40 protein-coding genes, 1 tRNA gene and 1 pseudogene are annotated in these 46,737 nt (G+C 66.2%); 22 read left to right on the top strand and 20 right to left on the bottom strand.

Annotated elements, in window-relative coordinates:
- Positions 1-243 precede the first annotated feature (243 nt).
- The 3 genes from IEW22_RS15890 to IEW22_RS15900 all read left to right on the top strand — a co-directional run bounded on the left by IEW22_RS15890 (position 244) and on the right by IEW22_RS15900 (position 4,224).
- Entirely contained in the window at positions 244-888 is a 645-nt protein-coding gene (locus IEW22_RS15890) for a TetR/AcrR family transcriptional regulator C-terminal domain-containing protein (protein WP_188587677.1), read from the top strand.
- 75 nt (positions 889-963) lie between these two features.
- A complete protein-coding gene (locus tag IEW22_RS15895) occupies positions 964-2,505 on the top strand; it encodes a class I adenylate-forming enzyme family protein (protein WP_188587679.1) in 1,542 nt (513 codons plus the stop codon).
- A gap of 36 nt (positions 2,506-2,541) precedes the next feature.
- Entirely contained in the window at positions 2,542-4,224 is a 1,683-nt protein-coding gene (locus tag IEW22_RS15900) for an acyl-CoA dehydrogenase family protein (protein ID WP_188587681.1), read from the top strand.
- A 53-nt stretch (positions 4,225-4,277) separates the two neighbouring features.
- On the opposite strand, the gene IEW22_RS15905 is transcribed toward IEW22_RS15900, so the two are convergent.
- The 4 genes from IEW22_RS15905 to IEW22_RS15920 form a co-directional block, all read right to left on the bottom strand.
- A complete protein-coding gene (locus IEW22_RS15905) occupies positions 4,278-4,796 on the bottom strand; it encodes a DsbA family protein (protein WP_188587683.1) in 519 nt (172 codons plus the stop codon).
- A gap of 75 nt (positions 4,797-4,871) precedes the next feature.
- Positions 4,872-5,375 carry a redoxin domain-containing protein gene (locus tag IEW22_RS15910; protein ID WP_229742794.1) on the bottom strand — a complete coding sequence of 168 codons (504 nt, stop codon included), beginning with the start codon at positions 5,373-5,375 and terminating at the stop codon, positions 4,872-4,874.
- A gap of 105 nt (positions 5,376-5,480) precedes the next feature.
- Complete coding sequence (locus IEW22_RS15915) at positions 5,481-6,995, bottom strand: MFS transporter (RefSeq protein ID WP_188587687.1); 1,515 nt, start codon at positions 6,993-6,995, stop codon at positions 5,481-5,483.
- A 148-nt stretch (positions 6,996-7,143) separates the two neighbouring features.
- Positions 7,144-8,616, bottom strand: coding sequence for an LCP family protein (locus IEW22_RS15920; protein ID WP_188587690.1), 1,473 nt, complete (start codon positions 8,614-8,616; stop codon positions 7,144-7,146).
- A 420-nt stretch (positions 8,617-9,036) separates the two neighbouring features.
- On the opposite strand from IEW22_RS15920, the gene IEW22_RS15925 reads away from it, so the two are divergent.
- A complete protein-coding gene (locus IEW22_RS15925) occupies positions 9,037-10,206 on the top strand; it encodes an acyltransferase (RefSeq protein WP_188587691.1) in 1,170 nt (389 codons plus the stop codon).
- Between the two features lie 3 nt (positions 10,207-10,209).
- On the opposite strand, the gene IEW22_RS15930 is transcribed toward IEW22_RS15925, so the two are convergent.
- Positions 10,210-10,833 carry a SanA/YdcF family protein gene (locus IEW22_RS15930; RefSeq protein WP_308421409.1) on the bottom strand — a complete coding sequence of 208 codons (624 nt, stop codon included), beginning with the start codon at positions 10,831-10,833 and terminating at the stop codon, positions 10,210-10,212.
- 136 nt (positions 10,834-10,969) lie between these two features.
- Here IEW22_RS15930 and IEW22_RS15935 point away from each other — a divergent pair, with 136 nt between their 5' ends.
- From IEW22_RS15935 to IEW22_RS15960, 6 genes are all read left to right on the top strand, one after another.
- On the top strand, positions 10,970-11,401 hold the full coding sequence (locus IEW22_RS15935) for a hypothetical protein (protein WP_188587695.1): 432 nt from the start codon (positions 10,970-10,972) through the stop codon (positions 11,399-11,401).
- 292 nt (positions 11,402-11,693) lie between these two features.
- On the top strand, positions 11,694-15,140 hold the full coding sequence (locus IEW22_RS15940; protein WP_188587697.1) for a (Fe-S)-binding protein: 3,447 nt from the start codon (positions 11,694-11,696) through the stop codon (positions 15,138-15,140).
- A 180-nt stretch (positions 15,141-15,320) separates the two neighbouring features.
- A complete protein-coding gene (locus IEW22_RS15945) occupies positions 15,321-16,571 on the top strand; it encodes a pyridoxal phosphate-dependent aminotransferase (protein WP_308421410.1) in 1,251 nt (416 codons plus the stop codon).
- A 94-nt stretch (positions 16,572-16,665) separates the two neighbouring features.
- The gene (locus IEW22_RS15950; protein ID WP_188587700.1) at positions 16,666-18,459 is read left to right on the top strand and encodes an SDR family oxidoreductase; all 1,794 of its coding nucleotides are present in this window, start codon (positions 16,666-16,668) and stop codon (positions 18,457-18,459) included.
- A gap of 3 nt (positions 18,460-18,462) precedes the next feature.
- Positions 18,463-19,383 carry a metal-dependent hydrolase gene (locus IEW22_RS15955; protein ID WP_188587702.1) on the top strand — a complete coding sequence of 307 codons (921 nt, stop codon included), beginning with the start codon at positions 18,463-18,465 and terminating at the stop codon, positions 19,381-19,383.
- Positions 19,384-19,385: 2 nt separating this feature from the next.
- Positions 19,386-20,537, top strand: coding sequence for a PDR/VanB family oxidoreductase (locus IEW22_RS15960; protein WP_373284217.1), 1,152 nt, complete (start codon positions 19,386-19,388; stop codon positions 20,535-20,537).
- 9 nt (positions 20,538-20,546) lie between these two features.
- On the opposite strand, the gene IEW22_RS15965 is transcribed toward IEW22_RS15960, so the two are convergent.
- From IEW22_RS15965 to dcd, 4 genes are all read right to left on the bottom strand, one after another.
- Positions 20,547-21,743 carry a hypothetical protein gene (locus tag IEW22_RS15965; RefSeq protein WP_188587706.1) on the bottom strand — a complete coding sequence of 399 codons (1,197 nt, stop codon included), beginning with the start codon at positions 21,741-21,743 and terminating at the stop codon, positions 20,547-20,549.
- Positions 21,744-21,870: 127 nt separating this feature from the next.
- The gene (locus tag IEW22_RS15970) at positions 21,871-23,424 is read right to left on the bottom strand and encodes a hypothetical protein (protein ID WP_188587708.1); all 1,554 of its coding nucleotides are present in this window, start codon (positions 23,422-23,424) and stop codon (positions 21,871-21,873) included.
- Between the two features lie 58 nt (positions 23,425-23,482).
- Positions 23,483-24,895 (bottom strand): UDP-glucose dehydrogenase family protein, encoded by a 1,413-nt coding sequence (locus IEW22_RS15975; protein WP_188587710.1) that lies wholly within the window; start codon positions 24,893-24,895, stop codon positions 23,483-23,485.
- Between the two features lie 56 nt (positions 24,896-24,951).
- Complete coding sequence (gene dcd, locus IEW22_RS15980) at positions 24,952-25,521, bottom strand: dCTP deaminase (protein ID WP_188587712.1); 570 nt, start codon at positions 25,519-25,521, stop codon at positions 24,952-24,954.
- A gap of 244 nt (positions 25,522-25,765) precedes the next feature.
- On the opposite strand from dcd, the gene IEW22_RS15985 reads away from it, so the two are divergent.
- Positions 25,766-25,836 (top strand) — tRNA-Gly (locus IEW22_RS15985).
- A gap of 68 nt (positions 25,837-25,904) precedes the next feature.
- Positions 25,905-26,081: a hypothetical protein gene (locus IEW22_RS15990; protein WP_188587714.1), complete on the top strand. Its 177-nt coding sequence runs from the start codon at positions 25,905-25,907 to the stop codon at positions 26,079-26,081.
- Positions 26,082-26,229: 148 nt separating this feature from the next.
- Here the strand turns inward: IEW22_RS15990 and IEW22_RS15995 are convergent, their stop codons facing one another.
- Complete coding sequence (locus tag IEW22_RS15995; protein ID WP_188587716.1) at positions 26,230-26,688, bottom strand: MarR family winged helix-turn-helix transcriptional regulator; 459 nt, start codon at positions 26,686-26,688, stop codon at positions 26,230-26,232.
- Between the two features lie 76 nt (positions 26,689-26,764).
- Between IEW22_RS15995 and IEW22_RS16000 the strand changes: the two genes are divergently transcribed.
- A complete protein-coding gene (locus IEW22_RS16000) occupies positions 26,765-27,424 on the top strand; it encodes an MBL fold metallo-hydrolase (protein ID WP_188587718.1) in 660 nt (219 codons plus the stop codon).
- Here IEW22_RS16000 and IEW22_RS16005 read toward each other — a convergent pair whose 3' ends face one another.
- The 3 genes from IEW22_RS16005 to IEW22_RS16015 form a co-directional block, all read right to left on the bottom strand.
- Complete coding sequence (locus tag IEW22_RS16005) at positions 27,425-28,576, bottom strand: LLM class flavin-dependent oxidoreductase (RefSeq protein WP_188587720.1); 1,152 nt, start codon at positions 28,574-28,576, stop codon at positions 27,425-27,427.
- 162 nt (positions 28,577-28,738) lie between these two features.
- Positions 28,739-29,371 carry an isochorismatase family protein gene (locus tag IEW22_RS16010; protein ID WP_188587722.1) on the bottom strand — a complete coding sequence of 211 codons (633 nt, stop codon included), beginning with the start codon at positions 29,369-29,371 and terminating at the stop codon, positions 28,739-28,741.
- A 108-nt stretch (positions 29,372-29,479) separates the two neighbouring features.
- Positions 29,480-30,466, bottom strand: a complete 987-nt coding sequence (locus IEW22_RS16015) for an esterase/lipase family protein (RefSeq protein ID WP_229742800.1) — start codon at positions 30,464-30,466, stop codon at positions 29,480-29,482.
- Positions 30,467-30,558: 92 nt separating this feature from the next.
- Here IEW22_RS16015 and IEW22_RS16020 point away from each other — a divergent pair, with 92 nt between their 5' ends.
- A complete protein-coding gene (locus IEW22_RS16020; RefSeq protein ID WP_188587726.1) occupies positions 30,559-30,984 on the top strand; it encodes a pyridoxamine 5'-phosphate oxidase family protein in 426 nt (141 codons plus the stop codon).
- Between the two features lie 21 nt (positions 30,985-31,005).
- Here the strand turns inward: IEW22_RS16020 and IEW22_RS16025 are convergent, their stop codons facing one another.
- The gene (locus IEW22_RS16025; RefSeq protein ID WP_229742795.1) at positions 31,006-31,605 is read right to left on the bottom strand and encodes a helix-turn-helix domain-containing protein; all 600 of its coding nucleotides are present in this window, start codon (positions 31,603-31,605) and stop codon (positions 31,006-31,008) included.
- Positions 31,606-31,775: 170 nt separating this feature from the next.
- Here IEW22_RS16025 and IEW22_RS16030 point away from each other — a divergent pair, with 170 nt between their 5' ends.
- Genes IEW22_RS16030 through IEW22_RS20220 form a run of 6 tightly spaced genes read left to right on the top strand, consistent with a single transcriptional unit; the run spans position 31,776 to position 37,683 of the window.
- Positions 31,776-33,221 carry a uracil-xanthine permease family protein gene (locus tag IEW22_RS16030; protein ID WP_188587728.1) on the top strand — a complete coding sequence of 482 codons (1,446 nt, stop codon included), beginning with the start codon at positions 31,776-31,778 and terminating at the stop codon, positions 33,219-33,221.
- A 13-nt stretch (positions 33,222-33,234) separates the two neighbouring features.
- Positions 33,235-34,293, top strand: a complete 1,059-nt coding sequence (locus tag IEW22_RS16035; RefSeq protein WP_188587729.1) for an isopenicillin N synthase family dioxygenase — start codon at positions 33,235-33,237, stop codon at positions 34,291-34,293.
- Positions 34,290-35,132 carry an alpha/beta fold hydrolase gene (locus IEW22_RS16040; protein ID WP_229742796.1) on the top strand — a complete coding sequence of 281 codons (843 nt, stop codon included), beginning with the start codon at positions 34,290-34,292 and terminating at the stop codon, positions 35,130-35,132. The genes IEW22_RS16035 and IEW22_RS16040 overlap by 4 nt, the downstream gene beginning before the upstream one ends.
- The gene (locus IEW22_RS16045) at positions 35,129-35,575 is read left to right on the top strand and encodes a GAF domain-containing protein (protein WP_188587731.1); all 447 of its coding nucleotides are present in this window, start codon (positions 35,129-35,131) and stop codon (positions 35,573-35,575) included. The genes IEW22_RS16040 and IEW22_RS16045 overlap by 4 nt, the downstream gene beginning before the upstream one ends.
- A 12-nt stretch (positions 35,576-35,587) precedes the next feature.
- The gene (locus IEW22_RS20215) at positions 35,588-36,439 is read left to right on the top strand and encodes an MMPL family transporter (RefSeq protein ID WP_268235490.1); all 852 of its coding nucleotides are present in this window, start codon (positions 35,588-35,590) and stop codon (positions 36,437-36,439) included.
- Positions 36,385-37,683: an MMPL family transporter gene (locus tag IEW22_RS20220; RefSeq protein ID WP_268235491.1), complete on the top strand. Its 1,299-nt coding sequence runs from the start codon at positions 36,385-36,387 to the stop codon at positions 37,681-37,683. Before IEW22_RS20215 ends, IEW22_RS20220 begins: the two co-directional genes overlap by 55 nt.
- Here IEW22_RS20220 and IEW22_RS16055 read toward each other — a convergent pair.
- Complete coding sequence (locus tag IEW22_RS16055) at positions 37,659-38,066, bottom strand: YchJ family protein (protein WP_188587733.1); 408 nt, start codon at positions 38,064-38,066, stop codon at positions 37,659-37,661. The two genes, IEW22_RS20220 and IEW22_RS16055, sit on opposite strands and share 25 nt — an antisense overlap.
- Positions 38,063-38,644, bottom strand: coding sequence for a TetR/AcrR family transcriptional regulator (locus IEW22_RS16060; RefSeq protein WP_188587735.1), 582 nt, complete (start codon positions 38,642-38,644; stop codon positions 38,063-38,065). The genes IEW22_RS16055 and IEW22_RS16060 overlap by 4 nt, the downstream gene beginning before the upstream one ends.
- A 75-nt stretch (positions 38,645-38,719) precedes the next feature.
- On the opposite strand from IEW22_RS16060, the gene IEW22_RS16065 reads away from it, so the two are divergent.
- Entirely contained in the window at positions 38,720-40,354 is a 1,635-nt protein-coding gene (locus IEW22_RS16065) for an MFS transporter (protein ID WP_188587737.1), read from the top strand.
- On the opposite strand, the pseudogene IEW22_RS16070 reads toward IEW22_RS16065, so the two are convergent.
- The 3 genes and pseudogenes from IEW22_RS16070 to IEW22_RS16080 all read right to left on the bottom strand — a co-directional run bounded on the left by IEW22_RS16070 (position 40,243) and on the right by IEW22_RS16080 (position 43,831).
- Positions 40,243-40,921: pseudogene (locus tag IEW22_RS16070) on the bottom strand (hypothetical protein). The gene IEW22_RS16065 and the pseudogene IEW22_RS16070 sit on opposite strands and share 112 nt — an antisense overlap.
- Before the next feature lie 9 nt (positions 40,922-40,930).
- The gene (locus IEW22_RS16075; RefSeq protein ID WP_229742797.1) at positions 40,931-41,983 is read right to left on the bottom strand and encodes an alpha/beta hydrolase family protein; all 1,053 of its coding nucleotides are present in this window, start codon (positions 41,981-41,983) and stop codon (positions 40,931-40,933) included.
- Positions 41,984-42,028: 45 nt separating this feature from the next.
- On the bottom strand, positions 42,029-43,831 hold the full coding sequence (locus IEW22_RS16080) for an NAD-binding protein (protein WP_188587739.1): 1,803 nt from the start codon (positions 43,829-43,831) through the stop codon (positions 42,029-42,031).
- Between the two features lie 113 nt (positions 43,832-43,944).
- Between IEW22_RS16080 and IEW22_RS16085 the strand changes: the two genes are divergently transcribed.
- Positions 43,945-45,738: a diguanylate cyclase domain-containing protein gene (locus tag IEW22_RS16085; protein WP_188587748.1), complete on the top strand. Its 1,794-nt coding sequence runs from the start codon at positions 43,945-43,947 to the stop codon at positions 45,736-45,738.
- Positions 45,739-45,773: 35 nt separating this feature from the next.
- On the opposite strand, the gene IEW22_RS16090 is transcribed toward IEW22_RS16085, so the two are convergent.
- Positions 45,774-46,613: an HNH endonuclease signature motif containing protein gene (locus IEW22_RS16090; protein ID WP_188587750.1), complete on the bottom strand. Its 840-nt coding sequence runs from the start codon at positions 46,611-46,613 to the stop codon at positions 45,774-45,776.
- Positions 46,614-46,737 lie beyond the last annotated feature (124 nt).

The raw sequence follows: 46,737 nt of genomic DNA on the forward strand, positions 1-46,737 counted from the left end.
CAACGGCTGGAACGACCGCAAACACCCCTTCGTATGGACAAAAACCGCAGACGAAATCCTGAAGAAAGCTCAACCCAAAACGTATTAACGAAACGAGACACTAGGCCTCGACTACCTGAAATGAAGCGAGATAGACCTGGAGTATCTGACCTGGACCGGGACCTCGCAACCCCTTGACCCGCGCAGAGCCGCAGTTTATTGTCGAGCATACAAACTTGTTCGTCATACAAACACGGAGTCAGGGTGCCACCTCGTTCGCAGCAACGCGCAACGCGCACCGCGGGTAAGCAGACCCGCCTCGCTCTGCTGCGCGCCGCGGACGAGGTCTTCCGCGAGCAGGGCGAGACCGCGTCGGTTGCGCAGATCTGCGAGCGGGCCGGAGCCTTCCCCAACCAGGTCACCTATTACTTCGGTTCCAAGGAGCAACTCTTCGTCGAGGTCGCGTGCGCGGCGGTCCTGCGTGCGGGACGCCATGCCGAAGAGTCGGCCGAAACCACCGAGACCGTGCGCGAGTACGCACAGACACTGGTGGCCACACTACTCGGACCGGAGCTCCGCGGCGTCGAGATGTTCACGACCGCAATGCTCTTGGTGTCACGCCGAGATGATCTGCGTGAGCTCATCACCACCACACTGCGCACCCTGCACGAACGTGGTGAACAAGCGCTGATGAACAAACTGGTGCGCACCGGCTGGCAGTTGCGCGCCACGATCGACGTCGAGGCCAAAGCGTTCTGGTCGGCGATCTTCGGTCTCGCAGTGCAGAAGTCGGCGACCGACGACTCACTGGGCCCGTCGCTGACGGACTCTGTGACCGTGATCTTCGCCAATCTCGGTATCCCCGAACAAGTTCTCGACGCCAGTCTGCCCACCGACGCCACAGCGTGACACCGGCCGCCCCGGACCTCGTCACACAGACCCCACATCACAACGAATCCACACACCACAACGAAGAGGTCTCTCGTGGATATGCTCACCGCATTCGACAGCTCAGCATCAAAGTTCCCGACCAAGAATGTCCTCGTCACAGGTGACGGCGAATCCCTCACCTACGAGAACCTCGTAGACCTGAGCCGTCGCGCAGCGACCGCATTCGCTGCGGCAGGTGTCGGCGAGGGCGATCGCGTGGCGCTCATGTGCTACAACACAACGGGTTTCGTGATCGCGGTGCTCGGCGCGTGGCGTGTGGGTGCAACGATCGTCCCGATCAATCACAAGCTGGCCCCGCCAGAGGTCGCACAGATCATCGGGCATTCAGGATCGTCGCTGGTGGTGATCGACGGTTCGCTGCACGCATGTGTCGAGGGCATCGACATCGCCACCATGACCACCGACACCCCGGTGCCCGGAACACCGCATCTGGAGGAGGCGATCGCCGCCGCAGAACCTCTGGCGGTCTCCGATCAGGCACACCTCGACGACAACTCGATCGCCGAGATCCTCTACACCTCGGGCACCACCGGACTGCCGAAGGGCTGTGTGCACACCCACCGTACGGTCACGCTCACCGCGATGACCGCGGTGATCGGCTTGTCGATGACACGCGATGAACGACTCCTGATGAGCGTGCCGATCTGGCACGCCTCGCCGCTGAACAACTGGCTTCTCGGCACCCTGTACGTGGGTGGAACCGTCGTGCTGGAGCGCGAGTATCACCCGGTCGCATTTCTCAAGACTGCTGCTGCGCAACGGATCACGCTGTGCTTCGGGCCACCGGTCATCTACACGACGGCACTGAACTCGGTACCCGACTTCGCCGACTACGATCTGTCGTCGGCGCGCGCGTGGCTGTACGGCGGCGGGCCGATCGGCCCCGAGGTGGCACAACGACTCGCGGCCGGATACCGCAGCGACAACTTCTTCCAGGTGTACGGCATGACCGAGACCGGCCCGGTCGGCTCGGTTCTCTACCCCGACGAACAGGTGAGCAAAGCGGGTTCGATCGGGCGAGTGGGTCTCCCGGGCGTCGACGTGCGGGTTGTCACCGCGAACGGCGAGCAGGCATATGTCAACCAGGTCGGCGAGATCTGGATTCGCAGCGCCACCACCATGATCGGCTACCTCGACGATCCGGAGGCCACCCGCGCTGCGATCGACACCGACGGGTGGTACCACACCGGTGACCTCGCGCGTGTCGACGACGACGGCTACCTGTTCATCGTGGATCGCACCAAGGACATGATCATCACCGGCGGCGAGAACGTGTACTCCAAGGAGGTGGAGGATGCGCTCACCGCACATCCCGCAATCGCCGATGCCGCCGTCGTCGGACGTCCGCACCCGGAGTGGGGTCAGACGGTGATCGCACACATCGTCCGCATCGACGGCAGAGACGAGGTCCCCGACGACCTCAAGGACTTCCTGGGTGATCGTCTCGCACGCTACAAGATCCCCCGCGAATTTCATGTCGCACAATCACTTCCGCGAACACCGACGGGGAAGATCCAGAAACATCTGATCAACCGATCCGAACTGCCGGCCGCCGAACTGTCGACCACAGCCTGAGTACCAGCGTCACCACGTCCGAGAAGGGACCTTCCCATGACTTCCACCACCCCGACCACACATCCGCAACCGCACGTGACCCACACCGTGTTCAATCAGTCCGCCCCGCGCACCGACGTCAACGAGTACGAACTCAACACCGTGCTCGTCGAAGCGGTCAACCGTCACAACGCCGGTTGGGCCACAGACGAACTCCGCGAGGTCGGCGCGCTGGTGGGCACCGAGCAGTTCCAGCACGATGCCAAGCTCGCCAACACGATCACCCCGGAACTGCACACCTTCGACCGCTGGGGCAACCGGATCGACGAGGTCGAATACCACCCGAGCTATCACCGCATCATCGCCGCCGCCGTGGAACACGGCGCGCACACCCGGTGCTGGGCCGATCCGCAGCCCGGTTCGCATGTGGCCCGCGCCGCGATCTTCATGCTCTTCGGTCAGATCGAGCCCGGCCACGCATGCCCGGTGTCGATGACCCATGCGGTGATCCCGTCACTGGAGATGCAGCCCGACGTCGCCGCCCAGTGGGTTCCGAAGGCCTTGTCGCGCAGCTACTCCCCCGACCTGTCGGCCGACAAGTCCTCGGCGATCTTCGGGATGTCCATGACCGAGAAGCAGGGCGGCTCCGACGTCCGCGCCAACACCACCGTCGCCCGACCAGTCGGCGCGGGCGGCCCCGGCGCCGAGTACCTGCTGACCGGGCACAAGTGGTTCTGCTCGGCACCGATGTCGGACGCCTTCCTCGTGCTGGCCCAAGCCGAAGGGCCAGGCGGCGAAGGGCTCTCGTGCTTCCTGCTGCCCCGCGTTCTGCCCGACGGCACCCGCAACGTCTTCCGAATCCAGCGCCTGAAGAACAAACTCGGCAACAAGTCCAACGCGTCGAGTGAGATCGAACTCGACGGCACCGTCGCGCTGATGGTGGGTGGGCCGGGCCGCGGTGTGCGGACGATCATCGAGATGGTGTCGCAGACCCGCCTGGACTGTGTCCTGGGCAGCACCGCGGGAATGCGCCAGTCGGTGGCCGAGGCCGTGTGGCATGCGCGCCACCGGGCTGCGTTCGGGGCCACATTGGCCGATCAGCCCGCCATGACAGCCGTTCTCGCCGATCTCGCACTGGAATCCGAGGCGGCCACCGTGACCGCGATGCGCCTGGCTCGCGCCCACGACGAGGATGCGAGCGATCAGGAACGCGCCTTCCGTCGACTGGCCACCGCAGTCGCCAAATACTGGATCTGCAAGCGCGGTCCGCATCACTCCTATGAGTCCCTGGAATGCCTCGGCGGAAACGGCTACACCGAGGATTTCCCGCTGGCCATGCGCTACCGCGAACAGCCCGTGATGGCCGTGTGGGAGGGCTCGGGCAATGTCATCGCCCTCGACGTGCTGCGCGCGATGACCCGGGAACCGGAATCCGTGGCCGCATTCGACGCCGAGGTCAACCTGGCACGCGGCGTCGACCCGGTACTCGACGCCCACCTCGACCGCGTCCGCACCCAGCTCCGAGAGCTGGCAGGACTCGATCCGGCCGCAGCCCAGCGTCGGGCGCGTCGCGTGGTGGAGTCGATGGCGTTGGCACTCGAAGCCTCACTGCTGGTTCGGTTCTCACCGTCGGCGATCTCGGGCGCATTCATCGCCGCCCGACTGGGCGACGATCGTGGAGCCGAGTACGGGACGCTGCCCGTGGGCGCCGACCTCACCGCCATCCTGCAACGCCACTGAACCCGATAGCCCCATAGGCGCCGCGTGCGTGGGTGAGAGCGGTAGAAGCCCTCTCACCCACGCACGAGCGCGGCGACCAGCCGGGGCAGGTCGGTGAAGGGACCGGGAAAGAACTCGTCGTTGACGAAGAACGCGGGTGTGCCGTTCACACCGCTGCGCAGACCGGTGTTGATGTCATGCTGGATGTCGCCGATGAATTCATCAGAATCCAGCGCGGTCGACAATCCGCTCTCGTCGAGGCCGAGTTCGCCGACCAGCGCAGTGTAGTAGTCGTTCCCGAGGCGATCCTGATGTTCGTACAGCGCGTCGTGTGCGGCCCAGAACCGGCCGCCGCGCGCGGCGTACTCGGCCGTCTGCGCGGCCGACAGCGCCTGATCGTGGATCTCGGGGATCGGGAAGTTACGGAAGCAGAATCGGATCTGGTCGCCGTACTCGCGCTGGAGGTCCTTGATGATCGGATACGCCTGGCCACAGTAGGAACACTGGTAGTCGCCGTACTCCACGATCGTCAGCGGCGCATCGTCGGCGCCCTGGACGTGATCATCGGGCCCCACCGGCTCGGTCAGCGCCATGATTTGTCTCCCAACGGTTTTCGGTGTCACTCGGTTCTGCACGACAGATATGTCACACAGGTCTAGATCGCAGCTCTATGTCGCAGACTTCTTCAGTTCGTCGAGCGCATCGAGAACCCCGTTCACACCGGGATTGATTGCCACCGGCGACAGATAGCTCCAGGAGATGACGCCGTCGCCGTCGATCACGAACAGCGATCGCTTCGACGAGCCGGACTTCTCGTCATAGGAGCCATAGAGTTTCGAGACCTCACCTTTGGGGTGGTAGTCCGACAGGAGATCGAACTCCAGCTTGCGTGACTGCCGATATGCCTGGTGACTCCAGGTGCTGTCGACCGAGATGCCCAGCAGCACTGCGTGATACTCGCTCAGCAGCGGCAGCGACTGGTTGAACACCGCCAACTCGTCACCACACACCGAACTCCAGTCGGCCGGGTAGAACACCAGGACCACCGGATTGCCACGCAATTCCGACAGCGTCAACGTCTGATCGGGCGTCGCAGGCAGGGTGAAGTCGGGAGCCGGTGTGCCCGCCGACAGGATCGAATCCGGCGCGGCGGAGGTGTCGGTCTGAGTCATGAACCCCATCGTAGGCAGCCCATCCGGAGGCGACGCCCGAAAAATCCGAGGCGCCCGATTCGACCCTCATTTCGCAGCCGCGGAAGGGCGGGGGCTTGTGGGACCTCAGTGCGCTTCTTCGGTGTTGTGCGAGTTGGTCAGCGCCAAGGCGCCACCACCGGCGACGAGCGCAACGATCACCGCGATCACGGTGTAGGCGACTCGCTCACCGTGGAAGAAGGTGTCGACGAAGGCCGAACTCCACACTCCGGTCGGCAACGACACGGCGACGAGAGCAGCGATGAAGGTGCCGATCACGGCGGTGCCGACGCTGGTACCGAGTTCCTGTGCGGTGTCGTTGAGAGCGGTACCCATCGACGTGCGGTTCTCGGGAACCGAATCCACCAGTGCGACCGCACAGATCGTCATCACAGTGCGCAGACCGATTGTCATCACCACCATCGAGATCGCGATCGCCAGATAGCCGTGGTAGACGCCCCACGCCATCCCTCCGACGCCCGCGGCGAGCAGGATCGCGCCGATGACACAGGCGATGCGGTGGCCGAACTTGGCGGCAAGCCACTCCGACAGCGGCGCGGCGAGCAACATGGTGGCGATCATCGGCAGGTTGGCCAGACCGGCCTTCATCGGACTCCAGCCGTAGGCGTACTGGAAGTGCAGGATCAGGCCGAACATCACGCTGGCCATCGCGATAGACGAACCGATCTGGGCGATCGCGGCACCGCTGACGGTGCCCTTACGGAACAGAGTCAAGTCGAGCATCGGTGCGGCGCTTCGGCGCTCATGCCAGACGAATGCCACGCCGGCGACCACTGCGCCCACGATCGAGGCGAGGGTGATCGGCGACGACCACCCGTGGTCGACGCCGCTGGTGAGCGACCAGCACGCCAGACCGATTGTGGCGATGCTCAGCAACGCACCGGGAATGTCGAGCCGGTCGTTGGTCAGATCCTCGCGGCGGTCGGACGCCACCCCGAACCAGATACCGATACCGGCGATCAACGCGATCGGAGCGTTCACCACGAGCAGCCATTCCCAGCGCACATGCGCCAGAGCGGTGCCGCCGAGGATCGGGCCGAGCACGAAGCCGGCCATGCCGACGACGATCATCACGGTCATCGCACGCATGCGCAGCTTCTTGTCGTCGAAAAGCCGGAACACCAGCGAGTTCGTGATCGGGGCCATCATCGCCGCCGCTACGCCAAGCGCGGCGCGCAACGCGATCAGTTCGCCGGTGCTGCTCACCAGCAGGACGAGCAGGCTCAGTAAACCGAAGGCGGCGAGGCCGACCATCAGCACCCGGCGCCGACCGAATCTGTCGGCCACCGAGCCCGCGGTCAGCAGCAGGCCGCCGAAGGTGAGCGAGTAGGCGCTGGTGATCCACTGCAGTGCGGTGGTACTGCTGCCGAGGTCGCGGCCGATGGTCGGCAGCGCGATCGACAGCAGCGTGTTGTCGACCATCTCGACGAAGAAGGCCAGACACAGGGCAGCGAGCGGGACGGCCGCGGCGGCGAGGGATGTGTAGGTGTGGCGCGATGTGCCGGTGTGCGCCGAGTCGGCAGTCGAGACTGCGGTGTCGACTGCCTCGGCGGCGGTGTCCGCGCGATCGGTGGTGGCCATGGGGCACCTCCTCAGGTCAGGGAAAGGGATTGACCTGAATCTATGAAGTCGCGCTTACATCCCACTGACATCGACTGTCATCGCCTCACACCAGGTGACAGCGGCGCGCGAAGGCCCTCTCTCAGCGCACCGACCGAGTCGCCGGTGCTCAGTTGACGCAGGCCACGCCATCGATGCTCGTGAGCATCCCGCCCTGATCCGGCGCCGGGCCGTTCGAGTCGGTGAGCGGCATGCCGGAATCACCGGTGGCCGCGTCGGAGCTGGTTGCGTCGGAGCTGGACGAATCAGAGGCCGACACCGACTCCGCCGAGTCGCCTGAGTCGCTGCTCGATGCCGGTGCGGCCACGGCCGGACGCATCCCAAAGGCCGTCTGGACCTGCGCCTTGATCGCGTCGGGGTCGACGATGTTGACGTCCTGGCCGTCGAAGGTGTCGTACCGCACCACCGGCAGCGTCCGGAAACTGATCGGCTGGCCGGTGAGCGAACTCATCTCCTGCGCCCAGTCGAGCAGATTCCAGCCCGACGACAGCACCACATCCTGCTGCAGCGCCGAGATCAGCTTCTGCAGTTTCGACACGTTGGTGAGCGTCCCCGACGACTGCAGCTCGTGCATCACCGACAGCAGGAAGGCCTGCTGCCGGTGGGTCCGGTCGAGGTCACCGTTGTCGAGCCCGTGGCGCTGGCGCACGAACGCCAGTGCCTGGGAGGCGTTGAGCGTGTGAACACCGGCGCTGAACCGCGCACCGGAGTACTCCGAGTCGTCGACGGAATGTTTGAGGCACACCTTGACCCCGCCCAGCGCCTTGGCGATGTCGTAGAACCCCACCAGGCTCACCTCGGCGAACCGGTCGATCGGGACGCCGGTCAACTTCTCGACAGTGGCGATCGTCTGCTCACGACCCGCCTCACGGCCACGCTCCTCGAGTTCGGCCGGATCGGTGATGCCCTCGTTTACCAGCTGATCCTCGACCTGCGCCTTCTTGCGGCCGTAGGCCTCCTTGATCTTGGCCTCGTCGACATCGAGTCCGTCCATCTGCACCAGATCGTCGCGGGGAATCGAGAACGCGGTGACCGACTTCCGGTCGGCGGCCACATGCACCAGGATCAGCGTGTTGGTGTTGTAACCGCCCTCGTCGCCGTCACCGGCGTGCAGCTGTCGCAGGATCGAGTCCGGCAGGTTGTTGCCGTTGCGGTCCTTACGGGTGTCCAGGCCCATCAGCAGAATGTTCTCGGCGCCGTCGCTGGAATGCGGGGATTTCGACAAGGCGTCGGAATGGGTGAAGCCATCGGAGAAGATCTTCGACGTCGACCAGCCCGCCCCGGTGATGAGCAGTGCGACCACAGCGCCGACGACCATCACGGTCCGGCCCGTGCGTACCGCCATCACGTGATGGCGCGGCTCGGTCCCGGTGGTGGTACGTCCGGTGCGTGCACGCGGACCGGAATGTCTACTGGGCGAGGTGCGGCCAGGGGAGCTCGCGCGGCGGCTGCCGCTCGCATGCCGGGCACCGGCCTGTTCGGTGACCGCATGTCCGGTGGTGTGCGGCGTGCGCAGGTCGAGGACCTCACCTCCGGCCTCGATGCGACGACGAAGCGACTCACCCGCTCTCACCCGCCCCATCTGCACAACCGACAAGACTCCACAATCTTCGCAAGCTACGCAAGGTGAGGTTGCTGACCTGCACAGACGCGGCACTCATTGCGGACAGACAGACCGTTCACAGCGACTTTCCAGCAAGCGCTGCCACGGTGGATTTCGCCGGTCAGCAGCAGAGGCGGCGAGGAAATCGTTGCCCCGGGTAAACTGTGGGTGAAATATGCCTGGCGGGGTGTCCTCCTCCGGGCGTCACCACCTGACAGCCGAGACCACCTGACAGCCGAGCTGTCGGGGACACACGACCGATGCCGCGGGCCGGCGCACAGCCGAGACCATCGACTCCGGAAGCGAACAGCCATCACCACCAAGACGATCACCGCCGTTGCGCAGGCCTCGCAGCGAGCGCGCACCACCGCGCGTGCTCATCTGTATCAGGCCGATTTCGTGCGCGGTACCACTTTTCTCGCCGTCATCTTCACCCACACGCTGGCGGCGACCACCGACGTACACCTCAACGTGGCGTCGAATGTGCTGGCGATGTTCTTCCACTTCAGTCGCAACACCTTCTTTTTCCTGACCGGCTTCGTACTCACCTACGCCAACTTCTCCAAGTCGGGGTTCTCGGCACGCACGTTCTGGCCCAAGCGACTCAAGCTGATCGTCATCCCCTATGTGCTGTGGTCGTTCATCTACTGGGTGTACCGATTCGGCACCGAGGGCCGTCTCACCGCAGTACCCACGAGCCTCGACGACTACTGGAACGATCTGAGCCGCGGCGTCGCAGCCCCGCACATGTACTTCCTGCTGGTGATGATCCAGGTCTATCTGCTGTTCCCGGCCCTGCTGTGGGTGCTGCGCAAGACCACCGGCCACCACCGGATCGTGTTCGCGGTGAGCCTGGCCCTGCAGGTCGCCATCGTCGCGACGCTCACCTACTACCACCCGAGCAGCCCCTGGCTGGCCGCACATTGGTGGCAGGCGTTCACCACCTTCATCCCGTATCAGCTGTTCGTGGTGCTCGGTGCCCTGGTGGCGATCCACCGCGACGAGTTCGCCGACCGGGTCCGTGGGCGCGGCTTCTGGATCTTCGCCGCACTACTCGCCTCGAGCGCACTCGCCTGGGGCGGATTCGCCCACCGCGTGTACCGCGGGACATCGCCACTGGACTCGTCGGCGGCATTCCAGCCCACACTGCTGCCGTTCCTGGTGATCGCGGCGCTGAGTCTCTACACCCTCGGGGTCTGGTGGGCCGACCGCCGCGATGCGCGCTCGGTGAGCGCGCGGGTCATCGACCACACCTCGAACCGGTCGTTCGGCATCTTCCTGTCACACATGTTGGTGTTGAACCTGCTGATGTACGTCACGGTCGACAACGTCCCGTGGATCATCCGCGGCGTCGACGCCCCGTGGGCGACGCTACTGGTGTTCGTCGCGGTGGTGCCGCTGACACTGGCACTCCTGGAGGTCCTGCGGCGACTGCCCGGCTCGCTCTACCTCACCGGTCGTCCGCGACTCCCCGTTCCCGGGGTGGCCACGGTGGTGGCGAAATGGCGCACACACCGCGCCGAGGCATCCGGCGAACTCGACGCCGACCCGACCGACAGTGCCGCCTGACGTTCATCCGATCGAGGTGAGCATCGCCTTCGGCGCGGCGAGTAGGGCCTCTCGAATGTGGTTGCGGGCCAATGACCAGGTGCTGCATTCGCAGTCCGCGCGCACCGCAGTGGCATCGATACCGGCGACTCGACACAGCGCCACCGCCCGACGAGTGTGGAAATCCTGGGTGACGAGCAGCGCGCGCTCGACGCCGTAGACGTCTCGTGCGCGCCGACAGGTGTCGGCGGTGTCGAAACCACGCGGGTCGACGGAAATCGATGTCGCGGGAATTCCCTTCGCGCGGAGGTAGGCCGACATCACCGCCACCTCATCACCCACCGGCGAGAACCCGTTTCCCGACATGAGCAGGTGGCGAACCCGGCCGCTGCGGTAGAGCTGCTCTGCGGTGTCGAGCCGACCGCGGACATAGGACAGCGGCTGACCGTCGCGCACCATCGACCCGAACACGATGGCCACCGGGGCGCTCGGCGCGTCGTCGACATCGGTCACGCGGCCCGCTGATCTCGCGAGTAGCCAGGTAGCCGACACCGTGACCGTCAGCTCGACCACCACGATGACCGCGATCACCACCGCGCCGACAACCACCCGCACGGCGGCGGCTGGTCGCGAGTCCACAGTCCGCACCGGGCGAACGCTACCGTCCGGTCCGCTTTCCCTGCGTTTTCTCAGCATTCCCCCAGCGCCGCCACGGCCACGCCGTCGACGCTGGTTGTCATGAACGAGACCTCGTTGCGACCAGCGCTGATCGACGCCGTGCCCGGTGATCGCGGATGGCGGGTCGCGCTCGCCGCGACCTCGGCACTCGGCGCACTCGCGGCGGTGGTGTCGATTCTGCTGCTGCATCTGGTCGCCGGAGCGGGGTATCACCGATACCCCGCTGGCTCTCACCTGGCAGATCACCGCCCTGGTCACCGCAGGTCTGCTCTGCCTGATCGGCGTGACGACGCTGCTCGGCGAACACAACAGTCGGCTCGATCGGGTCGGCGCACTGGCCGCACGCCTGGCGGCTGCGGCGATCTCGGCCGTTTCGGTGTGGACTGTCGCCACCGAGTTCTCCTCGTCGGGTTCGGCCGTCACCGCGGTGGCCTGCGTCGCACTACCTGCCGCCACATGGCTGTGGTGGATTGCCTCGACCCTCTCCCGCGGCCACGATCGCCACAGCGACGTCGCGGACGATCCGCACTCTCACTGAGATCTGGGCTCACCGATCTGGGCTCACCGATGGGTGGTCCGCATACGTGGGCCACATCACCTCGATCTGACTGGCTAGTAAGTTACCCGCCAGTAGTATTGTCGCAACCGTCGATGCCGACCACCGACGCCTGATCGCCCCGCCGATCAGGCGTCCTGGTCGGTTTGTTAGGTCAGCCTTGGCAGCGCATCACCACTGCCTGCCTTTACGGTTACGTGTAGTACGACTGACCCTGCGCGCGTCAGCCCGGCGCAGCGAGGTTCGGCGATCAATAGAGAGGGGCCGTGACGCCGTGAATGCCACGACGATCACCATCGGCACTATTGCCGCGGTCATGAGCGTGTTCTGCTGGTTGCTGTTCCTGCGCGGCGTGGGGACGATGATCCGCGACATCGCCCAGGGCCAAAAGGTCGACAGCTCTCGCTTCTGGCCGTTCTTCCCCCGGTTGTGGACGATGCTCAAGGAGTTCGTCGCCCACACCAGGATGGTCAAGTTCCGCACGGTCGGCTGGGCGCACTGGCTGGTGATGTTCGGCTTCCTGATCGGCGCGATCTTCTGGTTCGAGGCCTACGGCCAGATCTTCGATCCCGACTTCCACTGGCCGGTCATCGGCGCATGGAAGATCTACATCTTCGCCGACGAGGTCCTCGGGCTGGGCACTGTCATCGGCATCCTCGTCCTGATGACCATCCGCCAGCTCAACCACCCGCGGGTGCCCGAGCGGCTGTCACGATTCTCCGGCTCGCGTTTCAGTGCGGCCTACTTCGTGGAATGGGTCGTGCTGCTCGAGGGTCTGGGCATGGTCTTCGTGAAGACCTTCAAGATTTCGTCGGGGCTGGAGAACCCGCCCATCTGGACCTCGTTCTTCACCCATTACTTCGCCCAGCTGTTCACCGGTTCCTCGGAGTACTGGGTCACCGGCGCCGCCGTGATCAAGCTGATGAGCGGCATGGTGTGGCTGGCCGTGGTCGGCAGCAACATCAACTGGGGTGTTGCCTGGCACCGCTTCGCCGCCTTCTTCAACATCTACTTCAAGCGCGACCCGAAGGGCGGCGTCGCCCTCGGTGCGGCCAAGCCGATGATGAGCAACGGCGTGGTGCTCGACATGGAGACCGCCGACCCCGATGTCGACGCCTTCGGCGCGGGCAAGGTCGAGGACTTCACCTGGAAGGGCTGGCTGGACTTCACCACCTGCACCGAATGTGGACGCTGCCAGAGTCAGTGCCCGGCCTGGAACACCGGTAAACCGTTGAGCCCCAAGCTGCTCATCATGTCGCTGCGCGACCACGCACAGGCCAAGGCGCCGTATCTGATCGCGGGCGGCCGCAAGGACATGGGCGGCGACGAGGTGGGCCTGGTCGACGCCGACGGCAATGTCGACGAGGCGAAGCTCGCCAAGATCCCCGAATCCGCACGCGCCGAAGCCGACCGGTCGCTGGTCGGTGCGAGCGCGGGAACCGGTGAGATCGACGGTGAACTCGGTGCCGTCATCGACACCGAGACGCTGTGGAGCTGCACCACCTGCGGCGCTTGTGTAGAGCAGTGCCCGGTCGACATCGAGCATGTCGACCACATCATCGACATGCGCCGCTACCAGGTGCTCATCGAGTCGGAGTTCCCGACCGAGCTGGCCGGCATGTTCAAGAACCTCGAGAACAAGGGCAACCCCTGGGGTCAGAACGCCTCGGCACGGACCAACTGGATCGACGAGATGGATATCGAGATCCCGGTGTTCGGCCAGGACGTGGAGACCTTCGAGGGCTTCGAGTACCTCTTCTGGGTCGGTTGTGCCGGCGCATACGAGGATCGCGCGAAGAAGACCACCAAGGCCGTCGCCGAGCTTCTCGACATCGCCGCGGTGAACTTCATGGTCCTCGGCGAGGGCGAGACCTGTACCGGTGACTCAGCTCGCCGCGCGGGCAACGAGTTCCTGTTCCAGATGCTCGCCCAGCAGAACATCGAGACGATCAACGAGGTCTTCGCCACCGCACCCGCGGCGCGCAAGAAGGTCGTCGTCACCTGTGCGCATTGCTTCAACACGCTCAGCAACGAGTACCCGCAGCTCGGCGCCAAGTACGAGGTGGTTCACCACACGCAGCTGCTCAACCGGCTGGTGCGCGACAAGCGCCTGATCCCGGTCGCGCCGGTCGGCGGTGAGACCGTCACCTACCACGACCCGTGCTACCTGGGCCGCCACAACAAGGTCTACGACGCTCCGCGTGAGCTGATGGCCGCCGCGGGCTCGAACCTCAACGAGATGCCGCGTCATGCCTCGCGGTCCATGTGCTGCGGTGCCGGCGGTGCGCGCATGTGGATGGAAGAGAAGATCGGCAAGCGCATCAACATCGATCGCGTCGACGAGGCGCTGTCGACCCTCGAGTCGAGCCCGGCGGGTGAGACCACCCAGAAGGTGGCCACCGGCTGCCCGTTCTGCCGTGTGATGCTGACCGATGGCGTGACGGCTCAGACCTCGGGCACCGAGAACGAGGGCAAGGTCGAGGTCGTCGACGTCGCCCAGCTGCTGCTCGAGTCCGTCAAACGCGGCGCACCCGAGGTCACGCGAACCGGTCGCAACCTCGGCCCGCAGTCGCTGCACCTGTCGGCACCGTCGAGTGGCGGCGATGCCGCAACCGCGACAGCGGTGGCCGACGCCACGGCCACCGTCGCCTCCGCGCCGACCGAGTCTCGCCCGGAACCGGCATCGAGTTCCTCGGCTGCGGCAGCACCAGCGAAGCCCGCCGCCAAGGGATTCGGCATGGCCGGCGCCAAGCGTCCGGGTGGAGCAAAGAGCCCGAGCGCTGCGGCACCGGCTGCCGAGACCACGGCACCTGAGACCACAGCCGAACCCAAGGCCGCCGAACCGAAGGCTCCCGAGCCCAAGGCCAAGGGATTCGGTATGGGTGGCGCGAAGCGTCCGGGTGGGGCGAAGAAGCCGGGTACCGCGGCAGCGACCGCCTCGACTCCGGCTGCCGAGTCGGCCCCCGCCGACAGCGTAGCTACCGGGACGACAGCACCCGAGACCGCGGCTCCAGAACCGAAGGCCAAGGGATTCGGCATGGGCGGTGCCAAGCGTCCGGGCGCGGCCAAGAAGCCCAGTGCCGCGGCAGCACCGGCCACCGAACCGGCAGCTGCGGAATCAGCTTCTGCGACAACACCTGCCGCAGAGTCCACGGCTGCCGAGACCACGGCAACCGAGACCGCCGCACCCGAACCGAAGGCCCCCGAGCCAAAGGCCAAGGGATTCGGCATGGGTGCGGCCAAGCGTCCAGGTGCGGCGGCGAAGAAGCCCGCCGCGGCGACCACAGCACCGGCAGCTGAGACCGCCGAGGCGACTGCACCCGAGGCGACCCCGGCTCCCGAGGCGACGGTCACCGAGGCCCCGTCAGCGCCCGAAGCCACGGCTCCCGAACCCAAGGCTCCTGAGCCCAAGGCGAAGGGATTCGGCATGGGGTCGGCCAAGCGGCCGGGTGCGGTGGGTAAGGCCGCATCGGCCCCCGCTGCTGCCCCGGCTGCACCAGCCGAGGCCCCCGCGGCTGCGGCCCCCGCGCCGAAGGAATCTGCGCCCGAGGAATCCGCACCTGAGCCCAAGGCATCCGCGGCGTCCGTAGCATCCGAGGAGTCGACACCGACCCCTGCGAGTGACCGCACCGACGATGCCCGCACGATCACCGAGACCACAGCCTCCAAGGCCAAGGGATTCGGTATCGCCGCCGGAAAGAAGCGTCCCGGCCAGCGCTGAGGATTCCAGGAACGGATTCCAGGCAAGACGGTTCCACGCGCACGACGGTTCCAAGCGCAAGACGGGGCCCGTCCCGAGATCACTCGGGCCGGGCCCCGTCGGCGTCTGCGGGTCCGCGCCGAGCGGCCGCGGTACCGACCGGTGAAAACTCTGTTGCACCAGGCTGCGAGAATGCAATGTGTGAGTAGACCGCACGTTTCGCATGTGAACACCAACCTCAAGACCCTCGACCAGTCGGACAAGCTCCGCAATGTCTGTTACGAGATCCGTGGACCGGTGCACGAACATGCGGCGCGGCTGGAGTCCGAGGGCCACCGCATCCTCAAGCTCAACATCGGCAACCCGGCCCTGTTCGGCTTCGAGGCACCCGACGTGATCATGCGCGACATGATCCACGCACTCCCCTATTCGCAGGGATATTCGGAGTCCGCGGGTGTGCTGTCGGCGCGGCGCGCAGTGGTCACCCGGTACGAACTGACCGACTTCCCCTACTTCGACGTCGACGACGTGATCCTGGGCAACGGCGTGTCCGAGCTGATCACCATGACGATGCAGGCGTTGCTCAACAACGGCGACGAGGTGCTGATCCCCTCCCCCGATTACCCGCTGTGGACAGCCATGACGAGTCTGTCGGGCGGGAAGCCGGTGTACTACCGCTGCGACGAGGACAACGACTGGAACCCTGATCTGGACGATCTCGCCTCCAGGATCACTCCGCGCACCAAGGCGATCGTCGTCATCAACCCGAACAACCCCACGGGCAGCGTCTACTCACGCGAGACCCTGGAGAAGATCGCCGAGGTCGCCCGCGAGCACTCGCTGCTGCTGCTCGCCGATGAGATCTACGACAAGATCCTCTACGACGACGCCGAGCACATCAGCCTCGCTTCGGTGGCACCGGATCTGCTGTGCATAACCTTCAACGGCCTGTCGAAGGCCTACCGCGTCTGCGGCTACCGCTCGGGCTGGCTGATCCTCACCGGACCGAAGGACCACGCGAAGGGCTTCATCGAAGGGCTCGGCGTGCTCGCCTCCACCCGCCTGTGCGCGAACGTTCCCGCACAGCACGCGATCCAGGTGGCGCTGGGCGGATACCAGAGCATCGACGATCTCACCCATCCGGGTGGCCGGCTCTACGAGCAGCGCAACACCGCCTGGGAGATGCTCAACGAGATCCCCGGGGTGAGCTGCGTGAAGCCACAGGGCGCCCTCTATGCCTTCCCGCGACTGGACCCCGAGGTCCACGAGATCCACAACGACGAGCAGTTCGTCCAGGATCTGCTGCTCCAGGAGAAGATCCTGGTCACCCAGGGCACCGGGTTCAACTGGCCCGCGCCCGACCATTTCCGGATCGTCACCCTGCCCTGGTCGCGCGATCTGGCGGTCGCGGTGGAGCGCATCGGCAACTTCCTGTCGAGCTATCGGCAGTGAACCCTATTGTCAGTGAGCCACTGAACGATCCCGCCCGAACTATCTGTAACCGCGAGTCTTGATTTATATGTGACCGCTGGTAACGTCATGCGGCATGAGCCGTTCCCGACAGAGTGCTGGGCAGCCCGCGCAAGAGCCGCGGTGGCGTGAGTTCACCGTCACCCGAGACGGCGTCCGCCTGGCGGCCTACGAGTTGGGCGACCGCTCGGCACCCACCGTGGTCCTCGTGCACGGGTGGCCCGACACGCACCACCTGTGGACGCATGTTGCCCCGACACTCGCCGAGCGCTACCACGTGGTCGCCTATGACACCCGCGGCTACGGCGCGAGCGACAAACCGGCCGGCGTGCACCCGTACCGGCTCGAGGAGTGCGCGGCAGATCTGTTCGCGGTCGCCGAGGCGGCCGATCCGTCACGCCCCGTGCACCTGGTCGGTCACGACTGGGGCTCGGTCCAGGCGTGGGAAGCCGTCACGATGCCCGGGTCCACCGAGCGGTTCGCCTCGTTCACCTCGGTGTCGGGACCGAGCCTCGACCAGCTGGGCGCCTGGGTTCACGACCGGCTCACCCATCCGACCCCGACATCGGTGAAACAGGCGTTGTCGCAGGCGGTCTCATCGGCCTACACGGCGCTCTTCCAGATCCCCGTGCTACCCAAGATCGTCCTTCTGCCGCTGAGTACCCGTCGGAGCTGGTCGGCATTTCTGCACGCGGTCGAGGGAACGCCGGTCGAGAACGTGACGGTGGCGCCAAGCCTGCGCGCGGACATGTGGTCGGGACTTCGCTTCTACCGCGCCAACATCCGCCGCAAGCTCGCCCATCCGAACCCCACGAGCACCTCGGTTCCCGTGTTCCAGGTGGTCAACACCCGTGACATCGCGTTGCGTCCAGCCATCTACTCCGACACAGCGGACTACGCGGATCGCCTGTGGCGCAAGGATTGTGTCAGTGGACACTGGCTTCCCTACACCAATCCCGACTACCTTGCCTCGGTCGCCGGCCAGTTCATCGACTCCGTCGAGACCACAACGCCGTCACCACTGATAGACCGGTCGCGGCGCCGCGGACCGGCCAAGGCCTTCGACGGCACACTGAGCGTCGTCACCGGCGCCGCGAGCGGCATCGGACGCGAGACCGCCCTGCTGTTGGCCGCCAACGGATCCGAGGTGGTGGTCGCCGACATCGACGCCGACGGCGCGCAGGAGACCGCGACGGCGATCAAGGAACGTGGCGGGATCGGACACGCGTACCCCCTCGACGTGTCCGATCCCGCCGCCCTCGCCGCATTCGCCGCAGATGTCGCGACCACTCACGGTGTCGCCGACATCGTGGTCAACAACGCCGGAATCGGCCTGGGCGGAGCAAGTCTCGACGCCACCGACGATCAGATTCGACGTCTCGTCGACATCAACCTGATCGGCGTGATGACCGGCAGCCGCGAGTTCGGGCGCCAGATGGTGCGCCAGGGCATCGGCGGACACATCGTGAACCTCGCCTCGGCGGCCGCGTTCACCCCGCAGCGAGGCCTGGGCGCCTACGCCGCGACGAAGGCCGGCGTACTGCTGTTCTCCGAGTCGCTGCGCGCCGAGCTCGCCTCCGACCACATCGGCGTCACGGCCATCTGCCCGGGGATCGTCGACACCAACATCATCTCGGCCACCGAACTGACCGGACTGTCGGAGTCCGAACAAGCCGCCGCACGCGCCCGGATCGACCGCGCCTATCAGCGCCGCGGTTACACACCCGACAAGGTCGCGGCCGCGATCGTCGCCGCCATCGACGCCGACAAGGCCGTCGTCCCGGTGACCCCCGAAGCCGTCATCGGCTACCGGATCTACCGATTCACCCCGTGGTTGTCACGCCTGGGAGCCCGAGCGAAGGTGATGTGAGAGATGTCGAATCTGCTGCACAAGAAGAAGACCACCCGACCGGTCTCCGGCCTGTCGGATCCAGAGGACCCGGGGCCCATCGAATTACACGCTCGCGACGTGCATTTCGACTGGCAGGGCACGCCGTTGCACTGGATCCCCGGACAACGTGTCGCGTCGAACACGATCAGCGTACTCAATCTCCTTCTGCCCGAAGGGGAACGATGGTTTGTCGAGACGTTCAATGAGGCACTCCCGCATGTCCGGGACGAGGAACTCGCCACCGCGATGCGCGGGTTCATCGGACAGGAGGCGATGCACGCCGAGGCACACGACAAGGTGCTGTGGGAATTCCTGGCAGCCAACGGCGTCGATGCAACGGCTTTTCAGCGCCAGATGGAGTGGGTGTTCCGCCGGACACTCGGCCCCCGCGCGAATCTCTCCGAGCAGGAGCAGTTCTCCTACCTCACCGAGCGATTGTGGCTGATCGCGGCGATCGAGCACTACACCGCGATCCTCGGCGACTTCGCACTCAACAACTCCTGGGATGAGGCCGGAGCGGCGCCGGCGATGGTGGACCTGTTCCGATGGCACGGCGCCGAGGAGGTCGAGCATCGGTCGGTCGCCCACGATGTGGCCTCCTACTTCGGCGACGACTACCTGCGGCGCGGTCGCGCCATGACCGTGGCGTTGCCGGCGCTGCTGTTCCTCATCCACCGCGGGCTGCGCTTCATCAACGCCGCCGATCCAGCAGGCAAACTCAGCTACCCGCAGCTGTGGATCGGGTACTGGAAGGGCGCTCGCGGGGGCACGCTGCCTCAGCTGCGCAAAGTCGTCGTGGCCACCGCCACCTACTTCCGCCCGTCATTCCGGCCGGAGGAGATCGGTTCGACCGCACAGGCCGTGGCCTACCTGGCCAAGTCGCCCGCCGCCCGCGGAGCATGATGATGGTGGGTCACAACGTGATGGCGTTGCGTCACAAGCACTCCCGTGGCGCCGACAGCAACGGTGAGGGGCCGGTCGCGGCGCCACCACACCTATATCGATCGGGAGCCGACCCGGTGTGGTGGGCGCTCGACCGGTTCTCGAATGTGTGGTTCCCGTTCTGGAACAGGGTCACCACCCCCGTCGTCCCGCCGGCGATCGATGCGACGACGACGCTCGAGGTGATCCGGCGTGAGGTCGTCGCACACGACGAGAACGTGGTGGCGCTGACCTTCGCCGCCCCGGATCGTCGCGAACTGGCCCCGTGGCGACCGGGTGGACACCTCGATCTCCTGCTGCCGTCGGGAAAGATGCGCGAGTACTCACTGTGCGGTGATCCATCCGATCGGTTCACCTACCGTATCGGCGTACGCCGGATACCCGGTGGCGGCGGCGGGTCGATCGAGGTCCACGACACCCTCACCGAGGGGTCACGCGTCCGTATCAAGGGACCCCGCAACGGTTTCCCGCTCGCACTCCCGGGTCACGGATCGACCGCGACGCGACTGCGGTTCATCGCGGCCGGCATCGGGATCACCCCGATACTGCCGATGGCTGCCGCGGCCCAGCGTCTGGGCATCGACTGGTCGATGATCTACACCGGCCGCTCACTCGACTCCATCCCATTCACCTCCGAACTCGCGCGATTCGGCGATCGAGTGACAATCCGCACCGACGATGATCACGGATTCCCCACTCCCACTGAACTTCTCGGCGAGACCGACGGGGGTGTGGCGGTGTACTGCTGCGGACCTGTGCCGATGCTCGAGAGCATGCGCAGCACGTTGGTCGGTCGCGACGACATCGAGTTCCACTACGAACGCTTCAGCCCACCCCCTGTGGTCGACGGAAATCGCTTCTCGGTGCGATTCGCGCGCTCGGGCGTGACCGCCGATGTCAGTGACGACGAGCAGATGCTGCACGCCATGCAGCGCGCAGTGCCCTCCGTTGCCTACTCGTGCCGCCAGGGTTTCTGCGGCACATGCCGTGTGCGGGTGGTTTCAGGCGTCCCCGATCACCGCGACCATCTGCTCACCGACGACGAACGTGCCGCGGGCTGGATGCTGCCGTGCGTATCTCGTTGTGCCGGAGATGAACTCGAGATCGACGTGTGATCGCACCGGTCACGGGAAGACGATCGGCGGCTGACCGGGGATCGGATTGGGAATGGTGACGCGCAGCGGCGGCCGCGGAACCCCACCTCCCTGCTGAGGCGCTCGTCGCGCCGGCGCGGGACGGGCGGCGTCGGTGGTGGCGACAGGTGTGGTCGTGGTCGGCGGTGGTGGTGTGTACCGCAGCGCAGTGCCCGAGGCCTCCGCATAGTCGACCCGAGCGGATGCGGCGGTACTGGTCGGGACTGGCCTATTTGGGGTTGATCCAGTGGGGGCTGATCCAGTCGGGGCGGGTTCCGACGACTCGGTGGTGCCCGCCACCACGTGTTCGGATGACTGTTGTGATTGCGGGGCCGAGGGTGTGTCGTCACCGAACACCCACGGCAGCGTCGCGAGCAGACATCCGGTGACCACGACCGCGCCCAGTATCCCCGCCCCGACCAGTCGCCGCCGTCGGTGCGAAACCGGCTGGTCATCCACCCGCTCGATGGCCTCGGTGAGATCTGCGCGGTCGGTGAACTCGGTGAACTCGGTGGGTTCGGCGAGCTCGGTGGGGTCCATGCCGTCTGCGTCGCGGCGATACGCGCCGAAATCGGGTTCGGCGAACTCCTCGGTCACCGGACTCGGAACCCGCTGTGTCTCGGCGACGTCGGTCGCATCCTCGTCACCTCGACCGTGACGGCCCGCCGCTGCGGGGGCCTGCGGCGTGGAATGCTCGATCACCACGAACGGGACCGACGTCTGATCGCCGGCCACCTTCTCGGCGAGGCTCGACCATTGTTGATGTTCCGGGGTGAGGATCACCGCCCCCACCGGCACCGGCGCCATCAAGATGGTCTCCTGCCAGTGCACACGTATCCGCGGCAGCATGCCGGCCAGTGCGGCTTCGACGTCGGCGCGAGTGACACGCAGTAGGCCGATCTGATCGTCGCCCATCAGGAAGACGGCCGACGCGCCACCGAGTCGCCGTCGTACCTCGTCCATCAGCTCGACCAGCTCGTCCTGCGCGCGGTGCGGGTCGTCGAGGACGCCCAGGTCCACGCGGCCGACTCGGTTGAGGTGGGCGGCCAGCGCTCGGTCGATCGCGTCGGTGGTGATCGACGTGTCGGCTCGCCGATAGATGACGGCACCGGAATCGGTGTCGATCACCTCGGCGGTGAGACCGTCAGAGCCCAGGTCGAGGACGAGAAGCGCAGGGTAGGGATCCACCCCGAGTTCGGCGCACTTGTCCCGCAGAAGGTCGGTGCTGAACCGCTCGATGATGGAACAATCTCCCGAGATCGTCAGTGTGCGCTGTGCCGGACTCGTGCCAACCTAACAGATCCGGCCTCGACGATCAGGGGATCACGATCGGGGCGACTCCGGGGATCGGGATGGGGATCACCAGGCGCGGAGCCGGCTGTGCGGGGGCCGGTTGCGCTGGTTGCGCAGCCGGTGGCTGTGGCGCCGAGGGCGCTTCCTGCTGCACAGGGGCCTGCTGTTGCGTCTGTGTGTTCTGCGGCGGCGGTGCCTGCTGTTGTGTGTCCGGTTGCGTCGCCTGAGGAGTCTGGCGGACGCGCTCTGCAACCGGTGTGTTCTGGGTCTGGGGCGCGGGAGCCTGCTGTTCGGTGGGTTGTTGCGTCTGGACCGTCTCAACCGGCTGCGCGGCGGCGGGAGCGGGAGCGGGCGTATTGGCGTCGGGGGTCTGAGTATCGGGAACCGTGGATGGCGGCGGCGCGACGGGCGCTGAACTCTGCGCAGCCACCGTCTCACTGCGCGGGGACTTCGACCCGTCATCGTTGAGTACGAGCGGCAGCGTGATCGCCAAGGCGAGAGCGGCGGCGACGCTCGCTGCGGCACCGAGTTTGATCGCCGTGCCGTGGTGAGCGGTGCGCGAGGCTGCCCCGGCGCGCGCGGACGCCCTGCTACCGGTCGACGCGGTCCCTGCCGCGGCAGCCTTCTTCCGAGTGGGCGTGGTGCGTGCCGACGTGGCGGTCGGGGCCTTCGTGGTCTCACCGCCGGCGACCTTGGCGGTGCCAGCAGTCCCCGCTGCCGCAGCACCTGCACCGGCCACGGCGAGACCCTTGGGTGCCGAGGTGCGCGATTCACCGAAGTGCGGCAGTGGGATTCGCGATAGCGAGGAAACCCGTGGCAGCGAGCCGAGCCCGAACACCGCGAGCCCCTTGGGCCGGGAGGTGTCCACGGTCGGGGCTGCATCGTCGGCGACCTTGTCGGCGATCGGCTTCTCGACATGCCACGGCAAGATCGTGCTGTCGACGGTGTGCACCACCGGCGTGGCCGAATTCGGGCCCAGCACCACACGTTCGAGTTCGACGACCGGTACCGACGTCGACCCGGCCAATCCGGTCGACAGACCTGGCCACGCATGGTGGCCGGGCAGCACGACCACCGCCGAGACGAGTACGTCTGCGGCGGCCGCGGCGTCCTGCCAGAGGTCGCTCACCTGCGTGAGCATCGGACGCAGAGCGTCTGCCACATCTTCACGCGTCACCTCGACCAGCCCGATCGGCTCATACCCGATCGCAAACGCCCGGCTCTTCGCGAGCAACCGGTCGCGTACGCGCGGCATCGCATTCATCAACTGATAGGCGTCGGTGTCGCTGGTGGGGACCGGGATCCGGTTGGTCCGCACCAGATGGTCTGCGAGCGCGTGATCGAAATCCTGGCGCGAGAGGGTGGAGTTCTCGGTCGCCGCCATCGATCGGCCGGTCTGCGCATCCACCGCGACCGCTCGCACACCGTGCTCAGCGAGTTCGATCGTCACGAATGCCGGTTCAGGGCGAACCCCGACGCCCAGCAACTGCGACCGAACCTCGTTGAGGTATTCGGTGTCGAAGATCAGGGTCGACTGGTCACGACTCGTTTCGGAGCCGGTCTGTGCGTCGGTCATCGGCTGTCTCCAACGCTGCCCGGGAGTGCATTCACACCCTTCACCTCCGTCTCGGCTGTCAAGCCAGCGTAGGCACCACCCCTACGTGATCGTCAAGCCGAACGTCATGATCGCGAAGAAAGTGGGGTGGTTCGGGGGATTTCGGCGTGTTTGCGTGTCGAACAGGCGTGCCGCCGAGTGCGCGATACACCCATCCTGCCGCATGCCACCGGTCGCCGGGAAGACAACGGCGACCGTCGATCACGACCCGGCGACGGACTATCGGGGACAGATCGTCGGGATCGATCTCGACGAACTGCGACCACTCAGTCGCCACCAGGACCGCATCGGCGCCCGCACAGGCCTCCTGCACCGACTGCGCGTACGACAGAGTGGGAAAGAGTCTGCGGGAGTTGGCCATTGCGCACGGGTCGTAGACGGTCACCGCCGCGCCGCGCAGTTGGAGTTGACCGGCGACGTTGAGTGCCGGCGAATCGCGCACGTCGTCGCTGTCGGGTTTGAATGCGGCGCCGAGGACGGCGATGTTGGCGCCGAGCAGATCGCCACCGCAGCTGGTCGACACCAGTTCGACCATCGCGGTCCGCCTGCGCATGTTGATGGAATCGACCTCTCGCAGGAATGTGAGTGCCTGATCGGCGCCGAGTTCCCCGGCCCGTGCCATGAACGCGCGGATGTCCTTGGGCAGGCAACCTCCGCCGAAACCCAGGCCTGCGTTGAGGAATCGGCGACCGATCCGTCCGTCATGCCCGATGGCGTCGGCCAGCAGCGAGACATCCGCGCCCGCCGCCTCGCACACCTCGCTGATCGCATTGATGAAGGAGATCTTCGTCGCCAGAAAGGAGTTGGCCGCGACCTTCACCAGTTCGGCAGTGGGCAGGTCGGTCACCAACAACGGCGTGCCGGCCGCGAGGATCGGCGCGTAGATCTCGGCGACCCGCTCGCACGACTGCGCAGCGCCGCCCACCACGATGCGATCCGGTGAGAGCGTGTCGTCGATCGCGTGGCCCTCGCGCAAGAACTCTGGGTTCCAGACGACATCGATATGCCCGTCGTCCACCTGCGCATTGGCGCGCACCAGCAGATCAGCTGCGGTTCCCACCGGGACGGTCGACTTGCCGATCAGCAGGTGACGACCGCTCAGGTGCGGCGCGAGCCGGTCGATCACCGAGTGCACGTGGCTCAGATCGGCCGCGTACTCACCCTTCTTCTGCGGGGTGCCCACCGCGATGAAGTGCAGGTCGGCGAACTGCGCGGCCTCGCAGTAGTCGTCGGTGAAGCGCAGCAACCCCGAGTCCAGGCCCCGGCGCAGCAGGTCGGGCAGCCCGGGTTCGTGGAACGGCACCTGCCCGCTGCGCAACGCGGCGAGCTTGTGCGCGTCGGTCTCCACCCCCAGCACGTGGTGGCCGAGTTCGGCCATGCAGGCGGCGTGCGTCGCGCCGAGATAGCCACATCCGAACACTGTCATTCTCATGGTTCGTGGCTACCGATGCCGAACGGCGCGAATCAGACGCGCGAGTGACGTGTCGGCTACTTCTGCTGGAAGTTCAGGTACGCCTTGGAGGGGGTGGGGCCACGCTGGCCCTGATACTTCGAGCCGACGGCCGCGCTGCCGTAGGGATGTTCGGCCGGACTGGTCAGGCGGAACAGGCACAACTGACCGATCTTCATCCCCGGCCACAGGGTGATGGGCAGGTTGGCCACATTGGACAGTTCCAGTGTGATGTGGCCGGAGAAGCCCGGGTCGATGAAACCCGCGGTCGAGTGGGTGAGCAGGCCGAGCCGCCCCAGCGACGACTTGCCTTCCAGTCGACCGGCGAGGTCATCGGGCAGCGTGCACACCTCGAGGGTGGAGCCCAGCACGAATTCGCCCGGGTGGAGCACGAACGGATCACCCTCGGGCGGCTCCACCAGCGTGGTCAGGTCGTCTTGTCGTTGCGCAGGGTCGATGTGGGTGTATTTGGTGTTGTTGAACACCCGGAACAGCCCGTCGAGGCGCACGTCGACACTCGACGGCTGGACCAGCGTCGGGTCGTACGGATCGATGCCCAGGCGTCCGCTGTCGATCTGCGCGCGGATGTCGCGGTCGGAGAGCAGCACCAGATGAGGTTATCGACAGCTGGTCGCCGGTGCGGCAGGCGGCTGCGAACGGAGTGTTTCAGCCGCGCAGTCGGGCATCAGTACACCAATGACACGTGTGCCGATCGAGAACCTCTCCTGAGGGGTCGAAGGTCCGCACACGTGTCATCTGTGTACACACGCCCTCCCACTGCCAGTCCCCGATCGCGACGGCCGCGCGCTGTGATAACTTTGTGCCCGATCGCGAGGTTCACCAAACGGTCACGCCGATGTAGTTCAATGGCAGAACATCAGCTTCCCAAGCTGAATACGCGGGTTCGATTCCCGTCATCGGCTCAAGCATTGTCGCAGTTCACTCCGGTTGTCCGAGACGGTCGACAGCTCCGTCGGGTACTCATAGACCCATGAAGAAACGCCTCGTGCTTGCGGCTGCCGGTGCAGTCGTGTGGGTGTGGGAGAAAACCCATCCGAAGACGGCCGCAAAGAACCGGATCATCGACGAACACGGCCACCACATCTGGCTCCGAGATGGCGAGACCGACGGCACCTCCACCGGACCGCAGCCCGATGATCGACGTTAATCGCCGGACGAACCGCACACTCGACTCTGACCTCAGCGGGCATCGCCGATCACTCCAATAGACATCGCGAGCTCGCGACCCCCGTGACACTCAAACCCCCGCCGCTACCGCTCCTACACGGTCTCACTGTCGCAGCGCCTGCCTCGACTCACCGAGTCGACCTCTCCCGTAGCTCGGCCGCCAGAGTCTCCAGGATCACCGGAATCCGGCCGAGCATCGCCTGCTGATCGGCGGTGAGTGATGCCGTGGCTGCTGCGGCAACCGCGCGTCGACGTGCGGCCCGATCCTGATTGAGAACCGCATGCCCGTGCGCTGTCAGGTCGAGGAGGACGCTACGGGCATCGTCGGGATCGGGGGTGCGAGTGATCAGTCCCTGCGACTCCATCTCGGCGACAGTGACCCGCATCGTCTGATGCCGCACACCACGGAACTGCGCCAGCGACGAGATGTTCTGCGGACCGTCACGAGCCAGCGTTCCCAGCACCTCCGCATAGCCACCCGGAAGGGTGTCGGTCACCGAGCGCACTGCACGCACGAATTCGCCGACGCTCCTGCGTAATTCCTCGGCGACGTCGACGTCGGGTCGATCCGCACGGCCGCTGCTCACAACCGAAGTGTACAGTCGAACTGTATATTTATACAGTGAAACTGTAGAACTGATGCCACTCAACCGAGGAGACCTGATGGACCTCACCAAATACACCCACGCCACCGTCGCCCTGACCAAGCAGGTCGACGGGCATACCCGCACACTGCTTATCGACCCAGGGACCTACACGCCCAACACCGCTGATCTGCTCAAAGCGGCAGATGCGGTGCTCATCACCCATGAGCATCCCGACCACTTCGACGCCGACGCCCTGCGCGCCGCTCTCGATGCCAGAGACGAACTCCAGGTGTACGGACCGCCGGCCATCGCCACTGCCCTGCCCGCACATCCCGACCAGGTCCACGCCATCACTGCGGGTCAGACCATCGATGCCGCGGGCTTCTCCATCGTCGCGACCACCGGCGACCATGCGACGATTCACCCGGAGATCCCGCTCGTCGACAACATCGGCTACCTCGTCGACGACACCGTGTTCCACCCCGGCGACGCCTATCTGCGACCAGAACACGCCGTCGACGTGCTGCTCCTCCCAGTGAGTGGACCCTGGATCTCCACCGAGGCTGCGATCGACTACGTTCGAGATATCAAGCCGCGCAGGGCGATCGCCATCCACGACATCATGCTCAGCGATATGGGTAAGACGTCCACGGCGAGGTTCCTCGGCGAGGAATCCTTGACTGCAACGCCGTTGGCGGTCCTGGAGGTCGGTGAGAGCACAACCCTGCAGGGTTGATCAGGAGGCGGCGACCCGAGCGGAGTCACCGCGGACCACCGCCGCCGCACCTGTCACCGGATGCTCCCACAGGCCGCGACGGGTCAGCTCGGGCAGCACGCCCTCACCGAACCAGTACGCCTCCTCCAGATGCGGATAGCCCGACAAGACGAATTCCTCGATGCCCACCTCGTGATAAGCCTCGATGAGATCGGCGATCTCGGTGTACGACCCGACCATGGCGGTACCCGCACCGCCGCGCACCAGCCCGACCCCGGCCCAGAGGTTCGGGTAGATCTCCAACCCGTCCTTACTGCCGTTGTTCAGTGCGAGCATGCGTTGCTGGCCCTCCGACGCCGACTTGCGCAGACCCGCCTGGATGCGCGCGATGTCCTCGGGCGCAATACCTTCCAGCAACCGGTCGGCCTCCGCCCACGCGGCTGCGGAGGTGTCGCGGGCGATGGTGTGCAGTCGGATGCCGAAGGTCAGCTCACGACCGGCCCTCGCAGCGGCATCGCGCACCCGGGCGATCTTCTCCGCGACCGCGGCCGGCGGTTCACCCCAGGTGAGGTAGACGTCGGCATACTCGGCGGCCACCGCGATGCCCTCGGGCGAGGATCCACCGAAGTAGATCTGCGGCAACGGATTCGGGATCTTCTGCAGTACCGCGTCACGCACCGACAGATAGGTGCCGTCGAAGTTCACCGTCTCGCCCGTCCACAGCCTGCGCACGATCTCGAGGAACTCGCCGGCACGCGCGTACCGCTCCTTCTTGTCGAGGAAGTCGCCGAACATCTGCTGTTCGGCATCCTCCCCGCCGGTCACCACATTGAGCGCCAGACGCCCGCCCGAGAGGTTCTGGAACGATCCGGCCATCTGCGCGGCGAGGTAGGGCGCGGTCAGCCCCGGCCGGAAAGCGACCAGGAACTTCAACCGCTCCGACAGACTGTTGATCATCGCCGTGGTGATCCAAGCATCCTCACACCAGGCGCCAGTGGGCGTCAGGGCAGCCTCGAACCCCAGTTGCTCTGCGCTGCGGGCGATCTGACCGAGATAGGGCACCGAAGCGAGTCGGCTCGCGGGTTCAGCAGCAACACCGTGTCCACCGCCGACGATGTTCCGGCTGTCCCCACCGTTGGTGGGCAGAAACCAATGAAATCTCAGCGCACTCACCCGCGCCCCCTCGCTTCGTCACGTCGAATCCGACAGTCAACGCATACACGCCCACCGCTGCGCAATCCGCGCCGCTGGTGACCCGAACGCACCGCCACCGCCGAGATACCGCTGCTCAGAGCGCTGCCCGCGAGTTGAAATCTCGTCGATCACAACTCGCGCCTACTCGAAGGCCTGCGCACCCTCCACGGCCGACTCCACGAGATTGCTCCGCTCCAGCGCCTCGTCGGCGGCCAGTGCCTCGATCCACCGATCGGTGTCGGTCACCGCGGCGAAATTGGAGTGCAGCAACGCCATCAGCGTGTTGTGCAGCACCTCGGCAGACACCTTGCCCGCGGCATTGGCGATGTTGATCGAACCCGTTGCATCGCTGAGTATCTCGGTGGTGAAGCCGAGCGCCTCGGCCTCGACGGCAGTCGCGAGGTCGCAGTTGTTCGCCATGTGCCCGACCAGGGTGATCGTGTCGATCCCCTGTTCGGTGAACCACTCGGCCAGCCCGGTCTCGGGGAAGATCGACGAATACCCCTTCTGAACCACCAGCACATCGTCGGACAGCCTGCCCTCGATCTCGGGATGCAATCCCGCACCGACCGATCCCTGCGCGAACACCGGGGAGTCGGCGTCGTCGACGTGGGCGACCACCACGACGGGGATGCCCGCCGCGACGGCCGCGTCGAAGGCACGACCGACATTGGCCAGCGACGTCTCTCGCGGCGGGTACCCGATCTGCAAGGGGCCGTCGAAGTACTCGTTCTGCACGTCGATGACGACGAGTGCGCGGTGCTGTGTGCTCACGAGAGTTCCTGTCGTTGACGCCGGCCCAGGTCGGGCCGCGGACGACCACAACGATCTCACACCTCTGCCCCACCCCGCACCGCTCCGCGACCTGCCCGAGCTCTCCCGTTACCCGTGGGCGAGCGCCTCGATGACCAGCCGGTCCACATTCGGATCTCTGGGCAGCGCGGTGTGCTCGCTGATGTCGGCCGGAAACCGGGACTGCAGGTCGATGTTGTCGACCGTCGCGCCGGGACCCGCTCGCAGGAAGGTCGAGGTGTAAGGCGTGACCACCTCGTCGAAGCGCGTCGCGATCACCGTGTAGCCGACGCCGGGAACGGTGTCGGCGTGCGCATTCGTCTCGGCGAGAAAGGTCGAGCCGACCAGTTGATCGAGTGCGGCCGCGCCGAGCACCGCACGCGCGTCGTTGCGCAGACCCGCCGTCTGCGCAGCCACCACCCCCTGTTCTCCGGCAAGCCTGCTGATACCGGAAAGTGTTGTCCCGTGGTTGTTTCCGGCGAGTGTCACCACGTGGTGCACGGCCGCCCCGCCGGTGTCGGCGAGATAGCGGCGGATCACCAGTCCGCCCTGCGAATGGCCGACCAGATCGACCTGCTCGGCACCCGTGCGGTCGCGCACCAATCGCACGAATGCTGCTAGCTGCCTTGCCGATTCGGCGATCGGACCGGTTGCGTAGACCCCCGGGACACGACCCGACACCGACGACTCGTCACGACCGTAGTTGAACGCGAACGTCGCATACCCCGCTGCGGCGAGGCGGTCGGCGAGGACCACGAGCCGACCGGCCGACGACCACGTGCCGTGCACGAGGATCACCGGGTACCGATGCGCCGCCGGGTGTCGGCGGTCGACATGATCGCTCACCGCCGGCACACCATCGAGTGCGTACGAAGGCAGGCCGTAGGACGCGAGGTCGGCCGAGAGGAGCCGAGGCGCCGGGGCCGCATCGGCCGACGGCGCGGACATCACCGCACATGCCACCGACACGATCAGCGTGAGGACAGCCCCACGAACACCGACGACACGGCGAACACTGCTGGGAGAAAACGAGATCACCGACAAACCGTAGAAATCTCCCAGTCCGACCGACAGCATCTCGCTCACGCTGAGTTCATCCAGGGGTCCGGCCCGAGGAATGATCTCCCGCGACGGCCCAGGATGCGCCGGATCGCCGTACCGTTGTTCTCATGGCACTCGACCGCGCACAACGTGAAGAATTCCTCGCCGAACCGCACATCGGCGCACTGTCCATCGAGGCGGGACCCGATCGCGCACCTCTGACGGTCCCGATCTGGTACCAGTACACCCCCGGCGGGGATCTGTGGTTTCTCACCGGGACGGACTCTCGCAAGATGACGCTGCTGCGCGAGGCGGGTCGGTGCACGATGATGGCCGAGAGCACCTATCCCACGATCCGCTACGTTGCGGTGTCCGGAAATGTCTCCGAGACAAGGGAATCGAGCCCGGAGGATCTGCGCGAGATGGCCGCGCGCTACCTGCCCGCCGACAAGGTGGAAGCGTACCTGCAGTTCGCCGCCTCCGACCACGGCGACCAGTCCCGGGTCACGATCACCCCCGCGCAGTGGGTGTCGGCCGACCTCGGCTCGATCTGAGACCGCGCCGCGATCCGGACCTCAGAACGGCGGCGTGCTGGTGATGAGGAATCGGCACGGCACGTCGGCGCTGTTGAACCAGCGATGGCGCACCGTCGCGCTGTAGTAGACGACATCTCCGGCTCCGAGTCGATAGGTCGCCGCGCCGACCTCGACGTCGAGTGATCCCTCGAGCACGTACACGAACTCCTCACCCGGATGTTCGGTCGCCGATTCGGCGGCCACCCCGGGACCGGCGGTGATCTCGTTGGCCGCCATCGCCCCGCCCCGGCGTGCGCAGCGGCGCATGGTGGCCCCCGGTGACGCCTCGAACACCACTCCGGCGTCGACGCGGGAGAGCGTCACCTCATCCTCGGTGTGACTGAGCAGCTCATGCGCAGTGGTCCCGAGTGCCCGCGCAATGGCGTGCAGATTCAGCACGCTGGGCACAGTGTGGCCGTTCTCGGCCTGCGACAGGAATGACTGCGACAACCCTGTCCGACGAGCCAGCTCGCTCAGCGTGAGCCGAGATGCCTTGCGCGCGGTACGTATTGCCAGCCCGAGCGACACGGCGAGATCGGTCGCCTCCGTCCCGCGATCGATCTCGTCATGTCCGGTCACCTGCACTGCCACGTCTCGCACGAGCACACCGTAAGCCTGCGTCTCGGCATGTGCGCGAGTCGAACGCAGCCGTTACGTAGGCGAAACATATCGATACAACTGAAGAAATATTCACCCCGTTCAATAGCTGGAGTCCGAAGCCGGAGGGGTCTGCCCCCGGCACGTCGAGACCGAGGGGACATCCACTACTGATGGCGCAACAACACACCGTCGAGACATCGGCGACCACCGCACGCGGTCACGACGTCGACACCCGACCGTCCTGGGGACGGCTGGCGATCTTCTCGATCCAGCACGTGCTCATCATGTACACCGGGTGCATCACCGTGCCGCTGGTGTTCGGCGCGGCAGCGGGCCTGGGCTCGTCGGACATCGCGCTGCTGATCAGCGCCGATCTGCTGGTCGCCGGCATCATCACCGCGATCCAGGGATTCGGCCTCGGCCGCATCGCCGGCGTGCGGTTGCCGATCGTCTGCGGCGCCACCTTCACCGGTCTCACCCCGATGGTGCTGATCGCCGAGAAATACGGCCTGCAGGCGGTCTGGGGATCGATGCTGATCGGCGGGCTCGTGGGTATCGCGCTCGCGATCCCCTTCTCCAAGATCATCCGCTTCTTCCCCACCCTGGTCACCGGCGCCGTGCTGACCGTGGTCGGACTCTCGCTGATCGGCGTCGCCGGCGGACTGATCGTGGGCTCTGATCCCAAGGCGTCGGACTATGCCGCCCCGCACCGCCTCATCCTGGCGCTGGTCGTGGTGGTCATCGCGGTGACGCTGCTGGTCCTCGGCAAGGGCATCTGGTCGCGCCTGGCGGTGCTGGTCGCGCTGGTGGTGGGGACCGCCATCGCCGCGGCGATGGGCATGTTCCATCTCGACGACGTCTCGAACGCAGGCTGGGTCGGCTTCCCCACCCCGTTCCACTTCGGTGCGCCGCAGTTCCCGATCGCCGCGATCATCTCCATGAGCATCGTGATGGTGGTGGTCTTCGCCGAGTCGACCGCGTCCATGCTGGCCATCTCGGAGATCACCGGTAAGCCCCTGGGCCCGCGCGATCTGACTCGCGGTCTGATCGGCGACGGCCTGTCGGGCGTGCTGGGCGGCATCTTCGGCGGCTTCCCCGACACGGTCTTCGGTCAGAACGTGGGCGCGGTGGCGACCAGTCGCGTGCACAGCCGGTACGTCACCGCGACCAGCGGCCTCATCCTCATCGTGCTCGCCCTGTTCCCGAAGATGGGTGCGGTGATCGCCGCACTGCCCGGCCCCGTGGTCGGCGGCGTCGGCCTGGTGCTGTTCGCGACGGTCGCACTAATCGGTATCCGGTCGCTCGCACAGGTCGACCTGGGTAATCCGGTCAACCTGACCATCGCCGCAGTGGCGGTGGGCGCCGGCCTGCTGCCCGAATTCGTCCCCGACATGTTCGAGCGGCTGCCCGATTCGCTGCAGATCATCTTCGGCAGCGGCATCACGCTCACCGCGGTCGTGGCCTTCGTGTTGAACCTGATTTTCCATCACACACCGTTGAAGCGGAGAATCGAAGGGCATCCCGACCGCGACGTGACAGCCGACCGCGACACGCCTAACCACATCACCGAAACCACCCGCGACATCGACACCGTCACCACCCGAGAACTGGTCTGAAAGCGAGACAACGATGAACAACGACAAGCCCACAGCCTTCTCCGTGCCGGTGGTCGACATCTCCGCCTACGTGCAGGATGGCACGCCGGCCGAGCGCGAGAAGGTCGCGAAAGCGATGGACGACGCCTGCTCGACGGTCGGTTTCATCCAGGTCACCGGGCACGGCATCGATGACTCGGTGACCGACGGTTTGGCCTCGGCGATGGATGACTTCTTCGGTCTCGATCTGGAGTCGAAGAAGGGCTACAAGGTCGAGGGCGCCAACCGCGGATACACCGCACCGAAGACCGAGTCGCTGTCACTGAGCGCCGGTGTCGAGGCGGCGTCGCGGATGAACGACTTCTTCGAGGCCTACAACGTCGGCGTCGAGGCACGCTCGTTCACCGACCTCGATCTCGACGAAGGCGACTACGGCGTCAACGTGTGGCCGCAGATCGAGGGCTACCGCGACCGGGTGCAGACCTACTTCGCCGAGGCCTCGCGCGTCGCCTACACCCTGACCAGCATCTTTGCCGACGCGCTGGGTCTGGAGAGTGACTTCTTCGACCGCATCACCGACCACTCCATCGACGTACTGCGGATGAACAACTACGCACTGCCCCCGGGCACCGAGGTCACTCTCGACGGGGATCTGACCGGCATGGGCGAGCACACCGACTTCGGCATCGTGACCGTGCTGTGGGCCGACCAGGTGCGCGGACTGCAGGTGCTCGGCCGCGACGGTGCGTGGAATGACGTCTCCCCCGCCGACGGTGCGCTGCTGATCAATCTGGGCGACCTCACCGCACGACTCACCAACGACCGCTGGATGTCGACGCTGCACCGGGTCAAACCACCGGTGGTCAACGGCACCATCGAGCGCCGCCGCTCGGCCGCGTTCTTCCGCGACGGCAACGCCGATGCGGTCATCTCCACGCTCCCCAGCCATCTGGAATACGACAACGGGATGGCCTACGAGCCGATCCTGGTCACCGATCACATCGCCGCGAAACTCGCCGGGTCGCGCGGAGGCAAGCTCAACGCCGCCGCCGTCCGAGAGGCCGCCCGTCTGCGCGAAGCTGCCACCCGGTGAGCGAAGCAGTACAGGACATCCCCGTCGAGAGCATCCCGACACCGACTGTCGTTCTCCTGCACGGCGCGTGGGCCGGGTCATGGGTGTGGGATCTGCTGACCCCCGCTCTCGAGGCCGCCGGACTCACCGTGGTGCGCCCCGACCTGCCCGGCGGTGGTGATCGCGGTGCGTCATCGCGTATCACGTTGTCGGACATGGTCGATCACGTGCTCGAGGAGATCACCCACGTCAACGGACCACTGGTGGTGATCGGTCACAGCGGCGGTGGTGTGGTGGCCACGAGCGTGGCCGAACGGCTCTGCCATGAGCCTGACCCGCGAATCCGAGGTCTGGGTTTCGTCGCCGGCATGATGATGCCGTCCGGGATGAATTTCGGGGTGCTCTGCGACACCGCTGAACTGGTTGCACCCGTGGGTATCTCGGCGTTCACCGCGCCAACCGCCGATGGGCTGGGCACCGAGGTCTCGCCGGAAGCCGCGGCGTCGGTGTTCTTCCACAATGCCGCACCCGATCTCGCGATCCCCGCATCGCGTCGCATGGTCTCCCAACAGGAATCGGCACGTCTTATCGCACCGGAATGGACCGAGGCCGGCGCCGGATCGCTGCCGCGACTGTACGTGGAGGCCACCGAGGACCGGTCGGTCCCGCTGGCCGCCCAGCGGACGATGCAGCAGCTGTGGCCCGGGGCACGTGTGGTGACCCTCGAATCCGACCACGCACCGCAGTTGTCGCGCGCCGACGACCTCGCGAGCATCGTGATCGAGTGGGTGCTCAACCACGTGTCGCTGACGTATACACAGGCCGAGCCCGCGAGCGCCGGTGCGACACTGGAGGCATGACTCACGACGAACTGGTCGACGCCGCCCGCGGGTTACTGACCGGTGAACACGATCTGATCGCCAACACCGCCAATTTGTCGGCTCTGGTGTATCAGTCTCTGCCGCAGGTCAATTGGGTTGGCTTCTACCTCTACGACGGATCCGAGCTCGTGGTCGGACCGTTCCAGGGCAAGCCGGCATGCGTACGCATCGGCCTCGATCGCGGGGTCTGCGGTGCGGCCGCGCGCACCCGCACGACGCAGCGGGTCGCCGACGTCCACGCCGTCGCCGACCACATCGCCTGCGACGCCGACTCCCGCTCGGAGATCGTGGTGCCATTGGTCGCCGCGGACGAGCTGATCGGCGTCTTCGACATCGACAGCCCGGTCCCCGACCGCTTCACCGCCGACGATCAGGAATTGATCGAGGCATTGGCCGCAGTGCTGATCGACACCATTCTCTGACACGATGGCAGCATGGACCGCATCGCGACGTTCGTCATCAACCATCGTCGCTGGGTAATCCTGGCGTGGATCGTGCTCGCGGTGTGCGGGGCGTTCGGCGCATCCAAGGCCACCGCTGCGCTCAGCTACGACTTCAGCCTGCCCGGTCAGTCCGGCTATGAGACCAACGCGCGGATCGTGTCGGAGTTCGGGTCCGGCGGTGACAACGCACCGGTTCTGCTCGTCGCGCAATCCGACGACTCCGAGTTGAACCCGCAGACGGGGACACAACTCGCCGAGGCCGCCGGGGCGGCGACGCCCGGTGCGCGCATCTCATCGTTCGCCACCGAACCCGCGTTGCTGTCGAAAGATCGTCACACCGGGGTGGTTCTGGTGTATCCACGCGCAATCGGCGGACCCGATCCGTATGCGCAGGCGATGCCCGCGTTGACGAAGGTCGCTGCCGACGGATCGAGTGACTCGACGAAGGTGACAGTCACCGGCGTCGACGCGCTGAAGTCCGGTGGTGGCGGCGGCGGTGTGAATGTGCTGGCGGAGACGATCTTCGGCGGCGTGGGTGCGCTGATCGTGCTGGCCCTGGTCTTCGGGTCATTCCTGGCGATCACCCCGCTGCTGGGTGCGGCTGCGGCGATCCTCACCACATTCCTGATCCTGTGGGGGCTCACCGCCGTCACCGAGGTGTCGTTCATCGTCCAGTATCTGCTGGCATTGATCGGCCTCGGTGTCGCGATCGACTACTCCCTGCTCATCGTCACCCGCTGGCGCGAGGCGCGCCACAACGGTGCCGACAACGCCGAGGCGGTGCGCGAATCACTGCGTACCGCAGGCCATTCGGTGCTGTCTCCGGGGTCACCGTCGCGGTGAGCCTGGCCGCGCTGATCGCGCTGCCGGTCCCGTTCCTGCGCAGCATCGGTTTCACCGGGCTGTTGATCCCGCTGGTCAGCGTGGTGGTTGCGTTGACTCTGCTGCCGGCGCTGCTGCTGACGGTCGGGCACAAACTCGAATGGCCCCATCGCCGTTCGGGTTCGGCGGAGAGCCGACTGTGGCGGCGCATCGGCGGCTTCGTGGTGGCACACCGCTGGTCGTCGGCGGTGGTCGCGCTGGCGATCCTGGTGGTGCTGGCGATTCCGGCGTTCTCCATGCGTCTGGCCGATCCCACCAACTCGTCGTTGGCCTCCACCGGCGGACCGGCAGGTGCGGCGATCGAACGGGTGGAATCAGCGGGCCTGGGAGACGGGCTGACCAAGCCGGTCGAGATCGTCACCGACCGGCCCGGCGAGGTCGTCGCCGCACTGCGCGGCGACGATCAGGTGGCCGGTCTCACCGCACCCGACACCTGGGTCAGCGGGACGAATCACGTGGTCGACGCCTGGACCCACGACGACGTGTCCACCGGCAGTGGATCCGACGCCGCCGCGCACATCCGCTCGGTGGCCGAGGGTCTGGGCGCCGACGTCGGTGGGCTGGCGGCACAGAACTCCGATTTCATCGATGCCGTGTACGGCAACGTGTGGTGGGTGGTGCTGCTCATCATCGTGGTCACCTTCATCCTGTTGGCGATCGCGTTGCGCTCGATCGTGCTGCCGCTCAAGGCGTTGCTGCTGAACATCTTCTCGATCGCCGCGGCCTACGGGGTGATGGTGTGGATCTGGCAGGACGGCCACGGCACCGAGCTCTTGTTCAACCAGCAGGCCTCGGGCGCGATCACGGTGTGGATCCCGATCGCGGTGTTCGCATTCCTGTTCGGCCTGTCGATGGACTACGAGGTGTTCCTGCTCAGTCGTATCCGCGAGGCGCATGACGAAGGGGCATCCACCGACGATGCGACCGTGACCGGCGTGGCGCGCACCGGGCGGCTGGTCACCTCGGCCGCACTGATCCTGTTCCTGGCGTTCATCTCGCTGTCGCAGGTGCCGGCCACCGACGTGAAGATCCTCGCCACAGGGCTGGCATTGGGCATCATCCTCGACGCCACCCTCGTCCGCGGCGTGCTGGCGCCGGCGCTGGTCGCCGCACTGGGTGACGTCAACTGGTGGGTGCCCACGTGGTGGCCGAAGAGCAAGAACTCCTCACACCACGACAGTCAGTCCACGACGCCGTCGAGATAGAACCACCTGCCCTCGACGCGCTCGAATCTGCTGCGCTCGTGGAGCTCACCGCGACCGCCATTGCCCCGGTGGTGGGCGGTGAACTCGACTTCTCCCTCGGTGTCGAACGGCGAACCGCCGCTGGTCGATTCGATGTCGAGGCGGTACCAGACGAGGCCGTCGTCGAGGTCGAGGCTTCGCGGGCGGGTGGCCGGATGCCAGCTCGCCAGAAGATGATCGGCATCGCCGATCGCGAAAGCCGTGAAGCGCGAACGCATCAGCGCCTCAGCCGTGGGAGCACGCTGTTCGCCGGCGAGAACCGGACCACAGCACTCGCCGAATGTCAGACCCGACAGGCACGGACAACGTTGTGCGGCATCGGGTTGCCGTGCTGCGGCACTCATGGGCGAACCCCGCGTTCGATCAACCCGAGAAGTGCCTCATAGTTCGCCTCGTTGTCGAGAAGCTCGTGATCAGGGGCTGTGCTGTCGAGTTCGAGGCTCACCGCACCGTGTACGCACGACCAGACCTGCATCGTCAGCGACAGCGGGTCCTCATCGCGGATCACGCCAGTGGCCTGTCCGAAGCGGATCAGATCGGTCAGCGCGACCAGCGCCTCGGCGCCGACCATGTCCACGTCACACGATCCGGAGAACATCAACCGGTAAAGCGTCGGATTGTCGAGCGCGAAGGCTCGGTAGCGCCGGCCGGCCTCGCGCAGCCGCACCCGAGGGTCGGCGGTGTCGACGCCGCGGATCTCGTCGCGGAGCCGTTCGAATCCGTCGGCCACCACCGATTCGAGCAACCCGTCCTTGCCGTCGAAGTGGTTGTAGACGCCCATCGGTGCGACACCGGCCTGCGCGGCGACCGCGCGCACCGTCAGCCCCTTCACCCCGTCACGCGCGAGAACCACGCGCGCGGCATCGAACAGCGCGCGGCGCACCTGCGCAGCGGGCGTTCTCTTCGTCTTCACCCTTGACAACCTACTGGAACGCTGTTCTTCTAGAAAAGAACGTCGTTCTACAACTCTGGCACATCGTTCTATCGGGAGAATCCCATGACACGTCGCTGGTCGGCCCTGGTGGCCCTCTGCTTCGCCGAATTGATGGTGATGATCGACAACACGATCGTGAATGTCGCGCTGCCGACCATCAGTCGCGATCTCGACGCCGGCATCTCCGGACTGCAATGGGTGGTCGACGCCTACACCCTCGTCTTCGCCGGACTGCTACTGGCAGGCGGTCATCTCGGCGACCGGTACGGGCGCAAGGGGATGCTGCTCATCGGCATCGTCGGCTTCGGTGGCGTGTCGGCCGTCGCCGCATCGTCGACCACCGTGGGCGCACTGATCGCCTCCCGCGGTGCCCTCGGCGTCTTCGCCGCATTGGTGTTCCCGGGCACGCTCGCGCTGGTCATCTCGATCTTCAACGAACCGAGAACGCGTGCGGCCGCAGTCGGTATCTGGGCGGCGACCTCGGGCGTCGCGGTCGCGATCGGCCCGGTGCTGGGCGGATGGTTGCTCGAGCACTACTCGTGGGCGTCGGTGTTCTGGGTGAACGTGCCGATGGCGGTGGCGGCAGTGATCGCGGTGGCCCTCGTGGTCCCCGCCGACCGGCACCGCCACGCCGGACCATTCGATCCGATCGGCCTGCTCACCTCGATCGCCGGGGTCGGCCTGCTCACCTACTCGGTGATCGAGGGGCCCCATCACGGTTGGACGAATTGGCGCACACTCGGCGGCCTCGTGCTCGCCGTGCTGATCCTCGCCGCGTTCGCGATCTACGAGAGCCGCAGCAGGTCACCGATCTTCGATGTGCGCCTGTTCGGCAACCGCCGCTTCGCGATGGCGGCCGCACTCATCTCGCTGGCGTTCTTCTCGCTGATGGGCTTCATCTTCCTCATCACGCAGTACTTCCAGGCCGTGAAGGGGTACGGCACGTTGGAAGCGGGGCTGCGTACGCTGCCGTTCGCGGTGGTGATGGCCGTGCTGTCACCGGTGGCCATGGTGGGCTCGCGGCGTCTCGGCGCCGGCCGGGTCGCCGCGGTCGGGTCTGCGCTGATGGCGGCCGGTTTCCTGCTGGTGGAGGTAGCCGACCGCGACACGGCCTACTGGGGGATCATCGTGCTCGCGATGTCACTGATGGCCGCCGGGCTGGCCTTCATCTCCGGCCCGTGCGCCGACCTCGTGATGGCCTCGCTGCGCCCCGAGCAGACCGGCGCCGGTTCAGCGGTCAACGACACCACCCGGGAACTCGGCGGAACCCTCGGTGTCGCCGTCCTGGGATCGGTGCTCACCTCGGCCTACACCGCGTCGGTGACCCACGGACTCACCGACATCCCACTCCCCGCGGCGGCCCGGGAGGCGACCACCGAATCGGTGATGGCCGGTGTCGAGGTGGCCAAGGCCGCCCCGACGCCGTGGCGCCAGCAGATCCTCGACGTGGTCCAGACATCCTTCGTCGACGGTTTGCACAACGCGTCGTGGGTCGCCGCCGGTGTGATGGCAGTGGCCACACCACTGGCCTGGGTGTTGTTGGCGCACAACCGCACCCGCGACATCGCGATCGCAGGCAACGACGATCAGGATTCGCTGCCCGCCTCCAGTTCGCCGGCAACAGAACGTTCGAGTGCCGCACAGGCCACGTCGGGAACCGCGATCAGTCCGTCGAGTTCGTCGCGCGCCCGACGGTAGGCGTTGCGCCGCTCGGCGGGTGTCGCTGCCTCGTCGACAGCGATCATCACCAACTTGCGGGCGCGTTCGAGGCGCTGGCGTTCGAGTGGATCGAAAGCCGACTGTTTGCGTCGCCGGGCTTCTGTCTCGGCTGCACTGAACGCAACCGAGTAGGCGCGCACCGCGTCGCGGTATTCGGTGAAGCGGTCGATGTCGAGCAGTTCGTCGGGATCGTCGGGCCGGAGGTCGTCGGCGGCGATCCTCGCCTCGTGGAAGGCGCGCGTGAGCGGTTCACGCATATCGGTCATGAGCGGACGTTCGATGATCGTTGCCAGGTCGGTCTCGTACTCGAACCATCGGCGGTTGACCGCGTCATGAGTCGCGGTGGCCTTGGCAATCTGGCTGGCGGTGGCGCGTGTGAGCCGCAACTGCTCGATGCGCGCATCGGCGCACCCGCTCGAGTTCGACCTTGTCGCGGCGACGCTTCTCGTTGTAGTGCGCGAGTCGGCGCGTCCAGCCGCCGGCGATGCCTCCGACGGGGAAGATCACCCACCAGAAGTTGCCTGCGAACTCGAAGAACTGGTGCACAGGACAATGCTACGGCCGCGGCTGCGACTCCTTCTGGGTCCGAGTGACACCGGTCTGATCGTTGTGGGCGTCATGCGCAGCACGGCTGATCAGCTCGATCACCGTGATGAAGGCCTTGGAGGTGGGCGAGACGATCGACGTGTGCGTGGCACCCGGGATGAGCACCAGTCGGGCGTTGCCACCGGCGGCATGCACCGCTGCGACATAGCGTTCCGACAGGACCGGCGGCACGATCGTGTCGGCGGTGCCGGCGACCGCGACCACCGGCAGCTGCGGGTCGAGATTCTCGATCGGATCCACGAGCCGGTAGCGTTCACCCACCTGCTCGGGCGTGCCACCGAGTACCCGGATCACCCGGTAGTCACCCAGCGCCACCGCCTCACGCATGTCGAGCGGACCGGCCAGCGAGATCAGTTCATTCGGCCGAAAACGCGGAGTGCCCTCGTCGATTCCCGGTTCACTGCTGCGACGGGTCGACGCCCAGGTGGCCAGCTGCGCGCCCGCCGAGTGACCGACAACCACTGAGTTCTCCACGTCGAGCTGGGGATATCGATGGGCGATGTCGGGCACGAAGTCCATCGCGCCGGCGACGTCGCTGAACGTCACCGGCCAGCCGCCGCCGGAACCGAGGCGTCGGTACTCGACGTTGTAGACGGCCATGTCTCGCCCGGCCAGGCGCTGGGCGAAGCGATCGAAACTCGACGCCGAGATGTGTGACTGCCACGATCCCCCGTGGATGAGCACCACCAGCGGCACCGACCCCGGTGCACGATGCCCGTCGGCCACGCCGGCGGGCAGGTACAGGTCGGCCCAGTTCTGGGCGGAGTCGTGCCCGTGCAGGGTCGGGTACTGGAATCGCGACACGGTGATACCACCGGGCCGCATGGCCGGAGTGGCTTGATCCGCGTCCTGCCCACCGGCGGCCCGAGACGATCCCCCCGCACTCCCGTGATTCGGGTCACTGAACAGGATCCGTATTCCGATCGCGGCGACCACGGCGACCACCAGGCCGCCGACAACGAAGGCGAGGAAGCGAAACCGCAGGTAGGGAGGTCGTGTCACGATGCAGACGATGATACCGAGGGTCGAGCGGCCAGTGCGGGTCGCTTACTCGGTGGTTCGGTCGGCGACCGGGTGCGAGTGATCGCGTTCGAGAATCGCGATCAGTTCCTCCCACGGGCCGATCAGGTAGGCGTCGTCACCGGCATGCAAGCGCGTCCCACGGCGAGGCGGATGTTCGAGGTCGCCCGAGTCGGCCCGGCCGATGGCGATGACCCGGGTGGACCCCGAGAGTTCCTGCATCTCCATCCCGGCCAGCCCGCTCTCGGGTGTGATGGGCAGCCGCCCCACCATGAACGATTCACTACTCACCGAGAAGGTGGCCATCACCTGCAGACCCAGCGCGGCGCCGATGAACCAGGGCGCGGCCAGTTCGGCGGTGGAGCGGGCGTGGTTGAACCCGAACCGGCTGCCGACGGCCTGGCCGAGTGCGCGATCGAAGATCCGCAGCACCACCGGGACGCCGCGCACCCCCGGCCGTGACACCCAGCGTCGGCCCAGCAGGGTGCGCGCGGCGATCCCGACCTCGATGTTGGTCATGTCGTCACTGGTCAGCACCGCCACCGCGGCACAGCGGTCCACTCCGGCGTCGCGCAGAGTCTCGGCGACGGTCGCATCGCCGAAGATGATCGGCAGCCCGAGCTGGCCGGCGGTGGCGATCAGCCTGTCATTGCTCGCGCGTTCGACGATCACCACACCGTGTCCCCGTGAGCGCAGGCCCTCGGCGACCCTGATCCCGAAGGCGCCCAGACCCACGACCACCACATGTGCCGACATCGCCTGTGCCCTCAGCCTGCCCGCACCCTCGGACAGGCGCCGCGAGATGAGTAGTTCGGCCAGGAAGGCCATGATCATCGCGGTGGTGGTGAGTCCGGCGAACATCAGCAGGATCGACCACACGCGCAGCCAGTCGGGCTGATGGGAGAAGTTGAAGTCGCCGTAGCCGACCGTGGCGATGGTCTCCGAGCTGAAGTAGACGGCGTCGAGAACCGTCATGCCGGGTTTGCGGTAACCCAGTCGCAAGATCACCGTCGACACCGCGATCAGCACCACCAGCACGCCGAGCATCCGGAAGAAGTTCGGGTTGGCGTCGGCGACGAATCTGCGGGCAGCCGCGACCGCACGATGACGGCGCGCGTCGCGGGGGGTCGACTTGATATCGGCGAGCGGGGCGACGGTGTCGGTCACCACCTGCTGGTCGGACAGCTGCGCGGGGGTCCCGACCACGGTCACCACGTCGGTGGTGTCCACACGCAGGTCGCGACCGGGGCAGCGGATGAGGTCGGCGGCCACCTGTTCATCGGCGGCGCCGCGGGCGACGGCCACCGGGGCGATGTCGCCGAACAGCTCCCGCAACGTGCCCCCGCGCGGGACCCGGAGGTCGGCGACCACGAATTCGGTCCCGGCGATGTCGACGGTGTGGCGATTGACCCCCAGACAGGCCTCGATGACCGAGGGGGCGGCCAGATCGGCGATGTCGAGGACTGTGGTGGTGGCGCCGGTGGCGCGCACCGCGTCGGCGACGGTGGCGTTGTCGAGCTGCAGCACCACCCGGATGTCGGGGCGAAGCCGAGCCGCCACGAGAGCGGCTTCCAGATTCCACAATTCGCGGTCGTCGACACACACCACGGCCTGTGCACGCGCCACCCCGGCCGCTCTCAGGGCAGCCGTCACATTCACCCCCGCGGCGTGGCGTGAGACACCCGACTCGGCGGTCGACGCGGTCACCGACTCCGTGATCTCGGGAACCACCAGTTCCACGTGCACACCGGACCGAACCAGCTGATCAACGATGCGCATCGCGATTGCGGAGAACCCACACACGATGACCGGTGCAGCCAAGACGGCCATGAAGCGACTCTAAGCGGTGTCGGGACACCGGGCACGACGGATATAACCGTTATGTCTCGGCACCGGCTCTACGTGGACAACGCGCGCGAGACGGCGCTACCGTCGATGCCGGTATGGACCGGAACTTTCGCGATCTCATCGATCTGATCCCCGACGCGGTATGCGTTCATGACGGGGGTCGGATCGTCTACGCGAACGCGGCCTTCGCCAGGTGGATGGGATCCGAGTCGACCGACGACGTCGTCGGGGCGCCGATCGTGAAGTTCGTCCACCCCGATTCGGTACCTGCCATGCTCGACCGGATCATGCGGCTGCGCGTGGTGGGTGACAGGTCGGAACCGACCGATGCGGTGCTCGCTCCCCCGGACGGTTCGGGGATCGAGGTGGAGTGGGTCGCCTCCCTCATCGAGTGGGAAGCCCGCCCGGCGTATGAGGTGGTGTTCCGCGACGTCGGCCAGCAGCGCCGTATGCACGCGACGCTCGAATATCAGACGACACTGGTCGAGCAGATCAGCGACGCCTACATCGTCACCGACAGTGAGATGAACGTGGTGTGGTGGAATTCCGCCGCCGAACGTATCTACCACCGGGGTGCCGCCGAGGTGCACGGCACACCGGTCACCTCCGCAGTGGGCAGCGGCATCGATCCCGTGGCGATCGCACTCGGCGGCCCGGTCATCCAGCAGCATCGCGACGCCGAGGGTGCGCCGCTGACCGCCCGGGTGAGCGCCGCGCCGGCCGAGTCGGGATTCGCACTGGTGTGTTCGGACCGCACCGAGATCCATCAGGCCGAGCAGCATTTCCTCGGACTGATCGAGACCATGCCCGACGGGCTGCTCATCTTCGACCGCACCGGCCGGGTGACCGCGGCCAATCCCGCCGCCCGCAGCATCCTGCGTCTGCCGCTGCATGCCGGCGATCTCATCCCCTCTGATCCGCCGTGCGGCTCGTTCACGATGGAGGACGGCTCCCACCTGTCGCCGTACCACCCGCTGGTCCAGGACGTGTTGAACCGGTCGATCTCGGTCACCGATGTCCTGGTGCGGACAGTGGATCCCGACGGCGTGACGATGTGGCTCTCGCTCGACGTGAAGCCGCTGACGCCCGGCGACAAGGACTCGCTGATCACGATGCGGATCGCGGATGTGACCACCCAGGTCACCACCAATGCGAAGCTCGAGTACCGGGCCACTCACGACCCGCTCACCGGACTCCCCAACCGGGAGGGTGTGCTCTCGCGCATCGACCTCGCCGTGCAAGAGGGTTTCGGCGCCGCGGTGCTGGTGATCGACCTCGATCACTTCTCCAGCATCAACGTGGCACGCGGACATCACGTCGGCGACGACGTGCTGTGTGTGGCCGCCGATCGGCTGCGCGCCGCACTCGTGGGTCCGAACGATCTGGTCGGGCGGGTGGGCAGCGACGAGTTCGTGATCGTGATCGACGGCGATGACTCCCAGACCCTCACCGCCGCAGTCGATTCGGTTCGCGATGCACTCGCCGACCCGCTGACCATCGACGGCGAACTGCTGCGTATCGACGCCAGCATCGGGTTGACACGGGTTCTCCCCGACGACACCCGCACCGCCCACGGAGTATTGCGCGACGCCGACGTGGCGATGTTCGCGGCGAAGCAATCGACGAAAGCCCAGCCGGAGCCGGTGGATGCGGGGATGGTGAACGTGACCGTCGCCGGTGTCGCCGAGACCACCAACGTACGCGGCGAAGGTCGCCACGGGCTCGACCACGACCATCGTGCCGTCGAGGACCATCACGACAAGAATCGCGACCATCACGACAGGGATCGCCCGAACAGCGGCGATCACCTCCGCAACGATCAGACGGCAGAGCATGACATCCGCGCGGAGGTACGCGCACACACCGACGGCATGGCACGACGCACCTAGCAGTACACCTAGCCGGCAACAACACGCGCCGGGCATCAGAACGGCGGTGGGCCTTCGGCGCCGAGCCGGGCTTGGTCTGCATGTTCTCCTCCAAGGGCTTTGCGGTTACGTTCTCGCTCCTGGCGTCGGCGGGCGTGTGTGTCCGCCAGGCGTGGTCGGCGTCTGGTAGGTGAGGGTGTGTTCGGTTGTGGTGGTGGATGTTTCGGCGGTTGCGGGTCGGTGAAGGTGATGTCCCGCAGCGTGGGGAAGAGATCGTCGCCGGATTCGGCGTAACCGTGGATGGTCGTGCCGTTCTGGGTGTAGAAGACCTGCCGGGCTTTGCCGTTCTCGTCGATGTACTGGTCGTCGAGGAAGACGCCATCGGTTTTCATCTGGTGGTGCATCCGGCATTTCGTGGCCAGTCCTGCTGCAGTGGTCTGACCACCAGCCGCGGGATTGTCGTGATCGTATTCATGCACGTGGTCGAGGTCCCCAGCGAAAGCGGGCTTGTCGCAACCGGGCACCGTGCAGTAGCCGTCCCGGATACGGATGAACAGGTTCATCGCAGTGCTGGGCCGATACGGATCCGATGGCAGATGCGGACGCAACGGCTTACCGTTGGGGTTGATCGGTCGGATGACCGCACCGGCGCGTTTCGCCAACTCCCGCACATAGTCACCGGAGATGACGCCGTAGCCGTCCATGAACCCCACGCCGGAGTGGCGAGGCGAATAGGCGCGCTTGGTCGTGGGCTCGGTTGCGAGCTTAGTCTTGGGCTCGGGTTCAGACCCTTCGGCCGAGTCAGGTTCAACGGCAACAGGTTCCGCATCCTCCGACTCGGGCTCTGTTTCAGGTTCTTCGAGTGTCGCAGCCTCGGTGATCACGTGGATGATCACTTGCGCTTCAGCGGCCTGCAGAGCGTGTCAGATGGTTTGTGTGAGGTAGCGGTGCTCCTGACTGAAAGCCGAGACACTGATGACTGTGGTGGACAAGAAACTCGAGCGTGACCAACGTCGCCGG

The organism is Gordonia jinhuaensis, assembly GCF_014639795.1.
GTDB lineage: Bacteria > Actinomycetota > Actinomycetes > Mycobacteriales > Mycobacteriaceae > Gordonia_B > Gordonia_B jinhuaensis.

Bases quoted from the DNA above. Each gene is read 5' to 3' on its own strand.
- IEW22_RS15900 (WP_188587681.1), top strand. From the start codon at position 2,542: ATGACTTCCACCACCCCGACCACACATCCGCAACCGCACGTGACCCAC.
- IEW22_RS15905 (WP_188587683.1), bottom strand. From the start codon at position 4,796: ATGGCGCTGACCGAGCCGGTGGGGCCCGATGATCACGTCCAGGGCGCC.
- IEW22_RS15910 (WP_229742794.1), bottom strand. From the start codon at position 5,375: ATGACTCAGACCGACACCTCCGCCGCGCCGGATTCGATCCTGTCGGCG.
- IEW22_RS15915 (WP_188587687.1), bottom strand. From the start codon at position 6,995: ATGGCCACCACCGATCGCGCGGACACCGCCGCCGAGGCAGTCGACACC.
- IEW22_RS15920 (WP_188587690.1), bottom strand. From the start codon at position 8,616: ATGGGGCGGGTGAGAGCGGGTGAGTCGCTTCGTCGTCGCATCGAGGCC.
- IEW22_RS15950 (WP_188587700.1), top strand. From the start codon at position 16,666: ATGAGCCGTTCCCGACAGAGTGCTGGGCAGCCCGCGCAAGAGCCGCGG.
- IEW22_RS15955 (WP_188587702.1), top strand. From the start codon at position 18,463: ATGTCGAATCTGCTGCACAAGAAGAAGACCACCCGACCGGTCTCCGGC.
- IEW22_RS15960 (WP_373284217.1), top strand. From the start codon at position 19,386: ATGGTGGGTCACAACGTGATGGCGTTGCGTCACAAGCACTCCCGTGGC.
- IEW22_RS15970 (WP_188587708.1), bottom strand. From the start codon at position 23,424: ATGACCGACGCACAGACCGGCTCCGAAACGAGTCGTGACCAGTCGACC.
- IEW22_RS15975 (WP_188587710.1), bottom strand. From the start codon at position 24,895: ATGAGAATGACAGTGTTCGGATGTGGCTATCTCGGCGCGACGCACGCC.
- IEW22_RS15990 (WP_188587714.1), top strand. From the start codon at position 25,905: ATGAAGAAACGCCTCGTGCTTGCGGCTGCCGGTGCAGTCGTGTGGGTG.
- IEW22_RS16000 (WP_188587718.1), top strand. From the start codon at position 26,765: ATGGACCTCACCAAATACACCCACGCCACCGTCGCCCTGACCAAGCAG.
- IEW22_RS16015 (WP_229742800.1), bottom strand. From the start codon at position 30,466: ATGCTGTCGGTCGGACTGGGAGATTTCTACGGTTTGTCGGTGATCTCG.
- IEW22_RS16020 (WP_188587726.1), top strand. From the start codon at position 30,559: ATGGCACTCGACCGCGCACAACGTGAAGAATTCCTCGCCGAACCGCAC.
- IEW22_RS16030 (WP_188587728.1), top strand. From the start codon at position 31,776: ATGGCGCAACAACACACCGTCGAGACATCGGCGACCACCGCACGCGGT.
- IEW22_RS16035 (WP_188587729.1), top strand. From the start codon at position 33,235: ATGAACAACGACAAGCCCACAGCCTTCTCCGTGCCGGTGGTCGACATC.
- IEW22_RS16045 (WP_188587731.1), top strand. From the start codon at position 35,129: ATGACTCACGACGAACTGGTCGACGCCGCCCGCGGGTTACTGACCGGT.
- IEW22_RS20215 (WP_268235490.1), top strand. From the start codon at position 35,588: ATGGACCGCATCGCGACGTTCGTCATCAACCATCGTCGCTGGGTAATC.
- IEW22_RS16055 (WP_188587733.1), bottom strand. From the start codon at position 38,066: ATGAGTGCCGCAGCACGGCAACCCGATGCCGCACAACGTTGTCCGTGC.
- IEW22_RS16065 (WP_188587737.1), top strand. From the start codon at position 38,720: ATGACACGTCGCTGGTCGGCCCTGGTGGCCCTCTGCTTCGCCGAATTG.
- IEW22_RS16080 (WP_188587739.1), bottom strand. From the start codon at position 43,831: ATGGCCGTCTTGGCTGCACCGGTCATCGTGTGTGGGTTCTCCGCAATC.
- IEW22_RS16085 (WP_188587748.1), top strand. From the start codon at position 43,945: ATGGACCGGAACTTTCGCGATCTCATCGATCTGATCCCCGACGCGGTA.